We start from the raw sequence: 56,829 nt of genomic DNA on the forward strand, positions 1-56,829 counted from the left end.
TCTCAAGTGTCATTTAGTGTTGACAACCAAGTATCGGCGGAAAGTTCTGACCGATCCAATGTTGTCCAGACTTGAGGAAATTTTCAAGAATTTGATGGAAAAATGGGAAGGAAGATTGGTAGAATTTAATGGTGAGCGTGACCACGTACATTTGTTGCTTCAATATACACCGCAAACTGAACCAAGTAAGCTTATTAACAATCTTAAGACTGTATCTAGTCGCTATTTGCGGAAAGAGTTTGTAGATGAAGTTGAAAAAGTTTACTGGAAAGATGTTTTTTGGACAAATGGATATTTTATTGCTTCATGTGGTGGTGTGACGGTTGAGCAATTAAAGAAGTACATTGAGGAGCAAGATAGACCCTCCGAATAAGATTTGTTCGTCTCGTCATCCACCTGCTCACTGCTCAAAGCGTAGCTTTGAGATTGTGAACAGGTGGAATCAGGAGTCTCACGCGCCTTTCATCCCACACCAACCGAAGCGGTATCGCGCGAGGGATTCCCGTCTGACTAGCTAAATAAAACTCCGAGTTCTGCATCGATGCTTATTAGAAGCGAATAATTTCGATCGTGCATCGCGATCGCACAAAACAAACATCAAATTCTCGAAAGAAGTTGGTTTGCCCGAGAATTAAGGGAACCTGAGAGGCTTGTGCCCAAGCAAATGCTAGGCGAACGGGTTCCAGATTCCCAATTTGAACATCTACAAATACACCCCGCGCCTCAACCGTTGCCAGATTTCCAGCCTATGGCAAGCGGACAGTTTGTTCCTCCCAAATTGCACCCAATTGCAGACCAATGTCATAAGGTAATAGATTGACCGCAGACCCAGTATCTAGCAGTGCATTCGCCGAGACAGAAAAGCCTGCATGAATCAGAGTGATGGGAATCGTGGGTAATGCTTCATCATCAGAAAAGGGAAACTCGATCGAACTAGGCATGAGTAGATGCCTCTCGATCGTCTCGAATCATCTGCATCATAATGTTTGCCGCTTCCGTTGCATCGTAGAGCGATCGAACCGGATACTCTGATGCAGAAAAGATGACTTGTAGTTCAGCGTCTGGGATTTGCACTGCTAGGAGTTTGAAGAGTGATAATTTGTCTGACTGGCTCAGATTGTTCACCAAAGGTATTAACTCAGCGAGAGACATGGTTTAAACTCCCAGAAGTACGAGAATACATCTATCATAAACGCTGCCTGAGTTTGGAGATGATTCGGAATCTCGATCGAGAATTAAGGATTCCGTAGGAGATTCCGATCAAACTTTATCCTGCCCAAAAACAAAGAAAAAGCCGCCCTAAAAGGCGACGTACTGAGCGTAGCCGAAGTGAGGGGACTTTAGCCCTCCGCTCATTACCAACAAATATCAAGGCAACTCAACGGAACTCGGTTTAGCAATGTGAGGCAAGCCCCATCCCAATTTTTCCCGCAAAATGTGGAAAAACTCAAAAGATTGCACCCGAATAAAGCGGGCTGGGTACGGAGATCGCTCGACTTGCACCCAATCTTCGGGCAGAACATAACATCCGCCGTTACCGTCTACCACCATTACCAGGCGGGTGGGACTCGCCGGCAAAATCTTGACCGGCTCAGTGTTGGAAAACACCAAAGCCCGCGAAGCCATTGAATGCGGGCAAATAGGCAGCAACTGCAATACCGGCACTCCGGGAATGATGACAGGCCCACCGGCAGAAAGGGCGTAAGCTGTCGATCCCGTGGGAGTCGAGATAATTACCCCATCTGCGGCAATGTCAATAGAGGCGTGCTGCCCGATCGCCACTTCAAAATGACACATACAAGTCAGCGGTTCCCGGTGCAGCACCATTTCATTGAGACAAAGGGCTTCCCAGAGGCAGTCGTTTTCTCGAAACAGTCGCACCGCCAGCATCGATCTTTCTTCTATTTCGTATTCTCCGGCGATTACCTTTTCCAAAGCTTGCGGCAGCAAGTTCAGGTAAGTTTCTGTTAAAAAGCCCATGTGACCGGTATTGACAGTCAGCAGCGGCACTCCAATCGGAGCGACTTGGCGAAATGCCGACAGCACCGTACCGTCGCCGCCCAAAACCACTGCAAACTCCATGTCGCTGTCAAAACCGGGGGGGACGAGTTGTTCTATCTGAGTGTGGCACAGGGGGCGATCGGGGCTAGAATAGCCCAGAATTCCTCCCGAACCAGAAACCGAGCAAACCTCCCAGCCGCGGGCAGTCAGCTTGTCTTCCAACTCTGCGGCGATGCGACAAGCCACAGGTTTAACGTCGTTGTATATAATCCCAGCTTTCGGCACTTTAAAATGTAAAGGGCATTTTTTGTTTACTCCGTTTTTTAGTTTTAAGCTGCTCGTACTCTATTTCCTTGAGCTTCTTCATAATCAGATTAAAGTATTCTTCCAGATAAGACTCCAAAGTAGTAGTTTCTTTGGGATCGAGTCCGAAAACACTGTAAACGTCATCCATCGGAGCTTTCAAGGGTTTTCCGGCGGCCAAAACTTCTGAAAAAGCCAATCTGTCAGCTACGTTCCAACTCCACTGAAAGAACTTAGCAAATTGACGAGTAGCCTTCAACAAGGCGTCTGGGGTGCGCGTAATTTTGGCTTGCTTCCCTGACAGCCGTTCGCACAACCGCACGATTTCGTCAGCATCCCAAGCGCGATTTCCCACCACCGGAAAGCTTTTTTTCTCGGTTTCGGGAACGGAAAGGGCGCGGACGGCAAATTTAGCAACGTCCTGAGTGTTCATGTAGGCAAGGGCGGATGGCTTGTTGGGCAGCCAGACTGCCTGATTGTCCAAAATCGGCATTGCATACAGGCTCAGCAGTCCTTGCAAAAAGCCGCAAGGTCTCAAGATTGTGTAGTCTAGACCGGATTCTGCTAAGAACAATTCGGTACAGCGCTTGATTTCCAACAAGGGGACTTGGGGATATTTCTCCGCGTCGAGAAAGGAAAAGAATATGTAACGCTTGATGCCTGCTGCTGCTGCTGCTTGGATCAGCGATACTTTTCCGTCCCAGTCTACTCTTTTGATGCTGACAGAATCGGCTGCACTGGCTGTTGCTGCATCGATGATAGCAGTGACGCCTTCTAGGGCCGGAGGCAGACTGTCTGGCTGGCAAAGGTTCCCCGGTACGAGTTCAGCGCCCCATTCTTTCAAAAATGCAGCTTTTCTGTAACTTCTGACTAAACAGCGCACCTGGTAGCCCTCGTCTAGGGCGCGGCGGGCTATCTGGCGGCCGAGAGTGCCGGTGGCACCTAAAATCAATAAAGTCATCTAGGGATTAATTATGAATCTTAAACTTTCTATAAGATGGTATCAGGTTTTTGTTAAGTTTGTTATAAAAACTTAACAAAAACCTGAAATTTTCTCATTTTAGGCTTGAGATATTCGGCACAAGGCTGACTTTCGGCAGCAAGTAGACTCTAGAAGGCAGAAGGTAGAAGGCTTCTGAAGGATTGGTTGAAAAAAACTTATTCTTCGCCGCCTTGCAATTTGAGCAGGAGAAAGCCTCCACCTATACCCACGAAAATTAGGGAAAAGGACAAAAAGGCTGCATTGAAAATTTCAGGATTCATAATTTTAGATGTCCAATTGGGCGATCGCATTCAATAAAGATAATATAATTTGGGGCAACCAGGTACATGAATGCTAAAATTTCAGTGCCGAAATTCCTGTATTTTGTTGGAGAAAACTGCCTTGAGTCTCGATCGGGAATCAAAACTAGCTGTAACTCTGGGAGATCCGGCGGGAATTGGCCCGGAAGTGATTCTCAAGGCCTTGGCAGATCCCGCTGCTGCTTGGAGGGTAACGGTTATAGGCTCTAGGAGAGTTTTGCAGCAAACTTACGATAAGTTGCGATCGAGCAATCCCGCAGCACAAGCGGCAAATCCCCACATATTAAATATTATTGATATCGAACCAGACAGCAAGTGGGGCGAAATTGTCCCCGGTGTCGGGAGTGCAGCTAGCGGGGCGGCTAGCTTTGCTTACATGGAAAGTGCGATCGCCCGTACCATCGCCGGCGAATTCTCCGCGATCGTCACAGGCCCGATTTCCAAAACTTGCTGGCAGGCGGCCGGTTACAATTATCCCGGACAAACAGAACTCCTCGCAGAAAGGGCAAAATCGCAGCGGTTCGGAATGCTGTTTGCCGCCACATCTCCACACAGTGGCTGGACGCTCGTAACTTTACTCGCTACCACACATATTTCCCTGCGTCAAGTCCCCGATGCTTTGACTCCAGAATTACTGAGTGAAAAACTAGAATTACTGATAGACTGTTTGCGGGAAGATTTTGGGCTAGAAAGACCAAAAATTGCGATTTCTGGCTTAAATCCTCACAGCGGCGAAAATGGCAAACTGGGAAATGAAGAGCAAGACTGGATGATACCTTGGTTGGAAACGCAGCGCGATCGCTTTCCTCAAGTGCAGTTAGACGGGCCAGTCCCCCCCGATACCCTGTGGGTAAAACCGGCTAAAGTTTGGTACGGTTTAGCCACAGAAGCTCACGACGGTTACTTGGCAATGTACCACGACCAGGGGTTGATTCCAGTAAAATTGATGGCTTTCGATAAAGCAGTCAACACTACAATTGGCTTGCCTTTTGTCCGCACATCTCCGGATCACGGCACAGCTTTTGATATTGTAGGTCAAGGGCTTGCAGATGCCTCCAGCATGAAGGCAGCATTGCAGTTGGCGGCCCAGTTGGCTAGTCGCAGAGCAGCAGTTAAAATAGGGCGATAGCTTTAGTACGCCTGACGCTTGGAACAATTGTGTCATTCCTATTGATTTTCGCTGGGGTGAGGCGGCAAGCAAGCTGGTAATTTCCTTCGGCAGATTAAAATCAACTATTGGTAGCGCAGTATGGCAGAATCTAATGATAATTCAGGCAAAATATATCAGTCAGAAAAAGAGGTTTCTGATGCAACTCTGGCAAGTTCTAAAGCTGGAGAGCAACTTCAGGAATTGCTAACCATACTAACTGAATTTCAGTTATTAAAGAAATCAAAAAAAGAACCAAGCGAGCTGAAGTTACCGCTTTCGGAAAAGTCCGTGCAGCGGTTGGAGGATGAGGAAAATCGGCGCAAACAATTGTCTTTTCGGATCGAATCACCGAGTATTGTACCGGAAGTATTGACTAACGAGGAAGAGATCCCATCTCAAAGACGAGAAAACAATAATCAGGAACCCGATTTATCTATAGCGGGGAAAGTAGCTAAAAAAAATCGGCACTCGGAAGAAGAATTAGAACAAGCAGTAGAGCAGTTTAAACAGTTGCAACAACTGCTGTTTGAAAGGGATTTACCGGAATTTTACAGTAATGTTTTGAGCGTGGAACAAAGGTTAGAAAATTTTGAGAAGTTGATGTCTGAGCCCGAAGAGTTGATGATTTTACTGAAACCGTTAATTCCTGAATTAGTGAGAGATGAATTAGATGGGTTGAAGTTGGAATTAAAAAAGGCGATCGCACTCGCGAGCAATAATAAAATTAATCCGATCGAGTTGGAGGCCAAATTAGCAGATTGGGAAAATCAAATTGCTAACTTGAACCAGCAGCCACTGCCGAATACAGAACACTTAATCCAACGGCTGATGCCAGTAGTGGGCGATCTGCTCAACCGTAAGGTAGAGGAGTCTAAGTTAGAGGTAGCTTCGGCGATCGCACCGAGAGTCAATCAAGTAATTCACAATCAAAACGGACTTGAAGAACAGGTAGTAAGAATTGAAGATAGAGTAGCAAATATTCAGCAGCGTTACCAGCAGCAACCGGAAGATTTAATCAAGCAGCTAGTACCAGTAGTTAGCGATTTACTGAACCGCAAAATTAGTGAATTAAAATTAGAGGTTGTAGAAGCTGTTGCCCCCTCAGTACAGGTAAGAATAGCTTGGGTAGAAATAGAAGAAAAAGTATTGAGCATCATCGAACGCCGACTGGCTACGCAACAGTCGCCAACTCAGAAGCCTGAAGAGATAATGGCGATGCTAATGCCGGCAATAACTGATTTGCTGAATCAGAAAATCGAGGAATCAAAATTACAAGTAGCAGCGACGATCCAACCTTTGATAGAATCAGCAATTCTTCAAAGAGAAGTTCAAGGCAAATTGAGCGACGTAGAAAGTAGACTAAATAATCTTCAACGACAGCAAAAAACTCAGCCGGAAGATATAATGGCAAGGTTAATGCCGTTAATGATTGAGTCGCTGAACCGGAAAATTGAGGAGACAAAGTTAGAGGTGAGAGAGGCGATCGCACCTGGTGTCAACACGGCTATTCAAAACAGCGGTATTGCAGCACAAATATTAAATAATGAAACTAAGATTGTCGAAGTTCAGCAGCAAGTTTTAGCCGAGATAGAAGGGTTGATGGCAAGAATAATGCCAGTGATTGTAGAAATGCTGTCCCGAAGCATCGGGGAAGCAAAGCTAGAGATAGAATCTGCGATCGCCCCGGCTGTCGATGCCATCATTCAGAATAAAAAGATCGATCAAAGACTTGGGAAGATCGAACAACAGATTGTGGCGATCGAACACCGGATTTATGAATCGACAGACTTGTTTACCGATTTACTGAAACCTTTGATTGACGAGCTGATGGTTAGCCATCACGCCCAACTACAAAAGTCGGTCATCGAATCTATTTTACCATTGTTAGATGAAGTTGTAAGTTATAATTACAGACTCAACGATAAAGTAGGGGAACTCGATCGCAAAATTACTGATGCGGAATGGGGAGGCGATCGGGAAGAATTAATCGCCCGAATTAAAATCATGTTTCCCGAAATGATGATCCAAACAATTAATGAGTCGAGAAAATCATTTGTCGAAACCATAAGTCCGATAATTGATGAAATAATTAATACCAAAACCAGAGAAAATAGACAATCGATGGGAGTAGCCATATCGCCGGCTCTGACTGTGGGAATCAGCCACAGAATGAGTGAATCGCCCGATGAAATTGCAATGGCGATCGCGCCGGAAATGGCCGCCGCTATCAAACAGCAAATTCATCTCAAGCGAGAAGCAATGTCGGATGCACTTTATCCGATCGTGGGCAGCACGATTTTAAAATACATCGCCGAGATGATGGGGGAGATTAATGAAAAACTCGAATCAGCTTTAAGTCCAGAGGGAATTAGTCGCAAAATCAAAGCCAAATTACAGGGCATTTCTGAAGCAGAATTGCTGATGAAAGAAACAACACCACTGAGTGTTAAAGCTGTTTTTTTAATTCAAACACAATCGGGATTAGTAATTTCAGCAGTGCAGCATTCTGAACGCGAACAGCTAGACTCAGACATGGTAGCAGGGATGCTGACTGCTATTCGATCTTTTGTCAACGATTGCATATCTCAGTCGGGAAATATTGCAGAAATTGATGCAATAGAATACGGCACATCTAAGATAGTATTGGAAGTAGCTGGTTCGTGTTATCTAGCAGTAGTGATGCAAGGAGAAACCCGCCAGTGGTTTAAGTATAAAATGCGATCGATATTCAACAATATTGTTCAAGAATACGGAGATAAACTTCAGTCATTTAACGGCGATCCAGCAACTGTGCCACCCGAAGTAAACTCGAAATTGCAAAAATTAATCGATACAGAGGTAAAAGTTAAATCTCGTAAACGTCCAATTTTACCCATGATCGGTTTGGCAGCGTTAGGTTTAATTGGCGTACCTTGGGGAATTCATCAATACCGCAGCGGAGTTGAAGCGAGCTTAGAAGCAGATACGAATTTAGCATTACAATCTGCTCCAGAGTTATCGGTTTATCGTATCGCGGCAGATGTTAAAGATAAATTATTGCAGATTTCGGGACGAGTGCCGAATCAAAAGCTGCGCTCGAAAGCGGAAAAAATAGCTCAGCAAGCGGCTCCAAAATTAAGAATTGACAATAAAATTATAGCCGTTGAAGTACCTCCCGATCCGGTTTTAGTAGAAGCCGATGTCAAGCGGACTGCTGCTCTTTTGAATAAAGTAGAAAGTATTAATATCTCAGCTCGCTATGCAGAGGGAAAAGTCGCCGTTGCAGGCAGTGTGAGCCAAGTGCCAGATGCTCAGAAAATAACTCAAGCTTTTGAGAAAATTCCGGGGGTGAAGTCTGTAACAAATACAGTGATAATAGGAACTCCACCGCCACCAAAGATAATAATGCCAGTTCGCGTGTATTTCGGTGCAGGTTCGGCCAGTTTGCAGGCGAAAGATGTAGCAGAAAAGCTTAGCAAAGTCAAGGAATATATGGAGAAAAATCGCACGAAGAATTTAAGGATAGTGGGCTACAGCGATTTTAAAAGCAGTCCGACCGAAAATCAAAAGTTGGCACTGGAAAGGGCGACAAATGTGAAAAATATTTTGGTTAGACAAGGGATAAATGGCAACAGAATACAAGTTGCTTCTACTAAGGGTCGTCCCGAAGGTGTGGAGGCCAATCAACCGCTGTGGCTGAGCAGATTGGTAGTATTTGAGGTGATAAATTAGAAATAGGGAATGGGGAATTGGGCATGGGGCATCGGGCAAACAGGGCATCGGGCGTCGGGCATCGGGCATTGTTAATGGGGAATTTTCCCTAATGACTAATGACTAATGACTGTTGACTAATGACTGTTGACTAATGACTCCTGACTACTGATATCATGTCCGATCGATTAACCATAATATCCCGGTCGGGGCGGGTTTTTGATATGGTCAATTATTGGCAGGTATTGTTGGTGAACCCGCCCCTACCTGATTTCGGGTAATCGACAGGATATGACTAATGACTACTGACTACTGACTACTGACTACTGACTAATGACTAATGACTAATGACTAATGACTTCTTCCTCTTAAATTAATCGAACTCGCCCGGAGGTAAAGGCTTGTATTCGATCGCCCGCCAAGCATATTAGCAAGCGGCCGCTTCCGTCAATGCCGGCGGCTTCTCCGCAGATGGTTTCTGAGGAAAGTTCGATCGCCACGGGGCAGCCAATCAACGCATCGCGGCGGCGCAATTCCGGCAAAAGTAGCGCTAAACCGGACTTGGAGACTGGCTTGTCTGTGGTAGAAAACATATCGGCTAGTTCGAGTAAATAGTGTCGCAGTCGATCGACCAAACACAGTTCATCTGGTACTGTACTAGCAATAGAATGCAAGCTTACCGCCTTGCCGAGATCCCTTTCATCCAATCCCGCAGCCGCGAAATCTACGCAGCGGTTGAGTCCAATTCCCACAACGGCGCGAGTTTTGCCCAAAGCATTGCCCGAAGTGGCTTCGCAGAGAATTCCGGCTAATTTGTGGCGATCGATCCAGACATCGTTTGGCCATTTCAGGCGCAGCATATCGCGACAGTCGGGAACCAAATCTTCGATCGCGTAAATCACCGCTAAACCCGCTGCTAAACTGAGTCCGGGCAACAGATTGGGGTTGAGGTTTTCGAGTACAAAACTAACAGTCACGACACCGCTTGGGGCGTGCCAGGTGCGCCCGTGTTGGCCGCGCCCGCTGGTTTGTCGCTTCGTAAATACTGCATCTCCGTGGTGGAGTTGGGCCGCGCGGGCGATCGCCCAACTGTTGGTACTGGGACAGGTATCCAAGGAGTGTAGCCAGTGATGCAGGTTTGGGCGATCGGGTTCTGGCAATGCGGGCACGGGAGTTAAGGGCAATTCAGACAACGTTGGATTTGTAGTATTTGATATTTAAAAGCTGATTATCGCATTTTCCAGAAGTGCCACCTCGCGCGACGGCGAGAATTCAGAGACATTGGAGTGTAGTACAGTGTCAGCATCAGATTTACCTTACGCCACAACATCAGTTTAGCCGCAAAATCTCTTAATTTATAAGGGTTTTGGGGGACGCAGAGGGTTGGCTGGAGCGATCGACACCCCTTTAAAAAACCCAATTTAAAAAAAAGTTGTATTACCCCCTTGACAGTCTTGTAATACGCAATGTAGTATAAATGTATGGCGAAGGGGAAAGAGCTTCAAAGCCTTACCCCCACGAGCAAGATGAACCTTGAAAACAGAATAGGAAGTTAATCGTGTCACATAATTGTGGACATCGGCGGTGTAGACTCCGGCAACAATAGCCCGATCGGGTTGTAGTACGCGGAATCAACCGCCACCCCGTCCCAACTTGAGTAATTCAAGGACAGAAAATTGTTCATTTTCGCGGGGGTATAGCTCAACCGGTCAGAGCAGTCGCCTGTCGAGCGAAAGGTTGCGAGTTCAAGTCTCGTTACTCCCGTAAGTCGATTTTAGATTTTAGATTTTAGATTTTAGATTTACTCCACAGGAGAAGAATCTCGGAATTGGAACTTTGGTCTAAAATCCACACCTCCTGTCGGAAAGCAAGTATCCGTTTTTCGGCGGTGGTCAAAGTCCCGTAGGCAAAAGTCAAGCCGTCTCCCCCTCTGGCGTGAAGATTGCGAGTGCAAACCTCGTCGGGACTCCCAGGTTAGGTGGCTGAGTGGCTCAAAGCGTCGGTCTGCAAAACCGATTTTCGCGGGTTCAAATCCCGCCCTAACCTCTGTTCCCAATCAGAAATTAAAAATTAGAAATTAAAAGATTAAACTAACAGTCTTTTAATTGAAATTTTTAACTTTGAAAAGGAACGAAGCGAAAGTGACATTGCAGCGTAGCTTAATAGTAAAGCGCCAAGTTCATACCTTGGTCAAGGCGGGTTCAAATCCCGTCGCTGCCACCAAAAGCAGGGATGGTGTAACTGGCAACACTCTGGTCTCCAAAACCAGAATTCTGAGTTCAAATCTCAGTTCCTGTGCCAATTTATAGTGCTGTAGGCAAATGGTTTAAGCCGCTTGGTTTTCACCCAAGTGATTGCGGGTTCAACTCCCGTCAGCACTTCTCGTGGGTCGTTGGCAGAATGGTTTTGCAGCCGCCTTTTAAGCGGATGGATCGAGGTTCAATTCCTCGACGACCTACCAAAATTTCTATCTTGGGTCGGCCCTCCTATTGGTGTGGGTAGCTGTCTGTAAAACAGTAGCTTAAAGCGTTGCTGGTTCAATTCCAGCCCGACCCATTTGTAGCTGCATTTAATATGCAGTTGCAATCTTGAGAACGTGGTGTAGCCGGATAACATCTCAGTTAATAAAACTGAAGATTGAGGGTTCAAATCCCTCCGTTCTCGCTCGCTGAGGAGAGGTGGCCGAGTGGCTTAAGGCGCTTTCCTGCTAAGAAAGAGCGGTTTAACAGCCGTCGAGGGTTCAAATCCCTCCTTCTCCGTTTTCCCCCGATAGCTCAGTTGGTAGAGCGCTTGTGTGAAGAACAAGAGGTCGTCAGTTCGATACTGACTTGGGGGATTGCGTTGCCTTATAGCTCAATGGTAGAGCAAGCGGTTGTTAACCGCTAGGTTGTAGGTTCGAGTCCTACTGGGGCAGCCATTTTTTAAATTGCCGGGTAGACAAATTGGTAAAGTCGCCTATCTCTGAAATAGGAGTTTATGTAGGTTCAAAGCCTACCCCGGTACCCAATTATTGGGAAGTCGCCTAATCGGTATGGCACCGCTCTTTGAAAGCGGCAAAATGCAGGTTCGATCCCTGCCTTCCCAGTTCTGCTATTACCAAAGCAGATCAATTACACTCCTGTAGCCCAATTGGCAGAGGCCGCAATTTCAAAAGTTGTGTTGTGTGAGTTCAAATCTCACTAGGAGTACCAAATTGTCAACTAAGTTTCTACTTGCTCCTGTGGCGGAATTGGCAGACGCGGCAGACTTAAAATCTGTTTTATTTTGAGTGTGAGTTCGAGTCTCACGAGGAGCATGAACGGGATGTAATTCAGCGGCCAGAAGCCATGCTTTGGGAGCATGGAGTCGTTGGTTCAAATCCAACCATCCCGACTTTACCCCTGTGATGTAATTGGAAAACATCACTCGCTCAGAACGAGTGTTTTTTGCAGGTTCGAGGCCTGTCAGGGGTATGAGGTTTTATTCAATCTAAAGTCTAAAATCTAAAATCTAAAATCTAAAATCTAAAATCTAAAATCTAAAATCTAAAATCTAAAATCGGTTTTGCCCCTGTAGCCCAATCGGTAGAGGCGCTAGATTTAGGATCTAGTTAGTGCTGGTTCGATGCCAGTCAGGGGTATTTGGTGACATCGCGGGTGAAGTAGCCTGGGTAGGCTTGGAGGTCTCTTGACACTCCCCTGACTGAAGTCGAGGGGATTCTTAATTCAGCGACTGACCTTCAAATGTTCTGTCCTTGCGGCAATATTTAAACCTTTCAACCGTGGGGATACCACCAATTGAAGAGCCTAACTCAGAAACACCTCAGGGGGTCTATCTCCAAAAGCGTACTAGGATACTTACCTAGAGTTCGGGTATGCCCTACCCTACCTAACAATCTGAGCGTGAAAAAGTTTATTTGCTGGAATTGAAACCTACGTTTTCGGTTCCGGCTGTTTAGAGTGTTCTCGCCGCACTTTGTCCCCCGGTTTATGCCTAAAAGTGTGTCTCATGTCCCGTTTCACGATGGCAAAGGAGTTTAACCTTGACTATTTCAATATACCATGTTGTCCGGCCTTGTCCGGGTTTTTAAGAAAGTTTTTTGAATTGAAAAGATTAGAGTTTGGATTCAGGCTGAGACTAAGACAGTAGGCAGGATAACTCCTGTAAATTCCTTTCATCCCCGGACTGAAGTCACGGTTTTCAGGATATTTCTTATAAGCCTCTTAATAGCAGGTTCAACTCCTGCCCCCGCCACCAAAAATGCAGGTGTGATGTAATTAACAACATGAGGGTTTCATACAGCCTTTTTGCGAGTTCAAATCTCGCCGTATGCTTGGCGTGCTGGTGTAGCTCAATTAGGCAGAGCAACTGATTTGTAATCAGTCGGTTGTAGGTTCAATTCCTATCACCAGCCCCACTATTGCGGATATGGTGTAACGGTAGCATTCGAGTCTTCCAAACTCTAGGCACGAGTTCGAGCCTCGTTATCCGCTTGGTTAAACAAAAAGTTTGTTAAATCTCACATCTTGCACCATTCTCAAGAACAGGCAAGATGCCTGTTCCACAAAGAGTAGATTTTCTTGTGGAACGGGCATCTTGCCTGTTCAAAAGGCTTATTGACAAGGGTGCAACATCTCAGTTAAATCCAAAATCTCAAATCTAAAATCGGTTGGCGGGTGTGATGTAAAGGCTAGCATCTGAGTATGCCATTCTCAGCGCATGGGTTCGAGTCCCATCATCCGCTTTTGTAGTCCTGAGCTTGGATGGTAGAGCGTTTGCCTTACAAGCAGACGCGGGGTAATCTCCTGTCAGGACTACCAATTTATGGGAGTGTAGCTCAATGGATAGAGCGCCGCGCTTCGGACGCGGATGTTGTGGGTTCAAGTCCTGCCACTCTCGTTGTTTTTGCTTTAATTTAAGGAGGTTGATTCCATTGAATGGATAATTTTTTATATTAAGAGCGATCCTCTTCGAGGGCTTCGCTAACGCCCTTTGCGTGTCCCAATCTTGGGAGCCTACATACTTTAGTACGAGAGGAAAGGTAACGCTGTCAAAATCAGCGGGCGTTTGAGAACGAGGAGTGCATTGAACCCGGCAGGTTGGCTTAAAGGTAGCCATCCTTTAAAGAGTGTGTAATAACTCATCGGCGGAGTCCCTCTAGTAACTGAGAAAACGCAATGCTCTGATAACTTGCACGGAAAGTGCGTGAAGCGCAGCTATCCCGTAGGGAATCGCACATTAACAAAAAATACGGGAGTGTAACTCAACTGGATAGAGTGTCGAGCTTCTACCTCGAATGTTGTGGGTTCAAGTCCTACCGCTCCTGCTGTCTGGGGTTCGTAGCTTAATTGGTAAAGCATCTAACTGGCTGTTAGAAAGATATCGGTTCAAATCCGATCGCAATCCACCACACCAATTTTAGATTTTAGATTTTAGATTTTAGATTTACTTGACAGGTGAATCTTTTACGGGGTCATTCGATTTTAGATTTTAGATTTTAGATTTTAGATTTACTCCACAGGTGAATCTTTTACGGAGTCATTCGATTTTAGATTTTAGATTTTAGATTTTAGATTTACTCCACAGGTGAATCTTTTACGCGGGGTCATAGCTCAATTGGTAGAGCGCTTACTTTGCACGCAAGAGGTCAGGAGTTCGATTCTCCTTGACTCCACTTCCGGTGTCTGAAGTCGAAGCGGTCGAGACGCTAGCCTGTGAAGCTAGTTATTAGCGGGTTCAAGCCCCGTCGGACACCCCTTGGAAGATGCCGCTAAACGGTTGGCAACTGGTCTTGAAAACCAGGGTACAGGTAACTGTAAAGGTTCGATTCCTTCATCTTCCTTTTTCCACCAGAAGTCGAAAAGTGATATGCTAATTATATAGGTATCGCCTATCATACATAATTGTTATGAAACAAATTAACCTGACTAATACAAACTTGGTGGCTATAGTTGATGATGAAGATTATGATTTCATACTTAGTTATAATAGTTGGAATCTATCCAAGGGATATCCCAGGGCAGCTAAGCAAATTAACAAAATTCGTAAAACCGTGAGAATGCACCAACTTATTATTGAACGAATGGGGATTGTTGTGAGTGACGGGATGGTTTGCGACCATATCAATAGAAATAAGTTGGATAACCGGAGGTGTAACTTAAGATTAGCTACTATTGGTCAAAATGCTGCCAATGCTGATAGACCTAAAAATTTATGTGGATACAAAGGAGTTTCTCGAAACTATGATAAATGGGTGGCACGTATTTCTATAAATGGTAAAGTCAAGCATTTGGGAAGATTTGATACTCCAAAACAAGCAGCGTTAAAGTACAACGAAGTTGCAATAGAACTGTTTGGACAATTTGCACAGCTTAATGAAATTAACGACCTGTAGCTCAAAAGCAGCGCTAGCTTTATAACTAAAGCCAAATTTTCACCAGAAGTCGAAAAGCGAGATGCGGTGCTGATAACGCGGGGATAGGAGGGGCAGTACCTCCTCGGTGGATTTCTTATGATTTTATATATAAATTATCGAGTATGAGGGCTAATTATTTTCACGAGATTTACTATTATACAGCGAGCCAAATTATGGGGAGGTCGCCTAAGTGGAATGGCACCGTAAAAACTTTGGAAAAGCGGCTCCCAAAAGGACGATCTGGTTTGTTGAGTAGGGTAAAAAGTTGCTTCGCGACGTTCCCTGAAAACGCAAACGGGCAACAGGTTGCGGAGGCACTGAAAGGAACTAACAGTCCGAGATGGGGGCAGTTCCCGTCTGCTTGCGGGCAGTAAGGAAGCGCGTTTCCTGAAAGTTGCTGTCGATCGATGCGGGTTCGAGTCCCGTCCTCTCCACTCAAGGTTCAAGTCCAAATCGAAGAGTTTCAACCCGTGCCCTAACAGTTAAAGCATACATACTCGGCTGTTAACCGACTAAAACCAATGCTTTACGCACTTGCACGGGTTGAACCTCAGAACCTCAGTTGTTCTTGAGGTCTAAATCGCGATCGTAGCTGCCGATTGGCCGCAGTCTGGTCATCAACTGCTTCAGCAAGAAGCCGTTGCTGTTCCAAGCGGTATAAGGAGTAGCCCCTTGTCCCTTCAGGCACAAGGTTTGTCGGGCTTTGTTGTGGCAGATATTTGCCAGCAGGCTAACGACTGACACTAAGCCGAGTTCATCGACAAGGGCTTCGAGTTCATCTTGAGTCACAAGTACACCTCCAGGGTTGACTATTCCTGAAATATACCATACAGTACCTTTCAAGGGTACTCAGGGTATACTAATAGTTACTTATCCTCAGTTTCGTCCACGAGGTTGTATTCCTTGACGGCCGCCATGACTAGCAGAGTGGACATAGGAACTCCTGTCTGCTGGGAGATTTTTCTCAGTTTTTCGTGCAAACGCTTGGGAACTGTGACTTTAATCACAGCAGTCTCTTCTTTGTCAGCCATTTCAAGCAGTCATGTTTAGTTGACACCAGCTTATCCTCTTTCGGAGTACCGATCGCACCTTGCTGCGATCGTCTGTAGGGATGCGGGCGCAGCGCGATAAAATGGCTGCTGCTGCGAAACTGTGCGCTAACAAATAAAAAGGTCGATCGCAAATCTCTAACCAAGGGAGCGATTGGATCTATTGGTTACATTCAGAAGCACCCAGTAACCACACAACTTAATAAAAAAGGTGAAATATGCGAAAATTAAAATATTGTGTTATACTATTCTAGATGCGGGAGTATAGCTCAGTTGGTTAGAGCAGGTGACTCTTAATCTCAAGGTCGAAGGTTCAAGTCCTTCTACTCCCATCCCCAATAACCTACTATTCACAAGGCTTTGAGACTTTAAACTGTCTCTAGTATGTCCCTTTTCGCCCATTTTGCGCTCACGATAGCAGCCAAGGGCGGTAGCGGTGGGATTACAGTGAGTGTTTGCGTTGTCGGATTTTTAATGTCAATCGACCCGCCCGATCGATAAAAGTGCGATCGCCCAAGCTATTTTTAAACTGAATAACAACAGGAAATGGTGATTAGCTATGATGGCAAATCTCTCGGCGCGCTGCTATGCGGGCGATCGCGATTTAGATGCGATCGCCCATTTAATCAATACTTGCGAAGAAGTCGATCGGCTCGATGAAGGCACTTCCATCTCGGAACTACAACAAGAATTTAACGCGCCGTCCCTAGACAAAGCCCGCGATATCCGTCTTTGGGAAGATGCGGAAGGAAAATTAATCGGTTTTGCTCAGTTGTCGGTTTCTGAGCCTGGGGAAGTAATTGACGGTTGGCTGTGGTTTCGCGTCCACCCAGGTGCGCGCGGAGGCGATGTGGAAGCAGCCGCGATCGCCTGGGGTGAAGTGCGGATGCGCGAGGTGTCTGCGATGCGGGGCGGGCGCGTGAAGCTGCGAACCTACGCGCGCGCTGAGGATTGCGATCGCATTTCTGTGCTGACAAGTAATGGTTTCAAGGTCGATCGCTATTTTTGCCGAATGGCGCGATCGCTCTCTGAACCGATCCCCGAACCGCACTTCCCCGAAGGTTTCGCGCTGCGTCAGTTCCCCGGCGAACAGGATGCCCCAGCTTGGGTAGAAATGTTCAACCAGTCGTTTATCGATCACTGGAATCATCACGATTTAACGGTGGATAAATATAAGCACGAGTTAGCTAAAGCCGATTACAGAAATGATTTAGACTTGATTGCTGTTGCTGATGACGGCACATTTGTCAGTTTTTGTTACTGCGAGATTAGTGTGCAAGAGTGCGATCGTACCGGGCGCAATGAAGGCTGGATTGCTTGTCTCGGCACTAGGCGCGGCTTCCGCAAAATGGGATTGGGACGAGGGATGTTGCTCGCTGGTTTGCATCGGCTGAAAGCTGCCGGTGTCGCTACTGCTATTCTCGGCGTCGATGCTGAAAATTCATCAGGTGCGATGAGACTTTACGAATCAGTCGGCTTTCACAATATTCGCGACAGCATTTCCTATGTTAAGGATGTTTAATTGATAGGGACTTACTCACATCTTGCACCATTCTCAAGAACAGGCAAGATGCCTGTTCCACAAGAAAATTCACTCTTTGTGGAACAGGCATCTTGCCTGTTCATAAAAAGCTTATTGAGAATGGTGCAACATCTCAGGACTTACGCACTCCGACCCAAGAAACCCGGTTTTTTACCGGATATGCGGGTAGCAACGAAATATTTTCCTGAAAAAACCAGGTTTCTCGCCACTGGTGTAAGTTTTATCTAAAAAAACTTTTGCTACCCCCTTGACATTTCTGTAGTATGTATGTAGTATATAAATATGGAAAGCGCAGGACAAGCAAAAACCTGTATTTTTCGTGCAAATTCTGAACCTTGACAACTAAATATTGCTCAAAATTTCAACCAACATCAATTTGAAAGTCTTGTAACATAGACTCGATGGTCATGTTGTTACTTTATACGAGACTGTTCGGTTACAAACTGACTCGGCGCGAGTCAGATATTGTACGAAATCAGTCTAATTGCCACGAATTTGATGCGGATTCAGAACAGACAAGTTCAGCCAGATTTCAATCAACCAAAAAGGCTGAGGAAATCCGCAAAATTAAACAAGCTTATCATTTAGAAGGGCGCTTCTTTCAGTAAAGATTATCAGATTTCGTGAATCTTTACCGATACTGGCAATTTGCCCGCGTCTCACAAAAAGCCAAATTCAAGAGCAGATAAGCTACTAATCCAAAATCCAAAATTGCTCTAGGAGGTATCGGTAATGGTTCACATTCGTTTTGAAGGACGTTCCTACGATCTGGCAGAAAACCAACTGGGTATCGCGGCAGGAATGAGCGACAAGGCTATTAAGGAACGTCTGGCAAATCATTTTGATGTCAAGGGATCTCGCTTCGAGTCTTACGTTCTCGATCGCCGTCCCAGCGGTGATTTAATTGTCCGCCCAGAAGCTGTTTACGGCTAGAAATTCACTTAAAGCACGTATCAGGCAGCGCACCCCAACTAAAGAAGCTTACAAACTGGATACGTTCGACTTAAAATCGAATTGTAGGTTCAATTCCTACTTGCCGCGAGGCTAAAGCTTCTCTGACTTGTGCGCGGCCTTTTATAGCTGAATTTTTTATATCTATCCGGCGCTTAAAAGTTCCACTTCGCGCCCCAACAAAGGAAGCCTACATACTAGCTCTTGATTGGGCATTTCTCTGAAAATAGAAGTCGTAGGTGCTACTCCTGCGTATGAACAACGGCTTTCTTAACTTGCGCGAAGTGACTTTTTATGCGCTATAACCTTTTGTTGTTAATTCAGGATAATAATTAAATAATCCTGTTTGTATTGAAGACTTCCGTCCTCAAGAATAAATTGGGTATTAGCCATGAGAAAAAGACTGGCAATTTACCGATCGCCCAAGGAGATAGACAGTCTAATTCATGCCTTCCAAGAAGGCAACCTGTCGCGAAGTCAATGGACGCACGAAGCACATTTAACTGTTGCTCTGTGGTATCTGTGTTATGACTCGGAGCAAGAAGCGATAAATGCGATTCGCAATGGCATTAAACGTTACAACTCGGCTCAAGGAATTGAAACCACAAAAAACAGCGGGTATCACGAAACACTAACGCTGTTTTGGGTGCGAACTATTCGCGGGTATCTCGCCGATCAAAGCCAAAATCGATCGATCGTACATCTGGCTAACGGTTTGATTGCAAAATATGCCGATCGCACTTTACCCTTTCGCTATTACACCCGCGATCGCCTGATGTCTTGGGAAGCTCGGATTAATTGGGTTGAACCAGACAAAAGAGCGATCGACTTAGAAAAAGTTTCCCAGAAATAATTGAAAATAGCAGTTGTTGCCGCGCCCCAATTCGGAGAGCTTACATACAAACCCTATCCAGGTTAGAAAAAAAAAGCTCCCCAAACTTGCGCGGTGACTATTACATTCATTGCCAAGCGTGCAACAACTGCCACCCGCTGATTTTTGGATATTCCTTACAATCGAAAATCAAAAATCGCAAACCGCAAATCGAAATGGGAGGTAGCACCGATGAATATGAATGCAGCAGAACGCGATTTGCGTTTGGAAATGCTCAACAGTCTGCTCACAACTCCGCACCGTCAATTAGAAAAAGTAGCAGAAATTCACAAGTTAATTGTCGAATTAGACCCAATATTTTACGGTCACTTAGCGGTGTGGTATCAGCGTCAAGGCGACGTGCGCGATCACAAGGAAGTTTTTGTCGGAAATTTGCTGACTTCGGCACTGACGGAACACCGAGAGGCCGGTTTCATGATGCTGCAAGAGTTCCCTCCCTACGAGGTTTCGCGGATTGTGGACTTTATGAAGCAGCACCAGAATAAGGTGCCCCGCAGCGCGCGCACTGCTGTCACTCGCTATCTGAAATCGCGCGAAAAGAATGCACAGTTTTTCGATCGCGCGGCCATCCGCAACCGCAAGGCGATGAAGCATTTGTACGCAACGCTGCACGTCAAGCCGAGCGATCGCGCTAATGCTATTCTGTTTAAAGACAATCCGCCGGAAGACTCTCTGGCATTCGTTTTGAAGCAGTTAGCAAAGGCGGCGACACCTGCGGAACAGGCGAATTTGATTGTTGAGTACAAAATTCCGTATACGATCGCAGTTGGTGCGATCGGACAGCTAACGCCAACAATTTTGGCCGCGCTGATTAACTCGATGTCGCCGCAGGAAGTCATCAACAATTTGAAATCGATTAAGTCGCGCGGCGCGATGGATCACGCGGAAGTGAAGCAGTTGATTGACTCGAAGCTGGATGAAGCGGCCAAGTGCGATCGGGTTTCTGCTTACAAAGCGAGTGTTGCGGGCGCGGGCGCGAACTTCGACGCAGCAACGGCGGCGAAGCTGGAAGCGGTGACAAACGAACAGGTGAAGAAGCGCGGCAAGATTGCGAAAGCAACGGGTTTGTTGATTGACAAGTCGGGAAGCATGGAAAGTGCGATCGAAGTTGGCAAGCGTCTTGCTGCTTTGATTTCCGGCATTTCCGAGGCTGCACTGTTCGTTTATGCCTTTGACACGATGCCGTATCCAGTGCAAGCAAACGGCAGCGAATTGACAGACTGGGAACACGCTTTCAAGCACATTCGCGCTGGCGGCGGCACAAGTTGCGGTTGCGCGGTGGAAGCAATGCGGATTAAAAAGCAGGTTGTCGAGCAATTCATTATCGTAACAGATGAAGGCGAAAACGCTGCACCTTATTTTGCAGATGCTTATCAGAATTACTGTCGCAGTTTGGGGGTAATTCCTGATGTTGTGATTGTGCGAGTTGGTTCTTGGTGCGAATATGTCCAGAAGCAATTGAAGAACAAACAAGTATCGGTAGAAACCTTTACGTTTGCGGGCGATTATTACTCCTTACCGAATTTAGTGCCGATGTTGAGTCGTCCTTCGCGGCTGGAATTGTTGATGGAAATTCTGGACACGTCGCTGCCAGTGAGGGATGATAAGTAAAATGTAGGGTGCACGCTGCGACCTTATTTCTTAGTCTCAAGCGGCTGTAATATCAAGTTGGAGCGCTCCGTTACAATCTAATTCCCGGTATTGTAGGGGCGGGTTCACAGACAATAATTCCCGATAATCGACAATCTCGTAAACCCGCCCCCACCCAACGGTAAATCGCAATCTACTTATATAGTTAAAATTGGCACAAAGCTGAAGGACAAGACACTATGAAACTAGCTGAAGCTTTAATTTTAAGAGCAGACTGTCAAAAAAGAATGGAACAACTGCGAGCCAGATTGACAAGAAGTGCTAAAGTACAGGAAGGAGAAGAACCTCCAGAAAATCCCCAAGCACTGATGAGCGAAGTAGATGCAGGGGTGCAAGAACTGGAAGACTTAATTAAGAAAATTAACAAGACTAATTCGCTGACAACTCTGGAAGAGGGAGTGACTTTATCGGATGCTTTAGCCAAGAGAGATGTTCTCGCCCTCAAGCGCGGCATCTACAATTATGTAGTTGACGCAAGCGCTTTGAGGCAAGACCGCTATACTCGATCGGAAGTCAAATTTTTCAGTACGATCGACGTTGGTGAACTGCAAACGCAAATGGATCGAATGTCTAGACAGTATCGGGAGTTAGATACTAAAATACAGCAAGCAAACTGGAATACTGAACTTATCGATTGAGCAAGTTGGTAGCCAATGCAATAGAAGCGAGCACAATCCCCCAACAGGATTAAGTTGGATCGGCTTTTTGCTGATGGCATGAGGGGCCATATGCTAAAACCTCACAAATTAAGCCCAATATTGTCACAAGCGTACAGGGCATTGTTAAAGTTACTACCGCGTGCTGGTCTATTAATATTGGTGAGGGTGGGTTAGGGGTTTCTTGCTCAATTGCAAAAGGTATGTGGAATTCCAGAAGGCTGTGAGGCTGTTAAAATTTCGATTTTTTTCATCCTCAACCGAAAGCGTTTTCCCTATTTTAAATTATTCTTGAGTTTGAGCGATAATTTCTTGTAATTCTGGATTAGCGATGGAGGAGACTAACTGGGAATCCGCACCCGCCAAAGCATCGCGCAACTTTTCCGAAGTCAGTGCGGGATATTTTTCTAACACCTGCTGTTGAGTCCATCCCGCAGCAAAGAGCCCTAGCAAAAATTCTACAGACAATCGAGTTTCTGGCGCTGCTGGTTGACTTGTTGAAGCTTTCGGGTTTGGATGAATGAGCTTTCGCCAGTCCATTGTTTTACTTAAACGATTTGGGAAGATTCCGCCGATTATACTGCATTTGGACACAGTAGAAACACGGATATCGTTGACTGACTTTGTAACAGTGCCACCGCAGGTCATACCATTTTAGATTTTAGATTTTAGATTTTAGATTGGGAAGCACTGATAAATTAAGGGTTTGAAGCTTGGGTAGAGTCGCATTTTTTGGGAACTGGTGTCATTTCGCGATTTTGCGATTAAATTGTTATTACGATCGCAGTACAGCACTTTCTTATAGACTAGAGTAATGGGGTAGCGACGGGGCGAGATCCCTTTTTGCTTCAGTCCGTTTCAATACCAAACCGCGCTCGCACTAAATCTCAACCCACTGTCTCAACGAACTGTGCAACCCACTGTGCAACCCACTGTGCAACCCACTGTGCAACCCACTGTGCAACCCACTGTGCAACCCACTGTGCAATCCACAATACAACTACTTTAACTTCTTAAAACTATGGGAAAAAAGTCGAAAGCCAAAAAATCCCAGGTCAAAAAATCCAGTTTGCTCTGCCAGCGACTCCAAGAAGCTCTCGATCGAGGCAGTAAAGTTTGGATTAAAACAAATAATAGCAGTTTCGGCGGCATCCCGATTAATTTGTTCGGGGAGTTTGCGGAACTTTTGGTGATAGTTCCCCCTAACGAACAGGCGGAACATATCGATGCTTACGGACAAGTTACGTGGCTGATTCGACTCTCTGATATTATTGCACTTGCTTACCCTACGGAATACTGGTCTAAAGATAGATTAGAAAGTTTGCTGCCACCCGATGCAGTTACTTCCGAAGTAGGAGATTCACTGTAAGGTGCACATGGTGCACTCTACTTTTAGACGAATGGTAAGTGTAAGGTGCGCCGAAGAGCACTTTACACTTACCATTTTATAAGCTGTTTTACCAGCGAAAATATAAACAGCTCCGACCGATTTTTATCAGTTTAATTACTCGTTGCAAGCTGAAAGCTTCACTTGACAACGGCCACCCTCTAGTTCGCTGCAAGCGGCGAGAGCTTGAGCTTGTGCTGCTTCTTCATCGTCACCCCAGCCCGCACCTGCTCCTCCTTTGCCTAATGCGATCGCTCCGCAATTATTGCGATTAGAAGTCAGCGCTTCGCAGTCGTTAGCACCTCCGCTTTTTTCATTGCAGGCGGCTACTGCTGCGTTTAGTGCTTCTTCCTCTGTAGCATGATCCCAACTAATACCCGTGGCGTCAGAAGTCGGAGAATAAGCAGTAGCTCCATAGGTGTTCTGAGCATTAGCTGCTGGAGTATATCCCAACATAGGAAGTGTCAAAACGGTCACTAAAGCTAACTTGGAAAAAAGGTTTTCTAGCATATTTACTTGATTATTTACCAGGTCCAAATTGGATAGCTCCTCTATTTTATCGGTGAATATTTATTATGTCAATATTTAGAGGAAATTTTATAATCGCTTAATTTAAAATCGGATTAGATACAACTAAGTAATATAGCGGAGGTCAATCCAGTGCGAGATATCCACAAAATTTTAAGCCAACTCGCAGCCCTAGAAGCGGAGTTACTCGATACCCAATTTCTGGCTCCCTGCGTGCGCGGGGGAAGCCTGCGGACAAGAATTAGCTCAATGGTTTATACTTTTCAACCGCAGCCGCGCAAGTTTGAAGGATGGGCTATTTTTAAGCCTATTAATGAGAAAATAGCTGCGGTAATTGAGGAGCCGAGTTTGGCGCAAGTGAGCGAGTATTTGCAACTCCTCCTCCCCGTTCGCTTGCACTTGGCTTGCGTGCTGCAAGGGCAAACTTGGCTGGCTTATCCTGTTAACGAATCTGATGCTAAACAGCGCACGGGTGTTGCGAAACCCGTACCAGTGCATTTAGTAACAGAAGGTTCGCAGTTTGAACCGATTGTTGCGCGGTGGGACGGTCATTGTTTGTGGTTTGAAGAGATTGACAGGCGCGCCGATCCGCTGCCATCTGAGAAGTTGAAAGCAGCTTTAAAAAAGTTGATTTTGCCTCAAGAAGTTCGCTTTAAAGGGATGACGCCGGAAATGCGAACTGTTTACGAATTGGTATCCCGAAATATTAAAGATTTCGATCCGAAAGTGCGGGCAGAAAAGCGCTTGCAGCGGGCGCTAAAAATGGGCGGCGGTGAATTGCGGGATTTTTTCGATCGCGAAAATTATTGGCTGGTTGAATGGACTAGCGGAACGGGAGAACACCACACTTCTGCGATCGCCAAAAATGACTTGACAGTTATGAGTGCTGGCATTTGTCTCAGCGGATTGGACAAAGACTTCGACTTGCAATCATTAGTTGGAGTAGTTGAAGATAGATAGGAAATAATGACTACTGACTACTGACTACTGACTACTGACTACTGACCATGAGTATATTTTTTCACGAACAACTTTACAGAAGTGCGGCAGTGATGTCGCAGATCGAAAATTTCCCGGTAACGGTGTGCGGCGCGGGCGCTTTGGGTGCGAATATTACAGAAAGTCTGGCGAGATCGGGCTTTTGTCAGTTAAAAGTCATCGATCGCGATCGCATCGAGGAACGCAACCTTTCCACTCAACCCTATTATCGATCGGACATCGGCGCATTCAAAGCCAAAATTCTCGCCAACAACCTCTACCGCGCTTTGGGAGTCAGCATTGACGCGCACTCAAAAGAATTGACACCCGCCAATGCCGATCGGCTGCTTGCCAAGGGCGCCACAGTCATCGATACTTTTGATAACAGTGTCGGGCGGCAAGCAGTCAAGGATTACTGTGCCAGTGTCTCCCTTCCCTGCGTGCACGTCGGATTAGCTGCCGATTACTCCGAAATAATTTGGAACCAACACTATCGGGTTCCTTCAGCGGCGAATGATGACGTTTGCGATTACCCGCTGGCGCGAAACTTGGTAATGCTGACGGTTGCAGTTGCCTGCGAAGTAATTGTTACCTTTGCTGCTACCAAAGAGCAACAAAATTTAACTTGCACGATCGGAGATTTTGCAGTAAAGCCACTTATATTGTAGAATGTCGGTTGACTGTTGCCAGAAACCCGGTTAATCAAGATTGGATGCCCCCATCCTATAAACCCGGTTTCTCACCCTCAAACAATCGTCCAACTTGCAAAAAACGCTTGAAAAATTAACAGGGAAAGTATGGCCGGAACACAGACTTTTTATTATTTACTAGCAATTCTCGCTCTATTAGTTTTGACGGGCACAAGTAGAGCCAACTATGCAGCGGGCTCCGCAGTTTGCTACACTGATGATTGCCATCAACCAGCAGTGAAACACCATAAAAGGATTTTAAAATGCGGCTCGAAAGGACACGATGTGAAGAAACTGCAAAAGTTGTTGAACGCGCGGGGCTTGTCCCGACACCCGATCGTAATTGATGGCGTTTTCGGCCCGACAACCGAAGATGCAGTGAAAAGATTTCAGCGACAAGCGGATATTCCTGTAGACGGAGTTGTGGGAGGCAAAACTTGGGACAGACTGTTTGCTAGTTTGTAACTTTAAGCACCGGACAACAAAGGTTCCTAAGTCATCTTTGCTAATCATTAATCGCTGCGGTTTGTAGTTGGACAGATAGCGCATTTTGTGCAACTACAGACACAGAAGCTTTAATCAACAATCAATCGCATACTAGATTGCTAATGAATGAAGTTTTAGATTTTTGGTTTGGTCGATCGCACTCTCCTGAGTTTGGCAAAGTTCAAAAGAAGTGGTTTGAAAAAGATGCGGATTTTGATGCCCAAGTGCGATCGGGCTTTCTGCCCAAATACGAACTAGCCGCCTCCGGTAAACTCGACTCATGGCAAGATTCCCCCGACAACTGCCTAGCATTAATTATACTGCTCGATCAATTTCCGCGCAATATGTTTCGCGGAACACCTCAAGCATTCGCCACAGACAGCAAAGCCTTAGCCACCGCCGAATACGCTGTTAATAATAAATTCGCTCGCGAATTGCTGAATGTACAAAAATGGTTTGTTTATCTGCCTTTTCAACACAGCGAAAACTTAGAAAACCAGCAAAAATCTGTCGAACTCTTTCGCCAACTCAGCGGCGAACCTGACAGCGATTCAGTCATTGAATACGCGATGCAGCATTTGGAAATAATCGAGCGTTTTGGGAGATTTCCCCACCGCAATCAAATTCTCGGACGCGAAACAACTCCCGAAGAAGCCGAGTTTCTCAAACAACCCGGTTCGGGATTTTAAAGCGCGATCGCAAAATTTTTAGGTTATTTGCTGTACAGACTGAAAAATACTATAGTTAAGAGGAATACCCACTATTTTTACAGCAAAAAGCACGGATTACAATTGATATAAAAAATAGCGATTTTCGGCTAACATTTAAAATTTCAAATCAAATCGGCTACTAAAATTATCAATATGTGTTTCAAACACCAAGAATATATAGATAAGCTTTCAACTCAATGCCCGCCACAGGACTATCAACCTAAAGAAATGCTGGCTTTTAGATTTGTATTTGAACCCAATGATGAACGATCTATTAATAACTTTAAACCAGTGCTGATAATAACTCCGCAGCGCAACCTAAAACCAGAAACTGAAGCAACCAGATGTCAAGGTTATGCGCTATCATTATTTGATACCAGGGAAAATGCCGAAAAACGTTATTTAAAACTAACAAAAAAAAGAAAAAAACTGCGCGATTCTCTGGGGACTCACATAGCAGCAGGATCGATCGACAAGACAGATGGAGTTGTCTCCAAAATAGATGATAACGGTCACTTGAGCCTACATGAATTTGCTACTGCTGATTTAGCAGCAAAATTTGTAATAACATCTTGTTTATTGTAAGGTACAAAAAAATGGAACAATTAATAGGATTTAAACTAAGTAAATTTCCTCTAACTCTCAGGAGCATAGTCAATTTAGAGTATTTCGACGGCCCGCTACTATCGCTTTTTGAGAATGAATACGGCGATAGCTATCTTTATTCTTGGTGCGATGTAGATAATTTGTACAATCGCTGGTTGGTTTTCAGAGTTGCACAACTAACTCTCAAGCTTTACATAGAGGGACAAGTTTCATTGCACGAGTTAATTGTAAATCCTGTTGACGGATTTCTATATTCATTAGATATAGACAATGATTTACAGGTGAAAAACACTTATTTAATTCTCCCGGAAAATTTACCGACAATCTACTTGCCCGAAACAGATTCCTATTACGAACTGTCTGATTTAAATCGCGAAACGGCGGAAGAAGATAGGTTATTAATTTTTCAAAAAATTTCTGGCGAATCTCAACTTAGCAAGGTTTGAAGCTGACTAAAAAACCAGAGCCCCGACTTCTTGAAAAAGTCGGTATCTAATAGATCGCCCAATCGTCAGCGGCGATACTGCACCCGATAAATCCGGTTGTTCGCTTCCTCGGTAAATAGCAAACTTCCGTCAGGTAAAACCAGCAAACCAACCGGCCTCCCCCAAGTTTTAGGGCCCGACGGATCTGTCAGAAAACCAGTCAGAAAATCCTCATAATAACCTTGAGGGCGTCCGTTCGCCGCATTAAAAGGTACAAACACGATTTTATAACCAGTTCCAGCGTTCCGATTCCAACTGCCGCGAAACGCCACAAATGCCCCGTTGAGAAATCTTTTGGGAAACGTTTTGCCGTCGTAAAACTGAAGCCCCAAAGCCGCCGAGTGCGCCTGAAACAGCACGTCTGGCATTAATGTTTTAGCCGCTAAATCAGGTCGATCGCTATTGCCATTTCTGGAGTGGCGCGGGTCGAGCAAATTCGGCTTAAAATAAGTGTAAGGCCAGCCGTAAAACTCGCCTTGACGAATTCTTGTCAAGTAATCCGGCACCAAATCATCTCCCAAACCGTCGCGTTCGTTGACTGTGGTGTAGAGTTGATTGGTTTTTGGGTGAAAATCCAATCCCACCGGATTTCGCAACCCAGAAGCAAAAATTTGCTGGTTCTTGCCGTCCAAATTCATCACTTGAACAGACGCCCTCGGCAGCGGTTCGGCATCGGCATTAGACTGCGATCCAACTGAGACGAAAAGCTTGCTATTGTCGGGGGAAACGACAACATTTCGCGTCCAGTGTTGGTTGTAGCCGCCGCCCGGTAAATCGGCAATTTTTTGACCAGTACCTGTTAATTGTTCCTGCCCTTTTGTGTAGGGAAATCGGCGGACTTCAGCGGTATTTCCGAGGAAAAAATAGCGATCGGCAAAAGCCATGCCAAAGGGAATATTTAACCCGTTTTGGGCACTTGCAAAAGTTTTGCGAACCTCAGCAACCCCGTCGCCGTTGGCATCTCGCAACAGGGTAATCCGATTCTGCCGGGTTTCTGTTACCAAAACATCGCCTGTCGGCGTCAAAGCCAGCCATCGGGGAGCGTCTAAATTGTCAGCAAAAACGTTAACGACAAAGCCAGGAGGCACTCGCAGCAATGGCGATGCGGGAATCGGTATTACTTGAGGAGGTTTTGAGGCGCTTTCGCTGGCTCCTGGCTGCGGCAAAGCAGTTGCAACAATACGGATTGGCTGCGGCGAAAGCGGTTTGGTCGGTACAATTTGATTTGTCCCAACATTTCCCAGCGGTGCACGGGAGGGAATTTGCGACACGGGGCCGCTGTCGCCAACTGCAGGGGCGATCGCATCTGTAGCTCGATCGCACGCAATCATCGGCAACAGCAGAATTAGCAGCAAGAAACGCAGGTAATACATAGCAGCGATTTCTCCACAATTGCTGGACAATTCTATTATTCTAACTGCTATTAAACAGCTAAGCCACCGCCGGCGCGGTGGCTTCATTCCATTTACTGATACCAGTTGTACAAAACAATGCAACTGTAGGCCGGTGCTCCAAACTTTGAGCTCGATCGGTCAATCGATTTTAGATTTTAGATTTTAGATTAAAGATTAAAGAATTGAAGAACGCGACCCCACGAATGAATCCGGGGGCCCCGGATCAAATTGCTCGATCGTCATTGCCAATTCCCAATCGAAAATCAAAAATCTCAAATCGAAAATGGTATAGCCTAGCTCTACCAAAGTCCTCTCACAGGAGCCGGACGGGGAGCCGGAGCCGGAATTGGACGGGGAGCCGGACGGGGAGCCGGAGCCGGAGCCGGACGAGGAGCCGGACGCGGTGGGGGTTCTGGAGCCGGACGCGGTGCCGGTGCTGGGGTTGCGGGACGAGCAACCGTTGTGGCTACCACCTTATAATCGGGGATCACGGCGATATTTTGTATCTGAGAGCCGGCGACGGTGGCTCTGACTTTCATTCCCGGTACTAGGCCAATAATTCTCAGGACGCATCTTTGAACCCTGAGAGTCCTGTACGGCGCGCTTTCTTCGCGAATAGTTACTACATCGCCGACAATACTTTTGACAAAACCGACAATGGTTGTAGTGTTTGCTGTTGTGGTGGTCTGCGTTTGGGCTATTTGAGTTGCAGGGTTAGCCATCGCAGGATTTACTGAGACCGCCGAAATTAGCACCGACAGTGTTGCACCTGTCAATAATTTGATGTTCTGAAGACGCATTGAAACCTCACATTAACTGCTATTCAGGGTTGGGTTTGCTTCCGCTGCACGAAAGTCCCAACTTCTATACCTAATCCAGTTTAATCCCCAGAGTAGGAAATTTATGACAATCTCAAAAAAAGATTATCGAACAAGTATTGAAAGACTAAATTTTACATCATAAGTTCCCGATTTACAACAAGTTCAGCGGTTTGCATCTCTAGAGTGTTGCCGTGATATATTGAGTTTATTCGATCGACCGTTGCAGTTTTTTTCCGCAGACCTAACTGTTGCTGGGAGGAACTCTACCTAAAGACAGATTGTGCTTGCCGGATACAGCAGCGCCATAGTTTGAATACTCGATCGCCCGCTGGCCATTCCTAAAAAATCAAATTAGTCGGAGGGAAAATTTAATCATTTTCTTGCAAGATTTACGCAGAAACCGGGTTTTTTAACGACATTCTATTGCGGAACTCCACTGAGCAGCTTCTAAAAACCTTGTGGTTTTGGTATTATTGCCTAAGCTTTGTGTTGAGTTACAAGTTATCAGTGGTGGAATTTCAACTAAAAACTGTGCAGCGCAGTTGCCGTCAAAAAGCCCTCTCAAAATTTTTCCGATCGGGTGCGGTTGGCGGATAATTAGATAGGAACTTTGTAGGAACTGCTGGTTAGGAGTTTAGCGAACAAAAAAATGGTGAACAGCAAATTTTTATTTAATAAGCTAATTGTGCTTAGCTTGAGTGCAGCCGCGCTGTCGGTGGGCATACAGCAGCAGGCGACGGCCGAAGTGGTGGCTAATTCACGTAATAGTGCGATCGCAGCGCAGCGGCCCACATCCGAGACACAGTTGCCGAATCTCCCAGCCCCAGAACTGCCGCCATTGGGAGAACCATTTCGTTATCTTCCCCAGGAACCAAATCCTGCGGTAAATCCTATTGAGGAAGTGCGTTTAGTGCTGAAATTGCGAGAACGCCGCGTCTATGTTTACCGACAAAATAAGGTGCAAACCAGTTTCCCGGTTGCTGTGGGAAAAGGCGGGTGGGAAACTCCTACAGGCAATTTTAAAGTTATGCAAATGATCAAAGATCCAGTTTGGCAAAATCCTTGGACAGGAGAACTTATTCCTGCTGGGCCAGACAATCCATTAGGGAGTAGGTGGATGGGGTTTTGGACGGATGGCAAGAATGTGATTGGTTTTCATGGTACTCCGAATCCAGAGTCGATCGGGGGGGCCGCTTCTCACGGCTGTGTCAGAATGTTTGACAAAGACGCACAGGCTTTATTTGAGAAAGTCGCAGTTGGCACACCGGTGATAGTTGAGCATTAGTTATTTGGAGATTGGGGTGCATCAAAATATCCAGGAACAGGCTTTCCGGCCTGTTCCACAAAAATTCAATACAGGCAAGATGCCTGTTGCACAAAAATTCAATTTTCTTGTGGGGAGTAGGGGTTGGGCAGGAGAGCCCGCCCATGAAATACTAATTGATAATGGTGATTTTCGGCGAGTTAGAACTTACACCTTAAACCTCTGTCAGCAACAGGCTTTCCGGCCTGTTCCACAACAAAGAGTTATATCATGTCCGGTCGATTTCCTCCGCTTCGCTTCGCCCGAAATCAGGTAGGGGCGGGTAAACCTGCCAATATCTGCCAATAATTGACAATCTCAAAAACCCGCCCCGACCGGGATATTATGGTTAATCGATCGGACATGATATGATAATTCCCGGCGATTGAAATCGCGGCTACACATACAAAGTCCGCCTGCGCGGACTGAAGAATTTCTTAGTCCGCGTAGGCGGACTTCGTTTGTATAGTAGCGGTTTCAACCGCCGAGCGATTTTGATATTAGATAGATTGCTGATATTTTTCCAGCAATTCCGGGATGTAATCGTAGCCATCAACACCGATCGCCGGAATGATATTCGCTCGACTTTTCGCCAAAGCTTGTTTAAAAGATTCCGCCCCCATTTGACCCCGCAAAATAGTCAACAAACCAGCCGATTGACGCCATTCCATCGCACCAATTTGCTCCAAAGTATACATCCCCAAACTGCCTGCAAATATCGCTTTTTCTAGTGAGTTGATTCTGTAATAAGCTTGAGCCAAGTAAGCCAAATTCAGACCTTGCAAATATAAATCCCCTGAGAATTGAGCCGCTTGCCAACCTTTGAGCAAATATTCGATCGCACCTTCAGCATTTTCTAGGGCGATTTTAGCGATACCAAGACTGCTGGAACAAAAAGCTTGACTTTGCCTGTCTCCCAATCTTTCCGATAGCAACAAACCTTGTTCCAAATAGCCGATCGCACTCTCATAAACCTCTGGTTCCACCTCCTCCAACTGTCGCGCTTGAAACACTTCGCTGTAACCCAAATTAGCCAGAGCATTTGCCTCGCCTTGCCGCTCTCCCGCTTGTCGTGCCATAATTAAAGCCCGCTGGCTGTAATTAATCGCTTCCTGATAATTTTTTTGAGCAACATAGTTGCGGCTGATGTGATTGAGATTGGCAACTTCGCAAGCTTTGTCTCCTTCGGTACGGGCAATTTCCAGCGCTTGCTTGTGCAGCAAGATCGATCGCTCGTAGGCCCCAGCGGCCTGCATCGAATAACCCAAAAGCGTCAGAATCCGAGCTTTCGCTTGAGTGCCTTCAACTCGGCGCAGCGGTTCGTCTAAATAATCCAAAGTATGACGCAGAGCTTTACCATCAAAGGAAGCAAAAATCCCGCCGTAAAGCGGAAAATATTCTCGCTGAGAAAAAGCGCGCAAAATTTGCAAAGTTACTTGAAAACAAGCATTTGCCAACTGCTCCCCGCTCTTGGTAGAATTATTAAACCCACTAGCTAGCTGACTCCAAATTACCGCAAAAGTAATGTAAGTAGAAATTGAAGCTTTTGTTGACACTTTGGAATCGTAAACTTGCTTGTCAAACCATGTCGCCAACGCCCGCTGCAAGCACTGCAAAATAATCGCCACTTCCACCAATATGCCTAAATCTAAATTCGATTGCTGGGCTGCGAATTGAACTACCGATTCACCGAGCGCAATAGTCTTCAAAAGAGCCTGGGGAAAGGGACTGTTAACTTTTTTGGCCCAAAAAGCCCAAGGCCCATTTTCTTCGGGACTACCGGCAAATCCTAGCTGCTGCGGCTGATAAATCCAGCCCACAAGTTCCGGTTCCAAACGCTGCCAAGATTCTAAACCTTTAGCGATGCCGGCGGTGATTTGCTGCAAATCTTGTTCGGTTTCGGGATTAGAAGTTTGCAGCATTTGTTGGTGCAGAGATTTTGCCAATTGCTGCAATTGAGCGAGAGTCAGCGGATGTTCTTTATTCGGATCGATTACTTGTAATAATGCCAGGAGGCGGGCGTTAGATTCGGCACTAACGATTTGTTGGATTGAGGAGGCAATTGCGCGATCGACGCGGTTATCTTTCTGCCAGCGTTCCCATTCTCCTTGGATGGTTTTGAGCGCTCGGAGGCTGCGATTTGCCTTTGCTTGTTTGATTTCGTCTTTTTCATTTCTGAGTTGATTTTCGGCGGCATCAAGGCGTTCGCCGAAACAGCGTTCAAAGATTTCGCCAGTACCGGTACTAATGTCTTGCACCAGCATTTGATAAACTTGTTCTTTGGAGCGAATTTGACCTTTGAGGGTGATTTCGACAATTTTGTCGATTAGGCCTAAGTAGCGATCGCGCAATGAGGTAGAGTCTGGCATAATTTATTTTTAGTTAATAAGTTTTTATCGACAGCGCTTGCAGCTTGCACCATTTCATGCTGCTACTTAATTTTACAGCTCATCTGGATTAATGCCCATTGCTCTGAGGCGATCGGCTAAACGATTTGCTCGCTGACTTTCTAATTCCGCTCGCTGACTTTCTAATTCCGCTCGCTGCCTTTCAAATTCCTCTGGAGTCAGAACCCAATCGCCGCTAGCATCGTACCAGCGCAGCCACAACCTCGAACAACCTTGATAACAACCTTCCCACAAACCTATACCTAATTCTAATTCCGGTATCCAGAAGCGCGACTCGGTTAAAACTTGTTCCCGGTAAAGATTGCCAATCAAGCGAAATACTCTCAGTTGATTGTTGTACCGACTAAAAACAAAGTAGTAAGGAATCTGCAAAATCTGTTCGTAAACTCGCCACTTAGTAGGGGGTTTATTTCGTGCTTCTTCTGTAATTCCTAAATCCTCATCTTCCGTTCCCGGTGACAGCAGTTCTACTACTACCAGAGGACTGACATTTTCTTGCCACATCACGTAGCTGAGGCGCAATTCGTCACCTCGATAAAATCTCGGAGCCCCCAAGACGACAAACCAATCAGGTCTTTTGTACCAATTGAGATGGTTAGAATCGTAGTAGAGATTGAGGTCTGTCGCTATAAATATTTGTTCTGGCGGATGGTTGGCGGGGCGGCAGGTTAGGCGCAGCAGTTCGGGTTGAAAGTCGTGGAATTCGTCAGGCAAACCGGGTTCCTCCGGGTCTTCACTGGGTAGATCGTACATCGTAGGGAGGACTTTTGTCTGGGAATGCTGCGAATCCGGTACGTACATCGTCATAAGATTACCCAGGCGAGACGGCTTGAGGAGATTGAGGCGGTACGGTAATTGTAATATTATAGCGCGATGTGATTTCTTGCGGCAGAAAGTCGGTATCTTCTGCACCGGGAATCTTAGCTAAATGGCGATCCTTGGGAACACCATGTTTAATAGTTGTAGTTAGTGAGGCATCACAAAAAAGATGAAAATAAAGCTATACGATCTTAAGCTAGATAGTTGATTGGACAATGTGAGTTAGTAAAGGTTAGAATGTTGAGGTTAGAATTCAGATTTTAGAAACGATGATGACACGCTTAGATAAAGTACGGCAACTCCAAGATATATTTATTGCTTGTGCAACAGGTGGCGATCACAGTGATCGGGAATACCGTAAACTCCGTTTAGAGTTATTGAGAGATAGCGCAATCAGAGATCGCCTTCCTCAATTTGTTAGAAATTGCGACGAAATCTCAAAATTCTGGGGTTTTATTAAAGCAAAGTTCGGTACCTACCAAGAACGAAGGATGTTTATATGGGAAGAATTTGGTTCATTGATTGCGTCTCTAGAGCAAAATATTATTGTGGCTCAACCAGCAGATGATGATATTTCCGCCATTCTTATCAATTTCGATACAGAACAGGTTCATATTGCTTGGCAAAAAGCTCTTGAACGCCGAAATCAAGATCCAGAAGCAGCGATTACTATGGCGCGTACATTAATCGAATCGGTTTGTAAACACATTTTGGATGAAGCAGGCATTTCTCATAGTGATAAAGATGATTTGCCTAAACTATATTATGAAACGGCTAAGCAACTTAATCTGGCTCCTCAACAACATCAAGAAGAGGTTTTTAAACAAATTCTTGGTGGTTGCCAGAGTGTGATTTCAGGACTTGGTACTTTACGTAATAAGCTTAGTGATGCTCATGGTAAAGGGAAACAAGCTATTAAACCTTCTCCTCGACACGCTGCACTTGCTGTCAACTTGGCGGGTTCAATGGCAGCTTTTTTGGTCGCCACTTGGGAGGAACGATTGTCGAAAGCGACCTAACAAGGCGATTGGAACGGACTGGGGAAAGCGACTGGTAAGATTACAAAGGCTAGTTGGAGTCACTCAATCAGAACTTTAGACCGTTGAAATGCTGACCTTGCAAAGGGAAACGTTAAAAACATTTCGTTTCCCTCTTTCTGTTACCACCTCGGTCTAATACTAGAATTCCGGCCTTCTCTCAGACTTGGCGACGGCACACCATTCTTGAAATAACACCAAGCTCGATCGCCCTCCACTCCCGGCCTCACAAAAGTAAAAGCCTGACATTGTTCATCAAACACACGGATTTGTTTGCAAAGATCCGGGTCTGGTTGGCTAATGTACATATTCCTATAATCAGCGCCGATTCTGTCAGTATTTAACTCTAAATTCCACCTTGTCAACAGGCACTAGCTGCGGCAGTGCAGTTTAAGCTTTTGCACGGATTTTATTCAAAGCAGAGGCTGTACTACTACGCACATTTGGATTGGAGTCTTTCAGCAAGACAATTAGCTGCGGCAGTGCAGTTTTAGCTTCTGCACCGATACTTCCCAAAGCATTGGCTGCACTACTACGCACAGTTGCATCTGAGTCTTGAAGCAGGGAAATTAGCTGTGGCACAGCAGTTTTAACTTCTGCACGCATCCTTGCCAAAGCATAGTCTGCACGGCTACGCACGTTTGCATCGGAGTCTTTCTGCAACAGAATTAGCTGCGGCAGTGCAATTTTAGCTTCTGCACCGATACTTCCCAAAGCATTGGCTGCACTACTACGCACAGTGGCATCGGAGTCTTTCAGCAACAGAATTAGCTGCGGCACAGCAGTTTTAGCTTCTGCACCCATCCTGCCCAAAGCATAGTCTGCACGGCTACGCACAGTTGCATCGGAGTCTTTCAGCAACAGAATTAGCTGCGGCAGTGCAATTTTAGCTTTTGCACCAACCGGCACATCTGAGTCTTTCAAGGTTTTGACAAAGGCAGGAATAGCAGGAAGACCAATTTGTCTTAGAACCTCAGCAGCACTCTGGCCGACTGACAAATTCTGATCCTGCAAAGCTTCCATCCTATCAGGGATGGCGGGTTCACCTCTTTTTCGTAACAGCTTAATAGCTGCATCAAGTGCCGTTTCATTGTTAGTCTTTAACTTGTCGGTGAGGGAGGCAATCTGTTTGGGATTAGCTGTGGGTTCGTCCCCAATTCCAGCCGCAGCATTGCGAGTCAACAGCAAAGGCGATGTGAAAGATAGAAACGAGAGGGCAATTACGGCAGCTAATCTTTGTCGGCAGTGCTTAGTCATGGGCTAGAATCCTTGTGTTTGATGAGCCGTCTCAGCCATTTGAATAATTGTGTATACATTCTCATCAAACTGTTTCAGGACTCCGGGGCATCTAAATTTGTGCTTGTCCGTGGTGAAATCGATCGCCCTAAATACTGCTTAAAAAGGGGGACTTTAAGAACATTCCGGTTTTCCCCCTAAAAAACAATTCTTTACGTGTAACTCTTGCTTGGAATTTCAATATATGAATCCGGCTTTTCATTCTGTTGATGAATAGCAAAGAAACGGCGCTCAATTTCCTTTAGAACTGCTGCATCATAATAAATCATGCCACACTCAAGACAAATCTCTACTGGCGTGTTAGGAACTAGCAAGTATTTACCTTGATGACTGTAAAGGTAATTAATTTTACGTTCCTCAGAGCGGTTGCTACCGCAGGTATTGCATCGGATTTCTCGCATGGGTCTATCCTCATTATCCCGGATTTCGGATTCTCAATCGACCTAATTCCGCAGTGATAATAGCACCTGACTGGAGTTCTTGTCCGTGAAGTGCGAGCGCCTGCAAGCAAACTTCTGCTTGCTGTCTCGCCGCTAGATTAACTAAACGGATAATCCCGCAGTGAGGTACGCCTCGGACTATTGCAAGTTCGCCAAAATCTTTGTCTAATGTTACTAGAATACGACCCTCATTATATGCACGAGAAAGAATCTCTTCGTCGCCCGGATCTTCAGGCCAATCTCCCGTCCATATTGCATCATGTCCAGCGATTTCGAGTTGTTGGCGGGAACCGCCCCAAACACAAGTATCCAAAAGAATTTTCATTAGCCAGCTTCCGCCAAGAGAGGTTCGATACGCTCGTGACTAACCAGTCGGTGAGCATAAACTAGACAAGCCTGAATATCTTCTCTTTCTAGCCAGGGATAGCCTTCTAGAATCGTTTCAGGAGTGTCGCCTGCGGCTAACATTCCTACAATATGCTCAACTGCAAGACGGCGACCCCGAATAATCGGTTTTCCGTTAAATATCTTGGGATTTACTGTGATTCGTTCTAAGAGTTTTTGAGCATCCATAATTTGAGGCATAATGAGATAATCACTATTTTATCATATTTGATGATTTCCGAACCCCTTACCCTCTCAACCAGCAATCCTGTTTTAGCAGCCAAAGGATTAACTCGTCGTTTTGGTGGTTTAATTGCTGTAAACAACGTATCTTTTACAGTTGAAAAACACGAAATTTTTGGATTAATCGGCCCTAACGGCGCGGGCAAGACAACTCTATTTAATCTAATGACTGGACTGATACCTGCTTCTAGTGGCAACCTGATTTATCAAAATGAAAATATTTCCCAATTGAAGCCTTATCAAATTGCCAATAAAGGTATTGCCAGGACTTTTCAAAATATCCGGTTGTTTGGGGAACTTTCTGCAGTGGAAAATGTGGCGATCGCCCGACACATCCACAGTCGATCGGGCAATCCAGTTTTATCGGTGCTGGCGGGGATTTTCGGCTTGCCAGCATCTAACGCAATGGAACGCAAAACCCAGCGGAAAGCCTTAGAATTGTTGGATTTAGTCGGATTGGGCGATCGCGCGGGCGAACAAGCCAAAAACTTGCCCTACGGCGACCAGAGGCGCTTAGAAATTGCTCGCGCTTTAGCCCTAGAACCCCAAATACTCTTGTTAGATGAACCAGCAGCGGGCATGAATCCCAATGAAAAGCACAAATTAAGCGAATTTATCCGCGAAGTGCGCCAACAATTTAATTTAACTGTAATATTGATCGAGCATCATGTACCGCTAGTTATGGGATTGTGCGATCGCATTGCCGTCTTGCATTTCGGTCAGCTTATTGCTTTGGGCGAGCCTGCTATTGTCAGGAACGATCCTGCTGTGATTGAAGCTTATTTGGGAGATGAAAGTTAGATATAGCGAAATTAGATAAAACTAACACCTTGCACCATTATCACGCATTCTGTAGGGGCGGGTTTCACCAACAATAACTGCCTAAGACCAATAATTTCATAAACCCGCCCCCACCCAACGGTAAATCGGAATCTACCTCAAAGTCACACAAAATGCACGACACCCCGCCAGAAAAAACCCAAAACATCCTCTTAGAACTCAAGAATCTTTCTGTAAATTATGGTGGCATTCAAGCCATACAAAATATTAATCTCACGATTAATGCAGGCGAGGTTGTCAGTCTCATTGGTGCCAACGGTGCGGGCAAAAGTACCACATTGAGAGCTATTTCTAAAATAGTTAATTTGCGACAAGGACAAATTATTTATAACGGGCGCGACATTAGTCGCCGCCAAGCTCACGAAGTTGTGAAATTGGGAATCGCCCACAGTCCAGAAGGGCGGCGGGTTTTGGCGCAGCAAACGGTGTTAACTAACTTAGAATTGGGGGCCTATATTCGATCGGACTCGGCGGCAGTAAAAGCCGATTTAGAGCGCCAATTTGAGATATTTCCCCGCCTAGCAGAAAGGCGCCGTCAGCTAGCAGGAACCCTCAGCGGCGGGGAACAGCAAATGCTGGCGATCGCCCGTGCTCTGATGTCGCGCCCGAAGCTGCTATTATTAGACGAACCCAGTTTAGGCTTAGCACCTGCGATCGTCAAAGAAATTTTTGCAATTATTCAAAACCTCCGCTCCACAGGCGTTACAATTCTTTTAGTCGAACAAAACGCCAGTTTAGCACTGCAAATTGCCGATCGGGGTTACGTGCTAGAAGCTGGTAACATTACTCTCACAGGTATTGGAGCAGATTTGCTAAACGACGAGCGAGTCAGGAGCGCATATTTAGGATGACTTGGTTAATTTTGGCAATTTTGAGCGCTTTTTTTGAAGCAGTAAAAGATGTTGTTAGCAAACACAACCTGAAAGCAAACGACGAATATGTCGTCACTTGGTCGCTAACATTTTTTACAGCAGTCTTTTTAACTCCGTTGCTATTTATTATAGAAATACCTCCATTAAACCAACAATTTTGGATAGCTTTGTTAATCGGAGCCAGCATGAACGCAGTCATTGCTCTCCTCTACATTAAAGCCATCAAACTGTCGGATTTATCCCTCGCCGTGCCACTGGTAGCTTTGACGCCCTTATTCATGCTGCTGACTTCACCGTTAATTGTCGGCGAGTATCCCAACTTTTTTGATGGTATTGGAGTTTTTCTCATTGTCATGGGATCTTATCTATTAAACATCAAAGAAAAATCTCAAGGCTACTTAGCCCCCTTCAAAGCACTTTTGCACCAACCAGGGTCAAAATTGATGTTACTCGTAGCTTTTCTCTGGAGTATTACCACAAATTTTGACAAAATCGGCGTGCAAAACTCTTCCCCGATTTTTTGGGTGTTCGCTTTATTGACGAGTATGAGCGTCCTATTGCTGCCAGTTTTACTGCACAAAACCTCTAACCCCAAGCGCCAAATTATCCAATACTTACCGATGCTAATGGCAATGGGCTTTTTCAATGCTTTAGGAGTCATTTTTCAGATGCAAGCTTTGACACTGACTTTAGTCGTGCAAGTAATAGCACTTAAGCGTACCAGCGTATTAATGGGTGTACTGTTCGGCCATTTTATTTTCAAGGAAAAAGATATTCAGGAAAGATTTTTAGGAGCTGCTATCATGATGGGAGGAGTTTTATTTATAACATTATAAATTTTTCATATTTTATGTAATTTGGTTTGCGGACTCGGAATGCAAGTCCTCTCCAAAATCCTACGACTTGCATTCCGAGGCTGCGGACGCTTTTTTCGTGGCATAATTAAGCGAGAGGCTGTGCCTCTGAGACTTCGTTTAATTTCGACTTGTTATATATAGAGGAAAAATTAATGCACAAAATAGCAGCCACACCGGGAGGTTGGAACCCTCAATCAGAAGGAGTAATTTTTATTCAGCAAACCCCCGCACCAATAGTATTTATTAGTGCTGCTGACACCGACATTCAAACACTCGCAGTCGCCGCATCCAAAATGCCGGCAGAATTCCCCAAACTTCGGGCAGTAAACCTGCTTCAGTTGCAGCAACAACTAACAATTGATACTTATGCCGAAGAAGTTTTAGAACGCGCTGAAGTAATAATTTTAAGGCTGTTAGGAGGGCGTTCTTATTGGTCTTACGGGTTAGAAATTCTGCGGGAAACAGTGCAGAAAACTAACGCATCACTGATTGTAATGCCGGGAGAAGACAGTCCAGATCCCGATTTAATCAGCCATTCAAATGTATCGCTGTCAGCAGTCAATAAACTGTGGCGCTATTTCACAGAAGGCGGAGTCCAAAACTTTGTTAACGCCCTCAAATTTGCCGCCGATACTTGCCTGAAAACTGCTTATAATCCACCGCTACCTCAAACAGTTTCCCGCGTCGGAATTTATGATTGGGGCGGAGAATCGGGGGCGTGTGTTGCAACTTTACAACCAGATTCAGAGCCCCCTAAATCCCCCTTAACAAGCGGGACTTTGACAACTTCTTCCTCCCCCCTTAAGAAGGGGGGCTGGGGGGGATCTCCGGGTTTATCACCAGATTCAGAGCCCCCTAAATCCCCCTTAACCAGGGAGACTTTGACAACTTCTTCCTCCCCCCTTCTTAAGGGGGGCTGGGGGGGATCTCCGGGTTGGGAAACACTCCCTAAAGGGCACGGGGAGGGCGGGCACGGGGGCACCGCCCCTACGGTCGGAATTTTATTTTATCGCGCTCATTACTTATCAGGAAACTTAGCACCAATTGATGCACTTTGTCAAGCTCTCTCAGAGCGAAACTTAGTACCGGTTCCCGTCTTTGTATCTTCTCTGCGGGAACCAGATTTGCAAATAGAATTGCTAGAGTATTTTCAACCAAAAGAATCAGAACCAATTCAATTATTGCTCAATACCACAAGTTTTGCAGTCTCCGGTTTCAGCAGTCAAGAACCGGAACAAAACAGCTTAAAATCCTTAGATGTTCCTGTATTGCAAGCAATATTCAGCGGTGGCGGTTTGGAACAGTGGGAAACGGAACTTCAGGGACTTTCGCCACGCGATGTGGCGATGAATGTAGCATTGCCAGAAGTAGATGGCAAAATCATTACTAGGGCCGTTTCTTTTAAGGCTGTACAGACTTGGAATAGCGAATTGGAAACCGATGTAGTCGGTTATGTCGCAGCGGGCGATCGCATTTCATTTGTAGCAGATTTAACCGCGAATTGGGTGAAGATGAAACAAACCCCAGCCGCCAAGAGACGCATCGCCATAATTTTAGCAAATTACCCCACTCGCAACGCCCGCTTAGCCAATGGCGTCGGCTTAGATACGCCCGCTAGCTGTGTCGAAATCCTCAAAGCTATGCAGCAAGCTGGCTATCAAATTGAAAACATCCCCGCTAGCGGCAACGAGTTAATTGAACTCCTGACTTCTGGCGTGACAAATGACCCGGAAGGACGCGAATTGCGGGCTGTTCATCAATCTTTGGATTTGGCCGAATATGAAGAATATTTTGCTAGTTTGCCGCAGGAAGTGCAAGATGGGATTTGTAAAAGATGGGGGCTTCCGGGAAGCTATGCACAAGATTTTATAAGTAACAATACGTCTTTTCCGATTCCGGGGATTCAGTTTGGGAATGTATTTGTAGGAATTCAACCATCGCGGGGATACGAACTTGACCCCGCCTTAAATTATCACGCCCCAGACTTAGAACCAACTCACAATTATCTAGCTTACTATTACTGGTTGCGAGAAAAGTTGGGAATTGACGCTATAATTCATGCCGGAAAACACGGCAATTTAGAATGGTTGCCCGGTAAAAGTATAGCATTGTCTAACAAATGTTATCCAGAAGTAGCATTAGGCGCAATGCCGAATTTTTATCCCTTCATTGTCAACGATCCGGGAGAAGGTTCGCAAGCAAAAAGACGATCGCAAGCTGTGATTATCGACCACCTGACACCGCCGATGACTCGCGCCGAACTCTACGGGCCTTTGCAGCAGTTGGAAACCTTAATTGATGAATATTGCGAAGCCCAAAGTTTAGATCCGTCCAGATTGCCGATGATTCGCGATCGCATTCTCGCCCTCACCAACAAAGAAAACTTAGATAAAGACTTAGGAATACAACTAAATAAATCGGAATTTACAGAATTTATCACCCGCACAGACGGCTATCTTTGTGAACTCAAAGAATCCCAAATTCGCGACGGATTGCACATTTTCGGTCAGTGTCCCGAAGGTAGACAGTTGAGAGATTTGATAATTGCGATCGCCCGCCATCCCACCAACGGGCGATCGGGCTTAACCCGCGCCCTAGCAGAAGACTCAGGCTACGATTTCGACCCCTTAACCTGCGATCCAACGTCGATAATTCAGCAGCGCACAGCAGGCGATTTAACAGCCGAACTCGAAGAAAAAGCCGCTGAATTAGTAGATAACTTAATCGAAAACCTTCGGGTTAATCCGCGTTCATCTGCGGTAAAAAATATCCAAATAGGAGAATCCACCCAACAAGAATTAGACTGGATCAATAACTATCTTTTACCATCACTCCTCCAAACAAACCAAGAAATTACCAACCTTTTGCGCGGACTAGATGGGAGGCACATACCCAGCGGCGCATCCGGCGCGCCCACTCGCGGCAGACCAGATGTATTGCCCACCGGCCGCAATTTTTACTCAGTGGATATCCGCGCCATTCCCACAGAAACCGCCTGGAGAGTTGGCAGAGTTGCTGCTGAAACTTTAATCGAAAGGTACACCCAAGAAAACGGCGAATATCCGAAAACTTTGGGTTTGTCAGTGTGGGGAACATCCACCATGCGGACGGGGGGAGACGACATCGCCGAAGCCTTGGCGCTGATAGGAGTTCAACCAGTTTGGGATGGCCCTTCGCGCCGGGTTGTAGATTTTGAAATCTTGCCAGTTTCTGTTTTGGGGCGACCGCGCGTTGATGTTACTTTGCGAATTTCTGGCTTTTTCCGCGATGCTTTTTTTAATTTAATTGATTTGTTTGATAGTGCGGTAAAAGCTGTGGCAGATTTAGACGAATCTGCAGAAGACAACCCTTTAGCCGCACAAGTTAAGGAAGAGATTTTGTATTTGGAATCTACAGGTTTGAGTCAGGAAGAGGCGCAAGGGCGATCGCAATTTCGAGTCTTTGGCTCAAAACCAGGTGCTTACGGCGCAGGACTTCAAGGCATAATTGAAGCTCAAAACTGGACAGACGACAGCGATTTAGCAAAAGCTTACATTAATTGGAGCAGTTACGCCTATACCTCCTCTAGTTCCTCAAATTTGCCGGGAGATTTAGCAGGAGTTAAACAGAGTGAATGGGGATGTTCTGCACCCGAAGCATTTGAACAACGCCTCGGTCAAATGCAAATAGTTCTGCAAAACCAAGACAACCGCGAACACGACATCCTCGACTCCGACGATTATTATCAATTCCAAGGCGGAATGACGGCCGCAATCCGCAATTTGCAAGGCAAAAATCCTGAAACCTATTTTGGAGATAATTCGATTCCTGAAAATCCGAAAGTGCGGCAACTGCGGGAGGAAATTGCGCGGGTTTATCGCAGCAGGGCTGTGAATCCCAAATGGATAGAAGGTGCGATGCGACACGGTTATAAAGGTGCTTTTGAAATTGCAGCAACTGTTGATTTTTTGTTTGCTTACGATGCTACGGCAAATTGTGTAGAGGATTTTATGTATGAAGGAATCGCAGAGGCTTACATTTTTGATGAAAAAGTGCAAACATTTATTCAAGAAAACAATCCTTGGGCACTGCGAGATATGGCGGAAAGATTGCTAGAAGCTCGTCAGCGGGGGTTGTGGCAGAGTGCGAACCAGGATACATTGGATAAATTGAGGTCGATCGCCCTGCAAGCCGAAGCAGTCATCGAATCCCATACATAAATACTCAAAACGTCACCATCGCGGCTGCCGAGGAATGGCCGCTTGCGATAATATCTAGTAATGTTTCGCGATCGCTGAAAGCTTTATGATTCGCCGCTACATTGCTAGCATCAGCACCAGCATCCTCAAACGTACCTGCGCCGCCGCCGCTGTATTAGCCGTAACTTTGGGATGTTCGTCAACGAAGCCGCCCAACACCGCAGCGCCATCGGGTTCGATCGAGGAATCCGCCGTCCTAGCGCAGTCCCCAACGTCTCTGTTAGCTCAAAACCGCAACAAAACCAGAAAATCCCTCAGCCTTCCCTCTTGCGCGCAAAACGACGCCTTCACGGAGTCAGTTAACTTTGCCACCCAAGCTTCTAATTTGGCTCAATCAGCCAATTCAAAAGAAGACTGGGACGAAGTAGCAGCCCTGTGGGTGCAGGCCGTCGCCTGGATGCAAGCGGTTCCCCCCGGCAGTCCCAGGCGGGCTTTTGCTGAGAAAAAAGTGGTGGAGTACATGAGAAACCTGGTTTATTCCCAACAGCAAGCGAGCGCAACCCGATCGCAAGCCAGTACAGTCAGCTTCAGCAGCGATTTACTCAACGAACAACTCGAACTTTACCTATCCTACGTTGCCGCAGTCGGCCCACCAGATGTTTTGATTGTCGGCAGTTCCCGCGCATTGCAGGGCGTAGATCCCAAACAGCTAAAACAATCTTTGGCCCAAAGGGGCCGTCCGGGCTTAAAAGTATTTAACTTTTCAGTCAACGGCGCAACTGCACAAGTAGTTGACTTTCAACTGCGGCGGCTTTTGAAGCCGGATCATTTGCCTCAAATGATTGTCTGGGCGGATGGTGTGCGCGCATTTAACAGCGGCCGGGACGATCGCACTTTTAATTCGATCGTCGATTCTGAAGGCAGCCAACTTATAGCCGCAGGCGTTCGCCCCGAACTGCCGTCGGATGAACCAAATGTGATTCCCCAGTGTTACAGATTCCCGCAGCCCTGCGCTAAAAATACTTTCCGCAAAGCATTGGCATCTGTCGATCGACCTTTCAGGACGGGATCTGGGGCCCACCCCACAATCAAATTCCTGTCCAGTGGAACGGGCATCTTGCCCGTTGCTGAGAATGCAGCAGGCGGGCAAGATGCCCAACCCCTACTCCCCAAAATCAAATCCCTCTCTAGTGGAACGGGCATCTTGCCCGTTGCTAACACCCAACCCCTACTCCCCAAAATCAAATTCCTATCTAGTGGAACGGGCATCTTGCCCGTTGCTAACACCCAACCCCTACTCCCCACAATCAAATCCCTCTCTAGTGGAACGGGCATCTTGCCCGTTGCTGAGAATGCTGCAAGATATGAGTTAAAACCGATCGCAGCGAATGCAGCCACCCAAAAAGCACAATTGATTCCAGTCTCACGACGGACAACAGTAGCCATCAGACAACTTAACCAATTGGCAGATTCGATCGACTCCAACGGATTCATGGCTATGTCGGGCAAGTACAATCCCAACACTTATTATCGACAACGCGCTTACGTTTCAGGCCAGTACGATCGCGACTACGAAAACTTCAACCTCGGAGGCAAACAAGCAGCAGCCTTTAATTCAGTTGTAGCATTTACCAAAGCTCGAAAAATTCCCCTGATTTTCGTCAATTTGCCCCTCACCGACGACTACTTAGACGGAACTCGCCTGCGGGCAGAACAGCAGTTCCGGCAGCGAATGCAGCAACTCTCGCGGCAAAAAGGCTTCGCTTTCCGCGACTTGTCGCAGCGGTGGCCGGGCCGCAACGACTATTTTTTGGACCCCAGCCACCTCAACCGCTTTGGGGCGAGCGCAGTTTCTAGCCTACTCGCGGCCGATTCCAGCATTATCTGGCCGCGGCCCAAATCCAGCCGCACCGAGGGGTAAAACCATTTTCGATTTTCGATTTTCGATTTTCGATTAAAGAATTGGGAATGACTGATTTCGATTTTCGATTTTCGATTAAAGTATGGGAAATGACTGATGAGATAAGGGTTTGCAGCTTTCCCAAAATGGGAGGACTTTTTGAAACTGCTATAAACCAGAGGGAGAGTCTCCGAGGGGAGATGCCCTGTGGCATCGGAATAATATTTTTCCGAGTACAGTGCGATCGTCCCGGTCGCGGCACTTGCGTTTAAAATCTAATCATCTAAAATCCCACATCGAAAATCTCAAATCGATGTGCACTGCGATCGTCCCGGTCGCGGCACTTCAGTTTAAAATCTAATCATCTAAAATCCCAAATCGAAAATCTCAAATCGATGTGCACTGCGATCGTCCCGGTCGCGGCAATTCAGTCTAAAATCTAATAATCTAAAATCTAAAATCTAAAATCTAAAATCGATAGGTTGTGCAACTAAAACAAGTAATTATCGCCCACAAAGCCAGAGATACCCTCAGCCAGCGGTGGGCAGAACAGTGTGCCCGCCAATTAGAAAGTCGCGGGTGTCAGGTTTTAATGGGGCCGAGTGGCCCCAAAGATAACCCGTATCCGGTGTTTTTAGCTTCTAGTAACAGCCCCATTGATTTAGCGGTGGTGCTGGGCGGCGACGGTACGGCCCTAGCTGCGGCGCGGAATTTGGCTGCTGACGGCATCCCGATTTTGGCAGCCAATGTGGGGGGACATCTGGGTTTTTTAACCGAGTCTTTTGATGATTTCCAAAATACTGAGGAGATATGGGACAGACTTTTGGAAGACAGGTATGCTGTGCAGACGCGGATGATGTTGCAGGCAACAGTTTTTGAGGGAAACAGAACCAATCTCGAACCCCAAAGCGATCGATTTTTGGCACTAAATGAAATGTGTGTCAAACCTGCTTCAGCCGATCGAATGCCGAGCTGTATTCTAGAAATGGAAGTTGACGGCGAAGTAGTCGATCAATATCAAGGCGACGGTTTAATTGTGGCAACTCCCACCGGTTCGACTTGCTACACCGCATCTGCCAACGGGCCGATTATGCACTCTGGAATGGAGGCGATCGCAGTTACTCCGATTTGCCCTTTGAGTTTATCGAGTCGGGCGATCGTCCTGCCGCCCGGTTCAGTCGTCAGCATTTGGCCTTTAGCAGATTACGAACTCAGTACCAAACTCTGGACAGACGGCATTTTGGGTACTGCAATTTGGCCGGGACAGCGCGTAGACGTGCGGAGGGCAGACTGCGAAGCCAAGTTTATCATTTTGCGGGAAAACTATTCTTATTTCAACACTTTGAGGGAAAAACTTCACTGGGCAGGAGCCAGAATTCGGTACAGCAACAATCACCGCAATTAATCCCAATCATCCACCATTAATTATTAATCTGTAGGGGCGGGTTTTACCAACAATAATCGCCTAAAATCAATAATCTCATAAACCCGCCCCCACAAGGCGATAAATCGCAATTTACATTTTTATGCTTCGACCGAAAGAAAGGTTGATATGGGTTATTAGTTGTGTGGGGGCGGGTTTATATAGATGGTTTGCGGTCATTAAATATTATTCGTAAAACCCGCCCCTACAGGATGCTATTTTACAGGCAAAACCCACCTTACCCAACCCATAATCTCTGTACTTTGTTAAGATCGCTCAATATCTTGACAAACAGCCTGATCTATGCAGATTTCCAAAAAATCAACCCGACCTTTCAACCCTCAAGATACCTATCCCTGTCCCGTGTGCCGCACCGGTCAAATTTCCACCCTAGCACTGATGGACGCCCTAGCTTGCAACTTCTGCCAGCACATTTATACTGCCAGCGTTGAAAGACAATCGCTCCAAATGGCCGATCGCCAACCGCCCGTCACTTGGCACTGGAACGGCAAACAGTGGATAGGAGCCCACCTCGAAGGCGTAGAATTCGGATGGCCCTACTTGGCAGCGGCTTTGGGTCTAATTTTCCTTCCCACCACCTTGCTGGGACTTTCAGCTTACTATTTTCCCCCGGTTCCCGGCAGCCGGTTGTCGTGGCTGCCCCTAGCTTGGACAGGCTTAGCTTTTTTGTCCCATTTAGGCATTGTGCTGTGGTTGATAGGTGAATTTTATCAATTCCCGGTAGTAACTTACTTCAGAGCTTGGGGGCGCAGGATACGCCGGCGCTAGCTTAAATGCTCTCTAACAGCCGATCGTCCGAGGGCGGCCCACCGACATCGATCCAGGTAAAATTAGAGGCGATCGCAAAATTCAATTCCCAATCAGCCCTGAAGCAGCTATAATCGTTAGCTATTCTAAATAGTCAAAAGCAAACGCATTGCGATTTGTGAGGAGAGCGATGAACATACTTGGAATCTCGGCGTATTATCACGACAGCGCCGCAGCCTTAATTCGCGACGGAGAAATTATAGCAGCAGCGCAGGAAGAAAGATTTTCCCGCAAAAAGCATGACGCCAGATTCCCTAAGAATGCGATCGCTTATTGCTTGAAAGAAGCGAACATAGATTTGCGGGAACTCGATCGAATAGTTTTTTACGACAAACCTTTAGTCAAATTCGAGCGCCTTCTCGAAACCTATTTAGCCTACGCACCCCAAGGTTTTCGCTCTTTCCTAGCCGCCATGCCGATATGGCTCAAAGAAAAGCTTTACCTCAAAACCATGCTCAAAAGAGATTTGGCAGCAATAGCAAACTGCAAAACGAATAAACTGCCATCTCTGCTATTTACCGAACACCACCAATCCCACGCAGCATCCGCATTTTTCCCCAGCCCGTTTCAAAAAGCAGCCGTTTTGTGCCTCGACGGCGTGGGCGAGTGGGCCACAACCTCGGTTTGGTTGGGAGACGGGAACCAACTTACACCTCAGTGGGAAATCGATTTTCCCCACTCCTTGGGTTTGCTTTATTCAGCTTTCACCTATTACACCGGCTTCAAAGTCAACTCTGGGGAATACAAACTCATGGGTTTAGCTCCTTATGGCGAACCCAAGTATGTAGACAAGATTCTCAACTATTTAATCGACCTCAAAGATGACGGAACTTTTCGTTTGAACATGGATTATTTCAACTATACAGTTGGCTTAACCATGACAAACAAGAAGTTTGACGAACTATTTGAAGGGCCGCCGCGTCAAGCTGAAGGAAAATTGACTCAGCGAGAAATGGACATTGCAGCTTCCATTCAAGTTGTTACCGAAGAAGTTGTTTTGCGGCTGTGCAGAACAGTTAAAAAAGAATTGGATGTCGATTATCTTTGTATGGCCGGCGGCGTTGCTCTCAACTGTGTTGCTAACGGCAGACTCTTGCGGGAAGGTATTTTCAAAGATATTTGGATTCAGCCGGCGGCGGGAGATGCTGGCGGTGCTTTGGGCGCGGCTTTGGCGATTTGGTATCAGTATTGCGAACAAACTCGCACTGTGAGCGCGAACTCGACAGCAAATAGTATAGAATCCCTCAAAACTGAGCTTGTCACTACAAACGCAGCGGTTGAGGAGAGGACTGAAGTTCTCACTGCCAACCAAGCAGTAGCAACTGTGGCGAAGTCTGTTGCTCATTTAACTTGTCACGATCAAATGCGGGGCTCATATTTGGGGCCGAGGTTTACTGACGCAGAAATTCTCGAATATTTGGATGCTGTCAAAGCCAGCTATCACCGATTGGATGATGCCGAATTAATGCCGCAGTTGGCGGAAATTTTGGAACAGGGAAATGTGGTGGGATGGTTCCAAGGGCGGATGGAATTTGGGCCGCGGGCTCTGGGCGGTCGATCGATCATTGGCGATCCCCGCAGTGCTAAAATGCAGTCCGTGATGAACCTGAAAATTAAATATCGGGAATCTTTTCGACCTTTTGCGCCGTCAATCTTAGCCGAGCGAGTTGCGGATTATTTCGAGATTGACCATTCTAGCCCTTATATGCTATTAGTAGCACCTGTCAAATCCAGTCTCCGCATTCCCATGACTGCGGAACAAGAGCAGTTGTTTGGCATTGAAAAGCTCAACATTCCGCGTTCCGAGATTCCGGCTGTTACCCACGTCGATTACTCGGCTCGCATTCAAACTGTTCACAAAGAAACCAATCCTCGCTACTATGACTTAATCAGCCATTTTGAAAAGCGATCGGGCTGTTCTATTGTGGTAAATACTTCTTTCAACGTGCGAGGCGAACCCATTGTTTGCACTCCAGAGGATGCTTACCGCTGTTTCATGCGAACCGAAATGGACTATCTGGTTTTGGAAAATTACTTGCTTCCCAAGTCCGAACAAATTCCTTGGAAACAAGATGATGCTTGGAAAAATGAATTTGAACTAGATTAGTCAGTTGACAGTTGACAGTTGACAGTTGACAGTTGACAGTTGACAGTTGACAGTGGTTATTAATAATTCTTGTTTACTGGTTATTGCTTATTAGCAAACGCAGGCAAGTAAAAACTGACAACTAACAACTGACAACTAACAACTGACAACTAACAACTAACAACTGACAACTAACAACTGACAACTAACAACTGACAACTGACTAATGAGCGACGAAATTAAAAAACTCGACAAAAAAGGCTTGCGCGATTTCGGGCTGCTAATTGGCGGCTTGATTGCAGTGCTGTTCGGTTTAGCAGTACCTTTACTGCGGCGGCATTCTCTACCTTGGTGGCCTTGGGCAATCTGCGGAGTGATGGTGCTGCTAGCATTGGTGGCGCCGAAATCGCTGAATCCCGTTTATCACGCGTGGATGCGCTTTGGACTTATTCTTAACAAAATCGAAACGCCGATCGTCCTAGGGATAGTTTTTTACCTGATAATTTGGCCGATGGGAGTGATCAAAAACATTTTCGGCGAAGATGCAATGCGCCGAAAACTCAATCCTAAAATGGATACTTACCGCGTCCCAAGTAAAGCCCGAACAAAAGTTAGTATGGAGCGTCCTTTCTAAGTGTTTGAAGCAACTTTAGATTTTCTCAAAGATTTGTGGGCGTTTATGAAAGAACGCCAAAAGTATTGGCTGTTGCCGCTCATTGTGACTTTAGTCTTTTTGGGAGCTTTGATTGTATTGAGTCAGGGTTCTGTGATTGCTCCATTTATTTACACGCTGTTTTGAAATAATGAGCAAGTTGAAAAATTTGGGTGTCAATTTGGGTTTGACACTCGGCGGTTTATTGATGGGGGTGGTAATTGGTGAAATTGGATTGCGGGTAGCGAGGATTGAAGGCTATCCCAAAATAGGAGATTTCGCAGACTCGGCGCCGACTGGTTTTCACACTGCCGATCCGAATTTGGGCTGGAAGCTGAAACCTGGTGCGTCGGGGGAGTGGAATGAGGAAGGTGCGAGTTTTGTGCAGGTGAATAGCGAGGGTTTGCGCGATGATCGTGAACATACAAAAGCAAAACCTCCAAATACTTTGCGCGTTGCGGTTTTGGGCGATTCTTTCACCGAAGCAATTCACGTACCTGTCGAACAAACTTTCTGGTCAAAATTGGAACGAAAGTTAGGCAACTGCGAAGCTGTTAAGGGACGGAAAAATGTTGAGGTCATGAATTTCGGGGTGCAGGGCTACAGTACAGCTCAAGCATTGATAATGCTGCGAAAAAAAGTGTGGGATTACAATCCTGATATTGTAATTCTTGCTTTTTTTATTGGGAATGATGTGATTAACAATTCGCCGCAATTGGAATATGACCTTTACCGACCATTTTTTGCTTATGATGCTAGTGGCAAATTAGTACCGGATATGTCTTTTCGCAATCGGGCGCCGATCGATCGCAACGAAAGAGCAGTTTCCTTCGTAGACCGAATGCCCAGTTTGATCGTCAACAATTCGCGCATTTTGCAGGTCATTAAAAAGGTAGACTTAGATAGGAAAAAGCGGGAGTTATCGGAGGATTTTACCAATTTAAGTGCCCAAAACTTCAAGGAACCTCAGGATGCAGCTTGGCAAGAGGCTTGGAGGTTGACAGAGGGTTTGATTGTGACGATGCGGAATGAAGTCGTGCAGAAAAATGCTGATTTCTTGGTTGTGACGATCGGCGCTCCGATCCAAGTTAGACCTGATGCCCAGAGGCGAAAAAATTATATGACAAAGTACAACATTCAGGATTTGTTTTATCCCGATAGGCGGCTGGAAAAATTGGGCGCGCGCGAGGGTTTTCGGGTACTGAATTTATCCGAACAGATCCAAGGTTACACTGAAAAATATCAAGTCTGCGCCCACGGTTTTGAGAATTCTGTACCCTGTGGGGGTCACTGGAATGAACTCGGACACCGGCTGGCCAGTATCCTGATTAACCGAAATTTGTGCCAACAATTGAAGCAGTCTCAACTCCCCAAAAAACAACCGTAATTAGTCAAATTTCATGAAAGATGCAAGGGCGCTCGAAAAAGGCAAAAATATATTAATTATAATCGCGGTTAATTTGGCGATCGCCTTTATTTGTCTGGAAGCTTTATCGCTAGCTTTTTATTTTATTAAGCAAAAGCAGTTTTTTTATACCAGAACTAAAGCCAAAGAAAAAGTAGTAGAAGATATTGAAAGGATCGGCATTAGACTTGATGAATCTATCGTAGAAAGACTGCACCCACTTTTTGGCTATGTGCTAAAACAAGGTGCTTTCACAAATGAAAAATTAAAGTTAAAAGTCAACAAACACGGCTTTTTTTCCCTCTACGAATATCCCTTTGTTAAAACCAATAAAAATCAAGTTATTATCGGAGTTTTTGGTGGTTCAGTTGCGAATAATTTTGCAGTTTCTGAATATGTAAATCGCCGATTGTCTAACAAATTGAAGACTTATCCAGAATTTGCCAACAAGGAAATTATTGTTTTAAATTTTGGCAATGGCGGCTACAAACAGCCCCAACAATTATTAATTTTAAATTACTTTCTGGCTTTGGGTCAAGAATTAGATTTAGTCATCAATATTGACGGTTTTAACGAAGTAGCACTGTCAAATTTAAACAACAAAGCCCAAGTAGAAATAGGAATGCCCAGCGTTCAGCACATACAGCCTCTGACTGGTTTAGCCAACAACAACTTGTCCCCAGAAGCGATGAGTTCGATCGTGCAAATTAACGAAAACAAAAAACAATTGAAAGCAGGTATTGACAAATTGCAAACTTGTCAGCTTGCTTTGTGTCACGCTGTTACCTCGCTACAGGTGCAACAATTAGTCAACAATTACCAGCAAGCAGTTGTCAAGTACGATTCCCAAGTCAAACAATCCAACTCAGACACAGCAAATAGCGGTATAGTATACATTCCCAAAGCTGACTCTGTTTTGCAGGATGCCGCTGCTTTTGAGAAAATGGCATCGCTGTGGTACGAATCGTCGATCGGGATGAATCAAATTTTATCAAGTAGAAAGATTAAGTATTTTCACTTTATCCAGCCCAACCAGTATTATCCCACTAAGCGAGCGTTTACCGCCAAGGAAAACGAAATCGCGATCGACCAGAAGAGTCCCTACATTGAAGGAGTAAAAAAAGGTTATCCGGTGTTGTTGTCCAAAGTCGATGATTTGCAAAAAGCTGGGGTTAATATTTTTAGTGCAGTGAATATTTTAGACAATACCAAAGAAACGGTTTACAAAGATGCCTGCTGCCACTATAATTCCGTGGGAGAGGAAGTATTGGCAAATTTTGTTTCCAGTTCTATTATTAAAGTAGTCAGGGAGTCGAAATAGAGGTTTATGAAAGATTTAAAAATTCTCAAAAAAGGACAAGAATTTCTAAAAATTGCTTTGATTAACTTAGCGCTTTTACTGGTTTTCCTCGAACTCGGTTCCTTGGGATGGTATTTTGTCAAGCACAAGCAATTTTTCTATACTAGAGAAAAGGTGCAAAATAAGTCGGATTTAGGAATTAATTTAGAAGGAGTGCGACTGAATCAGTCTATTGTTGAAAGGTTTCATCCTTTTTTCGGCTTTATTCAACAACCCGGCCCCGATTTTCGCCCTGGTTTTAAGATTAACAACTACGGATTTATCTCTCCTTATGATTACCCTTTGAAAAAAACCAAGAAAAATCAATTTATTATCGGAGTTTTTGGCGGTTCTGTGGCTTCTAATTATGCAGTATTTGAAGTTCAAAATAAAATTTTACCTCAATACCTCAAGCAGCTTCCTGGTTTGAAAGATAAAGAATTTGTAATTTTGTCTTTTGCTACCGGAGGCTACAAACAACCCCAGCAATTATTAATTTTAAACTATTTTTTGGCTTTAGGGCAAGAACTGGATATGGTCGTCAATATAGATGGTTTTAATGAAGTAGCACTTTCTAACTTAAACAATAAAAATCAAGTCGATTTGGCGATGCCAAGTATTCAGCATATTTTGCCGCTGACTAGCTTGGCGAATAATAGCCTTTCTACAAAAGCGATGAAAGCAACTATCAGAATCCAAGAAAATAAAGCTAGGATTAGTCAGGGTTTGGAACGTTTGCAAAACTGCTCTTTAGCTGCGTGCGATGCTTTGACTTCTGTTTACGTTCAAAATTTAGTGAATAATTATAAAACAGATGTCATTAAGTTTGAAAAAGAACGGACTAAACAAAAAAAAGATGACGGCGGCAGCGTGGTTTATATCAATCTTAACAATTCTGTTATAAAAGATGATGCTGCTTTTGAACAAATGGCCCAGAATTGGGCGAAAAGTTCAATTTTTATGCAAAAAGTGCTGTCTGCTAGTAAGGTGCCTTATTTTCATGTTCTTCAGCCTAATCAATATTATCAGACGAAAAGGGTGTTTGGTGAAGCCGAAAAGCAGATTGCTTTTAACAAGGATACTCCTTATGCTAAAGCTGTGCAAATTGGATATCCGGCTCTTTTCAAGAAGTTTCCTACATTGGAAAAAAATAATATCAATCTAGTGAATGCTGTCAATGTTTTTGACAAGACTAAAGATGCTGTTTATGTAGATAGCTGCTGCCACTACAATCAAGCTGGAGAGGTAGTTTTTAGCAATTATGTGGGCCGTTCTATTCTAGAAGCTTTGCGGAAGGATGAAAGAAAAAACAAGAAGTGATATTATGTCTGGTTGATTCGTTATTGTACAATTTGCGAACTCGTAGGGGCGGGTTCACCAACAATATATAACGATAACCAACAATATATAAAAACCCGCCCCACTCACCAATAATTCACATCAACCTGATATTTATATTTAATTCCTAAATGTAGGTGATGATTTATCGTTGGGTGGGGGCGGGTTTTTGAGATTGTTTGTTTCCGGCGATGAGGGTTGGTGAACCCGCCCCTACGGGTATTATGTCGATGGATTAAAATTACATGGTTTTTAGTTTTGGGTTTTTGGCTGGCTGGGGGAGCGATCGCCCGCTGAGTCGATCGGCATTACCAATATCTTATCAACTCGATTCCCGTCCATATCGACTACTTCCACGCGCAAACCGTTCCACTCAAAATGCTCGGCTGCTGTGGGAATTTTGCCCAAATTGGTAATCACAAAACCGCCCATTGTGTGGTAACTTCCTTTGTGTTCGGCTGACTCTTCGATTCCAAACAGCTCAAAAAAATCTTCGACTGCTAGCATTCCGTCTAACAGCCAAGAACCGTCTTCACGCTGCACGGCTTCCGGCTCGTCAGCATCTTCAATCGAGGGAAAGTCGCCAACGAGTTCGACTAAAATGTCGTTGACTGTAACCAATCCTTGAATGACGCCGTATTCGTCTACTACCAAAGCAATTTGATTGCTAGATTGTTTGAAAAGTTCTAATACTTTTAAACCCCGCGTGCTTTCCGGTACAAATAACGGTCGTCGTAAAGAAGCGCTTAAATCTAGGGGTTGACCAGTTAAAGTCCGAGACAGCATATCAGTAACGTGTACTAAACCGACAACGTTGTCGAGCCCTCCCTGACACACGGGAAACCGAGAATGACCGCTGCCGAGCATTTTTTGGCGGTTTTCTTCTACTGAGTCGTCGAGGTCGAGCCAGGTAAGATCGGGACGCGGGGTCATTAAGGCGCTGACTCGCCGATCGCCCAAACGAAACACTCTTTCCACCATATCTTGTTCGGCTTCTTCAAAGGTTCCGGCTTCTGTTCCTTGCTCGATTAAAACTTTAATTTCCTCTTCTGTAACTTGCGGTTCTGTCGAGGGCGATATCCTCATCAGTCGCATCACTAAGTCAGTGGAATGACTTAACAGATAAACCGCAGGAGCGCCAATTTTTGAGAGCATTCGCATGGGAATTGCTACGCTTGAGGCGATCGGCTCCGGGTTGTTGAGTGCCAGCCGCTTCGGCACGAGTTCGCCGATAATTAAGGTCAGATAAGTGATGGTTAAAACTGCTACTACTGAGGCGATCGTCTTAGAGTAGGGCGCGAGGGCAGGAATCAGCCGCAACAAAGGCTCTACCCTTCTAGAAATCGTCGTTTCTCCGAAAGCGCCCGACAGAATGGCCAGCATCGTAATCCCGATTTGAACTGTCGGCAAGAACTGATTGGGGGCATTAGCCAGATCCAAGGCTACGCGGGCATTGGCTGAACCTTGGTTGGCCATCTGTTGCAGTCTCACCTTCCGTACAGAGATGATGGCCATC

At 45.6% G+C, this 56,829-nt stretch carries 52 protein-coding genes and 29 tRNA genes (1 of these 81 only partly in view); 61 read left to right on the plus strand and 20 right to left on the minus strand.

The window, feature by feature from the left end; translation table 11 throughout:
• A partial coding sequence (gene tnpA, locus QUB16_RS14420) for an IS200/IS605 family transposase (protein WP_333317034.1) occupies positions 1–373 on the plus strand: 373 nt, incomplete at its 5' end.
• Positions 374–746: 373 nt separating this feature from the next.
• Here tnpA and QUB16_RS14425 read toward each other — a convergent pair.
• The 5 genes from QUB16_RS14425 to petM all read right to left on the minus strand — a co-directional run bounded on the left by QUB16_RS14425 (position 747) and on the right by petM (position 3,597).
• Entirely contained in the window at positions 747–941 is a 195-nt protein-coding gene (locus QUB16_RS14425; RefSeq protein ID WP_333317037.1) for a hypothetical protein, read from the minus strand.
• Positions 934–1,152: a hypothetical protein gene (locus tag QUB16_RS14430; RefSeq protein ID WP_333053554.1), complete on the minus strand. Its 219-nt coding sequence runs from the start codon at positions 1,150–1,152 to the stop codon at positions 934–936. Before QUB16_RS14430 ends, QUB16_RS14425 begins: the two co-directional genes overlap by 8 nt.
• A 216-nt stretch (positions 1,153–1,368) precedes the next feature.
• Positions 1,369–2,286, minus strand: coding sequence for an NAD(+) kinase (locus tag QUB16_RS14435; RefSeq protein ID WP_333317039.1), 918 nt, complete (start codon positions 2,284–2,286; stop codon positions 1,369–1,371).
• 1 nt (position 2,287) lies between these two features.
• A complete protein-coding gene (locus QUB16_RS14440) occupies positions 2,288–3,265 on the minus strand; it encodes an NmrA family NAD(P)-binding protein (RefSeq protein WP_333317041.1) in 978 nt (325 codons plus the stop codon).
• Between the two features lie 197 nt (positions 3,266–3,462).
• Positions 3,463–3,597 carry a cytochrome b6-f complex subunit PetM gene (petM, locus tag QUB16_RS14445; protein ID WP_445251126.1) on the minus strand — a complete coding sequence of 45 codons (135 nt, stop codon included), beginning with the start codon at positions 3,595–3,597 and terminating at the stop codon, positions 3,463–3,465.
• 40 nt (positions 3,598–3,637) lie between these two features.
• Here petM and pdxA point away from each other — a divergent pair, with 40 nt between their 5' ends.
• Together pdxA and QUB16_RS14455 are read left to right on the plus strand one after the other, a co-directional pair.
• Positions 3,638–4,735 (plus strand): 4-hydroxythreonine-4-phosphate dehydrogenase PdxA, encoded by a 1,098-nt coding sequence (pdxA, locus tag QUB16_RS14450; protein ID WP_333317042.1) that lies wholly within the window; start codon positions 3,638–3,640, stop codon positions 4,733–4,735.
• A gap of 120 nt (positions 4,736–4,855) precedes the next feature.
• Positions 4,856–8,467 carry an OmpA family protein gene (locus QUB16_RS14455; RefSeq protein ID WP_333317044.1) on the plus strand — a complete coding sequence of 1,204 codons (3,612 nt, stop codon included), beginning with the start codon at positions 4,856–4,858 and terminating at the stop codon, positions 8,465–8,467.
• Between the two features lie 347 nt (positions 8,468–8,814).
• Here the strand turns inward: QUB16_RS14455 and QUB16_RS14460 are convergent, their stop codons facing one another.
• Positions 8,815–9,639 carry a biotin--[acetyl-CoA-carboxylase] ligase gene (locus QUB16_RS14460; RefSeq protein WP_333317046.1) on the minus strand — a complete coding sequence of 275 codons (825 nt, stop codon included), beginning with the start codon at positions 9,637–9,639 and terminating at the stop codon, positions 8,815–8,817.
• Between the two features lie 497 nt (positions 9,640–10,136).
• Here QUB16_RS14460 and QUB16_RS14465 point away from each other — a divergent pair.
• The 28 genes from QUB16_RS14465 to QUB16_RS14600 all read left to right on the plus strand — a co-directional run bounded on the left by QUB16_RS14465 (position 10,137) and on the right by QUB16_RS14600 (position 14,819).
• Positions 10,137–10,210, plus strand: a tRNA-Asp gene (locus tag QUB16_RS14465).
• A gap of 208 nt (positions 10,211–10,418) precedes the next feature.
• Positions 10,419–10,492 (plus strand) — tRNA-Cys (locus tag QUB16_RS14470).
• A gap of 102 nt (positions 10,493–10,594) precedes the next feature.
• A tRNA-Met gene (locus tag QUB16_RS14475) sits at positions 10,595–10,669 on the plus strand.
• A 3-nt stretch (positions 10,670–10,672) separates the two neighbouring features.
• A tRNA-Trp gene (locus QUB16_RS14480) sits at positions 10,673–10,747 on the plus strand.
• A gap of 6 nt (positions 10,748–10,753) precedes the next feature.
• A tRNA-Glu gene (locus tag QUB16_RS14485) sits at positions 10,754–10,827 on the plus strand.
• A 5-nt stretch (positions 10,828–10,832) separates the two neighbouring features.
• Positions 10,833–10,907, plus strand: a tRNA-Lys gene (locus tag QUB16_RS14490).
• A 13-nt stretch (positions 10,908–10,920) separates the two neighbouring features.
• Positions 10,921–11,002: transfer RNA gene (locus tag QUB16_RS14495), tRNA-Tyr, on the plus strand.
• A gap of 34 nt (positions 11,003–11,036) precedes the next feature.
• Positions 11,037–11,110 (plus strand) — tRNA-Tyr (locus QUB16_RS14500).
• An 8-nt stretch (positions 11,111–11,118) separates the two neighbouring features.
• Positions 11,119–11,205, plus strand: a tRNA-Ser gene (locus QUB16_RS14505).
• Between the two features lie 4 nt (positions 11,206–11,209).
• Positions 11,210–11,282: transfer RNA gene (locus tag QUB16_RS14510), tRNA-Phe, on the plus strand.
• A 6-nt stretch (positions 11,283–11,288) separates the two neighbouring features.
• Positions 11,289–11,363, plus strand: a tRNA-Asn gene (locus QUB16_RS14515).
• Positions 11,364–11,373: 10 nt separating this feature from the next.
• Positions 11,374–11,452 (plus strand) — tRNA-Gln (locus tag QUB16_RS14520).
• 5 nt (positions 11,453–11,457) lie between these two features.
• Positions 11,458–11,531, plus strand: a tRNA-Gln gene (locus QUB16_RS14525).
• 29 nt (positions 11,532–11,560) lie between these two features.
• Positions 11,561–11,637, plus strand: a tRNA-Leu gene (locus QUB16_RS14530).
• Positions 11,638–11,660: 23 nt separating this feature from the next.
• Positions 11,661–11,741: transfer RNA gene (locus QUB16_RS14535), tRNA-Leu, on the plus strand.
• 4 nt (positions 11,742–11,745) lie between these two features.
• Positions 11,746–11,818 (plus strand) — tRNA-Pro (locus tag QUB16_RS14540).
• A gap of 173 nt (positions 11,819–11,991) precedes the next feature.
• Positions 11,992–12,065, plus strand: a tRNA-Leu gene (locus QUB16_RS14545).
• Between the two features lie 700 nt (positions 12,066–12,765).
• Positions 12,766–12,842: transfer RNA gene (locus tag QUB16_RS14550), tRNA-Thr, on the plus strand.
• 5 nt (positions 12,843–12,847) lie between these two features.
• Positions 12,848–12,918 (plus strand) — tRNA-Gly (locus tag QUB16_RS14555).
• A gap of 179 nt (positions 12,919–13,097) precedes the next feature.
• Positions 13,098–13,169, plus strand: a tRNA-Gly gene (locus tag QUB16_RS14560).
• Positions 13,170–13,174: 5 nt separating this feature from the next.
• Positions 13,175–13,245 (plus strand) — tRNA-Val (locus tag QUB16_RS14565).
• A 6-nt stretch (positions 13,246–13,251) separates the two neighbouring features.
• Positions 13,252–13,324 (plus strand) — tRNA-Arg (locus tag QUB16_RS14570).
• A gap of 353 nt (positions 13,325–13,677) precedes the next feature.
• Positions 13,678–13,751 (plus strand) — tRNA-Arg (locus tag QUB16_RS14575).
• A 7-nt stretch (positions 13,752–13,758) separates the two neighbouring features.
• Positions 13,759–13,835, plus strand: a tRNA-Ala gene (locus QUB16_RS14580).
• A gap of 191 nt (positions 13,836–14,026) precedes the next feature.
• Positions 14,027–14,099 (plus strand) — tRNA-Ala (locus QUB16_RS14585).
• A 6-nt stretch (positions 14,100–14,105) separates the two neighbouring features.
• A tRNA-His gene (locus QUB16_RS14590) sits at positions 14,106–14,180 on the plus strand.
• Between the two features lie 4 nt (positions 14,181–14,184).
• Positions 14,185–14,267 (plus strand) — tRNA-Ser (locus QUB16_RS14595).
• Between the two features lie 66 nt (positions 14,268–14,333).
• A complete protein-coding gene (locus tag QUB16_RS14600) occupies positions 14,334–14,819 on the plus strand; it encodes an HNH endonuclease (RefSeq protein WP_333317048.1) in 486 nt (161 codons plus the stop codon).
• A 579-nt stretch (positions 14,820–15,398) separates the two neighbouring features.
• On the opposite strand, the gene QUB16_RS14605 is transcribed toward QUB16_RS14600, so the two are convergent.
• Both QUB16_RS14605 and QUB16_RS14610 read right to left on the minus strand, forming a co-directional pair.
• Complete coding sequence (locus QUB16_RS14605) at positions 15,399–15,629, minus strand: hypothetical protein (RefSeq protein ID WP_333033740.1); 231 nt, start codon at positions 15,627–15,629, stop codon at positions 15,399–15,401.
• A 77-nt stretch (positions 15,630–15,706) separates the two neighbouring features.
• Positions 15,707–15,871: a ribbon-helix-helix domain-containing protein gene (locus tag QUB16_RS14610; protein ID WP_333145292.1), complete on the minus strand. Its 165-nt coding sequence runs from the start codon at positions 15,869–15,871 to the stop codon at positions 15,707–15,709.
• Positions 15,872–16,147: 276 nt separating this feature from the next.
• On the opposite strand from QUB16_RS14610, the gene QUB16_RS14615 reads away from it, so the two are divergent.
• From QUB16_RS14615 to QUB16_RS14650, 8 genes are all read left to right on the plus strand, one after another.
• A tRNA-Lys gene (locus QUB16_RS14615) sits at positions 16,148–16,221 on the plus strand.
• Between the two features lie 227 nt (positions 16,222–16,448).
• Positions 16,449–17,411 (plus strand): GNAT family N-acetyltransferase, encoded by a 963-nt coding sequence (locus QUB16_RS14620; protein WP_333317051.1) that lies wholly within the window; start codon positions 16,449–16,451, stop codon positions 17,409–17,411.
• Positions 17,412–17,459: 48 nt separating this feature from the next.
• Positions 17,460–17,660, plus strand: coding sequence for a hypothetical protein (locus QUB16_RS14625; protein ID WP_333317054.1), 201 nt, complete (start codon positions 17,460–17,462; stop codon positions 17,658–17,660).
• A 504-nt stretch (positions 17,661–18,164) separates the two neighbouring features.
• Complete coding sequence (locus tag QUB16_RS14630) at positions 18,165–18,365, plus strand: hypothetical protein (RefSeq protein ID WP_333184028.1); 201 nt, start codon at positions 18,165–18,167, stop codon at positions 18,363–18,365.
• Positions 18,325–18,473: transfer RNA gene (locus QUB16_RS14635), tRNA-OTHER, on the plus strand. The genes QUB16_RS14630 and QUB16_RS14635 overlap by 41 nt, the downstream gene beginning before the upstream one ends.
• Positions 18,474–18,774: 301 nt before the next feature.
• Complete coding sequence (locus QUB16_RS14640; protein WP_333317056.1) at positions 18,775–19,236, plus strand: hypothetical protein; 462 nt, start codon at positions 18,775–18,777, stop codon at positions 19,234–19,236.
• A gap of 210 nt (positions 19,237–19,446) precedes the next feature.
• The gene (locus tag QUB16_RS14645; RefSeq protein WP_333317058.1) at positions 19,447–20,886 is read left to right on the plus strand and encodes a hypothetical protein; all 1,440 of its coding nucleotides are present in this window, start codon (positions 19,447–19,449) and stop codon (positions 20,884–20,886) included.
• A gap of 218 nt (positions 20,887–21,104) precedes the next feature.
• On the plus strand, positions 21,105–21,563 hold the full coding sequence (locus QUB16_RS14650) for a DIP1984 family protein (RefSeq protein ID WP_333317060.1): 459 nt from the start codon (positions 21,105–21,107) through the stop codon (positions 21,561–21,563).
• Between the two features lie 303 nt (positions 21,564–21,866).
• On the opposite strand, the gene QUB16_RS14655 is transcribed toward QUB16_RS14650, so the two are convergent.
• The gene (locus QUB16_RS14655; protein ID WP_333317063.1) at positions 21,867–22,121 is read right to left on the minus strand and encodes a DUF433 domain-containing protein; all 255 of its coding nucleotides are present in this window, start codon (positions 22,119–22,121) and stop codon (positions 21,867–21,869) included.
• Positions 22,122–22,602: 481 nt separating this feature from the next.
• Here QUB16_RS14655 and QUB16_RS14660 point away from each other — a divergent pair, with 481 nt between their 5' ends.
• Positions 22,603–22,950 (plus strand): hypothetical protein, encoded by a 348-nt coding sequence (locus QUB16_RS14660; protein WP_332983160.1) that lies wholly within the window; start codon positions 22,603–22,605, stop codon positions 22,948–22,950.
• Between the two features lie 135 nt (positions 22,951–23,085).
• Here QUB16_RS14660 and QUB16_RS14665 read toward each other — a convergent pair whose 3' ends face one another.
• Positions 23,086–23,478 carry a DUF4189 domain-containing protein gene (locus QUB16_RS14665; protein WP_333317064.1) on the minus strand — a complete coding sequence of 131 codons (393 nt, stop codon included), beginning with the start codon at positions 23,476–23,478 and terminating at the stop codon, positions 23,086–23,088.
• Positions 23,479–23,628: 150 nt separating this feature from the next.
• Here QUB16_RS14665 and QUB16_RS14670 point away from each other — a divergent pair, with 150 nt between their 5' ends.
• The 6 genes from QUB16_RS14670 (at position 23,629) to QUB16_RS14695 (ending at position 27,411) form a co-directional block, all read left to right on the plus strand.
• Positions 23,629–24,456, plus strand: a complete 828-nt coding sequence (locus QUB16_RS14670) for a hypothetical protein (protein WP_333317066.1) — start codon at positions 23,629–23,631, stop codon at positions 24,454–24,456.
• Positions 24,457–24,503: 47 nt separating this feature from the next.
• Positions 24,504–25,142, plus strand: coding sequence for a ThiF family adenylyltransferase (locus QUB16_RS14675; protein WP_333317068.1), 639 nt, complete (start codon positions 24,504–24,506; stop codon positions 25,140–25,142).
• 129 nt (positions 25,143–25,271) lie between these two features.
• Positions 25,272–25,628: a peptidoglycan-binding domain-containing protein gene (locus tag QUB16_RS14680; RefSeq protein WP_333317070.1), complete on the plus strand. Its 357-nt coding sequence runs from the start codon at positions 25,272–25,274 to the stop codon at positions 25,626–25,628.
• 143 nt (positions 25,629–25,771) lie between these two features.
• On the plus strand, positions 25,772–26,338 hold the full coding sequence (locus QUB16_RS14685; protein WP_333317073.1) for a DUF924 family protein: 567 nt from the start codon (positions 25,772–25,774) through the stop codon (positions 26,336–26,338).
• A 174-nt stretch (positions 26,339–26,512) separates the two neighbouring features.
• On the plus strand, positions 26,513–26,944 hold the full coding sequence (locus QUB16_RS14690; RefSeq protein ID WP_333317075.1) for a hypothetical protein: 432 nt from the start codon (positions 26,513–26,515) through the stop codon (positions 26,942–26,944).
• Between the two features lie 11 nt (positions 26,945–26,955).
• Positions 26,956–27,411 (plus strand): DUF6575 domain-containing protein, encoded by a 456-nt coding sequence (locus tag QUB16_RS14695; protein ID WP_333317077.1) that lies wholly within the window; start codon positions 26,956–26,958, stop codon positions 27,409–27,411.
• 65 nt (positions 27,412–27,476) lie between these two features.
• Here QUB16_RS14695 and QUB16_RS14700 read toward each other — a convergent pair whose 3' ends face one another.
• Both QUB16_RS14700 and QUB16_RS14705 read right to left on the minus strand, forming a co-directional pair.
• Positions 27,477–28,910 carry a sorbosone dehydrogenase family protein gene (locus tag QUB16_RS14700; RefSeq protein WP_333317079.1) on the minus strand — a complete coding sequence of 478 codons (1,434 nt, stop codon included), beginning with the start codon at positions 28,908–28,910 and terminating at the stop codon, positions 27,477–27,479.
• Positions 28,911–29,143: 233 nt separating this feature from the next.
• Positions 29,144–29,644 carry an autotransporter gene (locus QUB16_RS14705; RefSeq protein WP_333317081.1) on the minus strand — a complete coding sequence of 167 codons (501 nt, stop codon included), beginning with the start codon at positions 29,642–29,644 and terminating at the stop codon, positions 29,144–29,146.
• A gap of 670 nt (positions 29,645–30,314) precedes the next feature.
• Here QUB16_RS14705 and QUB16_RS14710 point away from each other — a divergent pair.
• Positions 30,315–30,950 carry a L,D-transpeptidase gene (locus QUB16_RS14710; protein WP_333317083.1) on the plus strand — a complete coding sequence of 212 codons (636 nt, stop codon included), beginning with the start codon at positions 30,315–30,317 and terminating at the stop codon, positions 30,948–30,950.
• 518 nt (positions 30,951–31,468) lie between these two features.
• Here QUB16_RS14710 and QUB16_RS14715 read toward each other — a convergent pair.
• Positions 31,469–33,337: a tetratricopeptide repeat protein gene (locus QUB16_RS14715; protein ID WP_333317085.1), complete on the minus strand. Its 1,869-nt coding sequence runs from the start codon at positions 33,335–33,337 to the stop codon at positions 31,469–31,471.
• A gap of 72 nt (positions 33,338–33,409) precedes the next feature.
• Entirely contained in the window at positions 33,410–34,183 is a 774-nt protein-coding gene (locus QUB16_RS14720; protein ID WP_333317087.1) for a Uma2 family endonuclease, read from the minus strand.
• A 281-nt stretch (positions 34,184–34,464) separates the two neighbouring features.
• Between QUB16_RS14720 and QUB16_RS14725 the strand changes: the two genes are divergently transcribed.
• Complete coding sequence (locus QUB16_RS14725) at positions 34,465–35,214, plus strand: abortive infection family protein (RefSeq protein WP_333256923.1); 750 nt, start codon at positions 34,465–34,467, stop codon at positions 35,212–35,214.
• Positions 35,215–35,354: 140 nt separating this feature from the next.
• On the opposite strand, the gene QUB16_RS33600 is transcribed toward QUB16_RS14725, so the two are convergent.
• The 5 genes from QUB16_RS33600 to QUB16_RS14745 form a co-directional block, all read right to left on the minus strand.
• Entirely contained in the window at positions 35,355–35,597 is a 243-nt protein-coding gene (locus tag QUB16_RS33600; protein ID WP_333205782.1) for a PAN domain-containing protein, read from the minus strand.
• Between the two features lie 25 nt (positions 35,598–35,622).
• Complete coding sequence (locus tag QUB16_RS14730) at positions 35,623–36,489, minus strand: HEAT repeat domain-containing protein (protein WP_333317089.1); 867 nt, start codon at positions 36,487–36,489, stop codon at positions 35,623–35,625.
• Positions 36,490–36,680: 191 nt separating this feature from the next.
• On the minus strand, positions 36,681–36,929 hold the full coding sequence (locus QUB16_RS14735; protein ID WP_333317091.1) for a type II toxin-antitoxin system MqsA family antitoxin: 249 nt from the start codon (positions 36,927–36,929) through the stop codon (positions 36,681–36,683).
• A gap of 13 nt (positions 36,930–36,942) precedes the next feature.
• Positions 36,943–37,293 (minus strand): DUF5615 family PIN-like protein, encoded by a 351-nt coding sequence (locus tag QUB16_RS14740; protein WP_333317092.1) that lies wholly within the window; start codon positions 37,291–37,293, stop codon positions 36,943–36,945.
• Positions 37,293–37,553 carry a DUF433 domain-containing protein gene (locus tag QUB16_RS14745; RefSeq protein ID WP_333317094.1) on the minus strand — a complete coding sequence of 87 codons (261 nt, stop codon included), beginning with the start codon at positions 37,551–37,553 and terminating at the stop codon, positions 37,293–37,295. The genes QUB16_RS14740 and QUB16_RS14745 overlap by 1 nt, the downstream gene beginning before the upstream one ends.
• Before the next feature lie 30 nt (positions 37,554–37,583).
• On the opposite strand from QUB16_RS14745, the gene QUB16_RS14750 reads away from it, so the two are divergent.
• The 13 genes from QUB16_RS14750 to QUB16_RS14810 all read left to right on the plus strand — a co-directional run bounded on the left by QUB16_RS14750 (position 37,584) and on the right by QUB16_RS14810 (position 55,295).
• On the plus strand, positions 37,584–38,396 hold the full coding sequence (locus tag QUB16_RS14750) for an ABC transporter ATP-binding protein (RefSeq protein WP_333317095.1): 813 nt from the start codon (positions 37,584–37,586) through the stop codon (positions 38,394–38,396).
• Between the two features lie 152 nt (positions 38,397–38,548).
• Positions 38,549–39,286, plus strand: a complete 738-nt coding sequence (locus QUB16_RS14755) for an ABC transporter ATP-binding protein (protein WP_333317097.1) — start codon at positions 38,549–38,551, stop codon at positions 39,284–39,286.
• Positions 39,283–40,143: a DMT family transporter gene (locus tag QUB16_RS14760; RefSeq protein ID WP_333317098.1), complete on the plus strand. Its 861-nt coding sequence runs from the start codon at positions 39,283–39,285 to the stop codon at positions 40,141–40,143. The genes QUB16_RS14755 and QUB16_RS14760 overlap by 4 nt, the downstream gene beginning before the upstream one ends.
• 173 nt (positions 40,144–40,316) lie before the next feature.
• Positions 40,317–44,363 carry a cobaltochelatase subunit CobN gene (gene cobN, locus QUB16_RS14765; RefSeq protein ID WP_333317100.1) on the plus strand — a complete coding sequence of 1,349 codons (4,047 nt, stop codon included), beginning with the start codon at positions 40,317–40,319 and terminating at the stop codon, positions 44,361–44,363.
• Positions 44,364–44,448: 85 nt separating this feature from the next.
• Positions 44,449–46,263: a hypothetical protein gene (locus tag QUB16_RS14770; protein WP_333317102.1), complete on the plus strand. Its 1,815-nt coding sequence runs from the start codon at positions 44,449–44,451 to the stop codon at positions 46,261–46,263.
• Between the two features lie 463 nt (positions 46,264–46,726).
• The gene (locus QUB16_RS14775; protein WP_333317104.1) at positions 46,727–47,647 is read left to right on the plus strand and encodes an NAD(+) kinase; all 921 of its coding nucleotides are present in this window, start codon (positions 46,727–46,729) and stop codon (positions 47,645–47,647) included.
• A 321-nt stretch (positions 47,648–47,968) separates the two neighbouring features.
• A complete protein-coding gene (locus QUB16_RS14780; RefSeq protein ID WP_333317106.1) occupies positions 47,969–48,454 on the plus strand; it encodes a hypothetical protein in 486 nt (161 codons plus the stop codon).
• Between the two features lie 169 nt (positions 48,455–48,623).
• Entirely contained in the window at positions 48,624–50,600 is a 1,977-nt protein-coding gene (locus tag QUB16_RS14785; RefSeq protein ID WP_333317108.1) for a carbamoyltransferase, read from the plus strand.
• 205 nt (positions 50,601–50,805) lie between these two features.
• Positions 50,806–51,213 (plus strand): SxtJ family membrane protein, encoded by a 408-nt coding sequence (locus QUB16_RS14790; RefSeq protein WP_333317110.1) that lies wholly within the window; start codon positions 50,806–50,808, stop codon positions 51,211–51,213.
• On the plus strand, positions 51,214–51,378 hold the full coding sequence (locus QUB16_RS14795) for a DUF5989 family protein (RefSeq protein WP_190657062.1): 165 nt from the start codon (positions 51,214–51,216) through the stop codon (positions 51,376–51,378).
• A 4-nt stretch (positions 51,379–51,382) separates the two neighbouring features.
• The gene (locus QUB16_RS14800; RefSeq protein WP_333317112.1) at positions 51,383–52,618 is read left to right on the plus strand and encodes an SGNH/GDSL hydrolase family protein; all 1,236 of its coding nucleotides are present in this window, start codon (positions 51,383–51,385) and stop codon (positions 52,616–52,618) included.
• Positions 52,619–52,631: 13 nt separating this feature from the next.
• Positions 52,632–53,957, plus strand: coding sequence for a hypothetical protein (locus tag QUB16_RS14805; RefSeq protein WP_333317114.1), 1,326 nt, complete (start codon positions 52,632–52,634; stop codon positions 53,955–53,957).
• Positions 53,958–53,963: 6 nt separating this feature from the next.
• Positions 53,964–55,295: a hypothetical protein gene (locus QUB16_RS14810; RefSeq protein ID WP_333317116.1), complete on the plus strand. Its 1,332-nt coding sequence runs from the start codon at positions 53,964–53,966 to the stop codon at positions 55,293–55,295.
• A gap of 270 nt (positions 55,296–55,565) precedes the next feature.
• Here the strand turns inward: QUB16_RS14810 and QUB16_RS14815 are convergent, their stop codons facing one another.
• Positions 55,566–56,829, minus strand: the 3' portion of a protein-coding gene (locus QUB16_RS14815; RefSeq protein WP_333317119.1) for a hemolysin family protein. Its footprint extends 71 nt past the window's final position; the window shows 1,264 of its 1,335 coding nt (coding positions 72–1,335); its start codon lies off the right edge, out of view; its stop codon occupies positions 55,566–55,568.

Source organism: Microcoleus sp. D3_18a_C4 (assembly GCF_036702415.1).
Classification (GTDB): domain Bacteria; phylum Cyanobacteriota; class Cyanobacteriia; order Cyanobacteriales; family Microcoleaceae; genus Microcoleus.

Bases quoted from the DNA above. Each gene is read 5' to 3' on its own strand.
- QUB16_RS14425 (WP_333317037.1), bottom strand. From the start codon at position 941: ATGCCTAGTTCGATCGAGTTTCCCTTTTCTGATGATGAAGCATTACCC.
- QUB16_RS14430 (WP_333053554.1), bottom strand. From the start codon at position 1,152: ATGTCTCTCGCTGAGTTAATACCTTTGGTGAACAATCTGAGCCAGTCA.
- QUB16_RS14440 (WP_333317041.1), bottom strand. From the start codon at position 3,265: ATGACTTTATTGATTTTAGGTGCCACCGGCACTCTCGGCCGCCAGATA.
- petM (WP_445251126.1), bottom strand. From the start codon at position 3,597: ATGCGATCGCCCAATTGGACATCTAAAATTATGAATCCTGAAATTTTC.
- pdxA (WP_333317042.1), top strand. From the start codon at position 3,638: ATGCTAAAATTTCAGTGCCGAAATTCCTGTATTTTGTTGGAGAAAACT.
- QUB16_RS14455 (WP_333317044.1), top strand. From the start codon at position 4,856: ATGGCAGAATCTAATGATAATTCAGGCAAAATATATCAGTCAGAAAAA.
- QUB16_RS14600 (WP_333317048.1), top strand. From the start codon at position 14,334: ATGAAACAAATTAACCTGACTAATACAAACTTGGTGGCTATAGTTGAT.
- QUB16_RS14610 (WP_333145292.1), bottom strand. From the start codon at position 15,871: ATGGCTGACAAAGAAGAGACTGCTGTGATTAAAGTCACAGTTCCCAAG.
- QUB16_RS14620 (WP_333317051.1), top strand. From the start codon at position 16,449: ATGATGGCAAATCTCTCGGCGCGCTGCTATGCGGGCGATCGCGATTTA.
- QUB16_RS14625 (WP_333317054.1), top strand. From the start codon at position 17,460: ATGCCTGTTCCACAAGAAAATTCACTCTTTGTGGAACAGGCATCTTGC.
- QUB16_RS14630 (WP_333184028.1), top strand. From the start codon at position 18,165: ATGGTTCACATTCGTTTTGAAGGACGTTCCTACGATCTGGCAGAAAAC.
- QUB16_RS14640 (WP_333317056.1), top strand. From the start codon at position 18,775: ATGAGAAAAAGACTGGCAATTTACCGATCGCCCAAGGAGATAGACAGT.
- QUB16_RS14645 (WP_333317058.1), top strand. From the start codon at position 19,447: ATGAATATGAATGCAGCAGAACGCGATTTGCGTTTGGAAATGCTCAAC.
- QUB16_RS14650 (WP_333317060.1), top strand. From the start codon at position 21,105: ATGAAACTAGCTGAAGCTTTAATTTTAAGAGCAGACTGTCAAAAAAGA.
- QUB16_RS14655 (WP_333317063.1), bottom strand. From the start codon at position 22,121: ATGGACTGGCGAAAGCTCATTCATCCAAACCCGAAAGCTTCAACAAGT.
- QUB16_RS14660 (WP_332983160.1), top strand. From the start codon at position 22,603: ATGGGAAAAAAGTCGAAAGCCAAAAAATCCCAGGTCAAAAAATCCAGT.
- QUB16_RS14665 (WP_333317064.1), bottom strand. From the start codon at position 23,478: ATGCTAGAAAACCTTTTTTCCAAGTTAGCTTTAGTGACCGTTTTGACA.
- QUB16_RS14675 (WP_333317068.1), top strand. From the start codon at position 24,504: ATGAGTATATTTTTTCACGAACAACTTTACAGAAGTGCGGCAGTGATG.
- QUB16_RS14680 (WP_333317070.1), top strand. From the start codon at position 25,272: ATGGCCGGAACACAGACTTTTTATTATTTACTAGCAATTCTCGCTCTA.
- QUB16_RS14685 (WP_333317073.1), top strand. From the start codon at position 25,772: ATGAATGAAGTTTTAGATTTTTGGTTTGGTCGATCGCACTCTCCTGAG.
- QUB16_RS14690 (WP_333317075.1), top strand. From the start codon at position 26,513: ATGTGTTTCAAACACCAAGAATATATAGATAAGCTTTCAACTCAATGC.
- QUB16_RS14695 (WP_333317077.1), top strand. From the start codon at position 26,956: ATGGAACAATTAATAGGATTTAAACTAAGTAAATTTCCTCTAACTCTC.
- QUB16_RS14700 (WP_333317079.1), bottom strand. From the start codon at position 28,910: ATGAAGCCACCGCGCCGGCGGTGGCTTAGCTGTTTAATAGCAGTTAGA.
- QUB16_RS14705 (WP_333317081.1), bottom strand. From the start codon at position 29,644: ATGCGTCTTCAGAACATCAAATTATTGACAGGTGCAACACTGTCGGTG.
- QUB16_RS14710 (WP_333317083.1), top strand. From the start codon at position 30,315: ATGGTGAACAGCAAATTTTTATTTAATAAGCTAATTGTGCTTAGCTTG.
- QUB16_RS14715 (WP_333317085.1), bottom strand. From the start codon at position 33,337: ATGCCAGACTCTACCTCATTGCGCGATCGCTACTTAGGCCTAATCGAC.
- QUB16_RS14720 (WP_333317087.1), bottom strand. From the start codon at position 34,183: ATGACGATGTACGTACCGGATTCGCAGCATTCCCAGACAAAAGTCCTC.
- QUB16_RS14725 (WP_333256923.1), top strand. From the start codon at position 34,465: ATGATGACACGCTTAGATAAAGTACGGCAACTCCAAGATATATTTATT.
- QUB16_RS14730 (WP_333317089.1), bottom strand. From the start codon at position 36,489: ATGACTAAGCACTGCCGACAAAGATTAGCTGCCGTAATTGCCCTCTCG.
- QUB16_RS14735 (WP_333317091.1), bottom strand. From the start codon at position 36,929: ATGCGAGAAATCCGATGCAATACCTGCGGTAGCAACCGCTCTGAGGAA.
- QUB16_RS14740 (WP_333317092.1), bottom strand. From the start codon at position 37,293: ATGAAAATTCTTTTGGATACTTGTGTTTGGGGCGGTTCCCGCCAACAA.
- QUB16_RS14745 (WP_333317094.1), bottom strand. From the start codon at position 37,553: ATGCCTCAAATTATGGATGCTCAAAAACTCTTAGAACGAATCACAGTA.
- QUB16_RS14750 (WP_333317095.1), top strand. From the start codon at position 37,584: ATGATTTCCGAACCCCTTACCCTCTCAACCAGCAATCCTGTTTTAGCA.
- QUB16_RS14755 (WP_333317097.1), top strand. From the start codon at position 38,549: ATGCACGACACCCCGCCAGAAAAAACCCAAAACATCCTCTTAGAACTC.
- QUB16_RS14760 (WP_333317098.1), top strand. From the start codon at position 39,283: ATGACTTGGTTAATTTTGGCAATTTTGAGCGCTTTTTTTGAAGCAGTA.
- cobN (WP_333317100.1), top strand. From the start codon at position 40,317: ATGCACAAAATAGCAGCCACACCGGGAGGTTGGAACCCTCAATCAGAA.
- QUB16_RS14770 (WP_333317102.1), top strand. From the start codon at position 44,449: ATGATTCGCCGCTACATTGCTAGCATCAGCACCAGCATCCTCAAACGT.
- QUB16_RS14780 (WP_333317106.1), top strand. From the start codon at position 47,969: ATGCAGATTTCCAAAAAATCAACCCGACCTTTCAACCCTCAAGATACC.
- QUB16_RS14785 (WP_333317108.1), top strand. From the start codon at position 48,624: ATGAACATACTTGGAATCTCGGCGTATTATCACGACAGCGCCGCAGCC.
- QUB16_RS14790 (WP_333317110.1), top strand. From the start codon at position 50,806: ATGAGCGACGAAATTAAAAAACTCGACAAAAAAGGCTTGCGCGATTTC.
- QUB16_RS14800 (WP_333317112.1), top strand. From the start codon at position 51,383: ATGAGCAAGTTGAAAAATTTGGGTGTCAATTTGGGTTTGACACTCGGC.
- QUB16_RS14805 (WP_333317114.1), top strand. From the start codon at position 52,632: ATGAAAGATGCAAGGGCGCTCGAAAAAGGCAAAAATATATTAATTATA.
- QUB16_RS14810 (WP_333317116.1), top strand. From the start codon at position 53,964: ATGAAAGATTTAAAAATTCTCAAAAAAGGACAAGAATTTCTAAAAATT.